Source organism: Rhizobium hidalgonense, assembly GCF_002914525.1.
Taxonomy (GTDB): Bacteria; Pseudomonadota; Alphaproteobacteria; order Rhizobiales; family Rhizobiaceae; genus Rhizobium; species Rhizobium hidalgonense.
In genome coordinates, this window is record NZ_LODW01000042.1 from 56,566 (window position 1) to 111,475 (window position 54,910).

The following is a 54,910-nucleotide window of genomic DNA, read 5'->3' on the forward strand; positions in this document are numbered from 1 at the left end:
GCAAAGGGCGGCGTGGCGACCGCGGTCGAGCAGCCGACAATCGCGACTTTGTCGCGGATGCGCAGATAAGGGAAGATGTGGCGATCCTCCTGCCATTGCGGCGGGGAGAGATCGCCGCGGACATAATCGTACCAGGCGCGCATCGACTTCTCGTAGGCGCCGGGCACATAGGCGTCGTGATTGCCGGGAACGACCGAGGTGTCGGCGGGGTCGCCGAGTTCGCGCAGCCAGGCGGCGGCGGCGCGGATCTCAATGCCGCTCGCCAGATTGACAAGGTCGCCGGTGACGGCCAGATGATCGGCCTGATGGGCGCGGATGTCGTCGAGCAGCAGATCCAGCGTGCTGCCGAAAAGGTGCTTGCGTCGGTTTCGATGCCAGTTCACAAAGCCCGTTATACGTTTTGAAAACAACTCCTGGATGGAAAGACGGGGCAACGGCCCAAGGTGGACGTCGGAAATATGCGCGAGCTTGAACATGCTACGAGACATAGACCAGCTTATTGACAAATCAAACACATCCGGCGCGATGAAGGTCTGAAACGGAACGATGGTGGATAAAGAAAAGCGGCCCCTACACATCAGGACGGCCCTGCGCCTTCTGCATGTCTATTTCTCCTTCGCCCGCGGCATGACGATGGGCGTCAGGGCTGCCTGCTTCGATGCGGAGGGGCGAATTTTCCTGGTGCGCCACAGCTATGTCGGCGGCTGGCATATGCCGGGCGGCGGGCTGGAGCGCAACGAGACGGTCGAAGAAGCGCTCGCCAAGGAATTGCGCGAGGAGGGCAACCTCAGGATCATCGGCAAACCGCAGTTGGTCCAGGTCTATTTCAACACCACGACCACCCGTCGCGACCATGTCGTGTTCTACCGGGCGAGCGTCGAGCAGACCGCGCCGCGCCCACCCGACTGGGAGATCTCCGACAGCGGCTTCTTCTCGCTCGACAGCCTGCCCGAAGGCACGACCGAGGCGACGCATCGCCGCCTCGCCGAGCTTCGGGGCGAGCAGGAGCCCGATCACCGCTGGTGAGAGGCAAGTCTCAAGCCGCGGCAAGCCGCTGCATAATTTCTTAAATCGGAATCGATTTAAGAGTAAATTATGCAGCAATTTAAAGTTCTACAGCGTCCTTTGCGCGTCTAAAAAGACGCGCGGCGCTGTAGCGCGACCGTGCGGGCTGTCGAGATCGAGCGCCGGGCCGACGGGGACGATGCCGGTCGGATTGATCGTCTTGTGGCTGCGGTAATAGTGGTGCTTGATGTGCGTCAGGTTCACCGTCTCGGCAATGCCCGCCGTCTGGTAGAGATCTCTCAAGTAACCGGGCAGGTTGCGATAATCGGCGATCCGTCGGATGTTGCATTTGAAATGGCCGACATAGACGGGGTCGAAGCGCACCAGCGTCGTGAACAGGCGCCAGTCGGCTTCGGTCTGACGGTTGCCGAAGAGATAGCGGCCCTTGCCCAAGCGTTCGTCGAGCCTATCGAGGGTTTCGAACAGCTTGCCGACATTTTCCTCATAGGCTTCCTGGGTGGTGGCGAAGCCCGCCTTGTAGACGCCGTTGTTGACGGTGTCGTAGACGGTGGCGTTTAGCGCGTCGATTTCGGCGCGGAGATCCTCGGGATAAAAATCGGTCCTCGCGCCGGTCAGCCCGTCGAAGGCGCTGTTGAACATGCGGATGATCTCGGCGGATTCGTTGCTGACGATCGTGCCGGTCCTTTTGTCCCAAAGGACGGGAACGGTGACGCGGCCGGAGTAATGCGGATCGGCCTTCGCATAGATCTGCCAGAGCGTGGCTGAACCGTAAAGCTGGTCTCCGGTGGCGCCGTCGCCGACTTTGAACTCCCAGCCGTTATCGAGCATCAGCGGGTCGACGACCGAGACCGAGATCAGATCCTCCAGCTTCTTCAGCTTGCGGAAGATCAGCGTACGATGCGCCCAGGGGCAGGCAAGTGAGACATAGAGATGATATCGCCCGGCTTCGGCCTTGAAGCCGCCGCTGCCGGATGGGCCGGCTTGACCGTCCGACGTCACCCAGTTGCGGAACTGCGAGGGCTGCCGCTTGAACTGGCCCTTGCTCTCCTTCGTGTCGTACCAGACATCATGCCAGACGCCGTCCACCAGCATTCCCATGATCTTCATTTCCTTTGGTTGCGTGTCGGGGCCTGACTTAGCTGAGATAGCGGGGCTTTGCAGGCGGTAAAGGTTGAACAGTGTGTCACGCCGTTCGAGCACTGCATAGTTTCGAGTGCCGTCCCTTGCATTTTGCGTTGGACTGCGGAAATTTTTCCTGCTATCCGCCTTTTCACGATTTTAGGATCCTTGCCTGATGTTCATTTCCAGAAACCCGCGACGACGCTGATGCTCCCGAACGCCCAAGGCGTGTTCGAGAACCATCAATTTGTCCACCCGGTTTCTGTCATCATGTACAAGCACGATCTCGTCTATCTTACAGAAGACGCGTCTCATGACGCCGCCATCGAACACATCAACGAAGAAGCCTTCGGTCCCGGCCGCTTCACGCGGGCGGCTGCGCGCATCCGCGAGCAGGGGCCGCATGACCTGTCGCTCTCCTTCATCTGCACCGATAATGGCGAGACGATCGCTTCCGTGCGGATGACGCCGGTGTTGGCCGGCAGCGTGAAGGGTCATCTGCTCGGCCCGCTCGCCGTGCGTCCTTCCCATAAGAACCAGGGCATCGGTCGCGAACTGGTGCGGATTGCGGTGGAGGCGGCTAGACGCAAAGGCTCGGAAGCCGTCATCCTGGTCGGCGATCCGCCCTATTACGGCCCACTCGGCTTCGAGAAAGTCGCCTATAACGCGCTTGCCTTTCCAGGCCCCGTCGATCCCGGCCGCGTCCTCGTCGTACCAATTGCCGAGGGCGTGCACGAACGGCTGACCGGCACGATCGCGTGGCAGGGATGATTAAAGATTCTTCCGGAGGAAGCTGCGTGTGCGGCCTTCCGGGAAATCCTCAAGCTCCCCGAAAACCTCATAACCCTGATTGATGTAGACATGCAGAGCCTGCGGGCTGAAGGTGTCGATCCAGGCGCCGCGGCAGCCCCGGGCCTTGGCCTCTTCTTCCGCTTTTGCCAGGATTCTGCCGGCGAGACCGCTGCCGCGCAACGTGTCGGGAATGTAGAGCATCTGGGTAAAGAGCCAGCCCCAGGCGGTATAGCCCGAAAGACCGCCGGTCACCTTGCCGTCGGTATCGCGGATGAGAACGGCAAGCGGCCGGCGATCCGAGGGGCCGACATCGCTGTTGTTGAAGGCGGAGAGCGCATCGGTGATCGCCGCCAATTCCTCCGGCGAGGGGGAGGCGGTCAACTCGAATTCCCGCATCAGATTACCGCCCCTCGCGCCACCACATGGTTCCGAAGGCAAGCAGCAGGATGCCGACGCCGGCAAAACCGGCAAAGAGCGGCAGCGTGTTGATGCCCTTCAAGACCGTCTCGCTGGTCATGCGGATCATCATGCGATCGTTGTCGGCGACGCGGACCTGGCCGCGCACAGGCAGGATCGGCGGCACGTTGATCCTGCCGTTTGCGTTGGCGACGCGGGTGACGAGACCCTTGCTTCTGTCGGCGACAGGCTTCAGCACATCCGTCGTCGAGATCATCGCCTTGAATTCCGGTGCGTCGACGGCGCCGATATGGACCAGCGTCGACAGTTTGCCGTTGCGGATTTCGAATAGGCCGATCTCGTCCATCCGCTTTTCGGCCTTGTAGAGCCCGGGTTCGGATTGGGTGAGCGGCAGGGTTTCGGTCTTGCCGGAGGGGTAACGCACCGTGGCGTTGCCGGGATTGTCGCCGATCGTCTGGCGCGTGACTTCAAGTGTCCTGCCAGAGGCGCGCGCCGTCAGCGCTTCTTCCTCGAGCGCCGGCTCCTTCATCAGCCAATGGGCGATGCGGCGGTAGAGCGAGACATTCGGGCCGCCGCCTTCGAAACCGCGCGCCCAGAGCCAGCCCTGGTCGGAAAGCAGCATGGCGACACGGCCCTGGCCGGCGCGGTTCAGCACCAGCAGCGGGTGGTTGTCGGCGCCGAGCATGATTGTCTCGCCCTGCGGCCGGTCGACGTCGACGCTGCGGAACCAGCGTCCCCAATGCGGCGGTTCCTCAGCCGAACCGTCGAGGCCGCGTGTGACGGGATGCTTGCGGCCTTCCTCGGAAAGGCGAGGATAGAAGGCCTTCTCGATCATCTCGCCGGTGGGCGTTGCCGGCAGGACCGTGGAAAGCGGCGTTATTGCAATCGAATCGGGGCCAGCATGCTCAGGCCCGGCGGCGATCAGCAGCGCGCCGCCGTTTTCGACATATTGCGAGATGTAATCGTAATAGAGCAGCGGCAGCACGCCGCGATGCTGGTAGCGATCGAAGATGATGAGGTCGAAATCCTTGATCTTGTCGACGAAGAGTTCGCGCGTCGGGAAGGCGATCAGCGACAGCTCGTTGATCGGCGTGCCGTCCTGTTTTTCCGGCGGGCGCAGGATGGTGAAGTGAACGAGATCGACGGAGGCATCGGATTTCAGCAGGTTGCGCCAGGCGCGCTCGCCGGCATGCGGCTCGCCGGAGACGAGAAGGACGCGAAGATTCTGACGGATGCCGTCGATGACATGAACGGCGCGATTGTTGGCGGTGGTGACCTCGCCGGGGAGTGCTGCGACGGAGAATTCCAGCACGTTGCTGCCGCCGGCCGGCACCTTGAAGGAGAAGGGCGTATCCTGGCCAGGTGTCGCCTGCAAAGTAGCAATCTCGTCACCGTTCAGTTTCACCGTGACATTGGCGGTGCCGCCGGGGCTCGGGCCGTCGTCGAAGACGCGCAGAACGACCTGCTGCTCCTCGTTTACGATGCCGAAGCGCGGCCCCTTGATGACTTCGATGCGGCGATCGAATTCGTTGGCCTTGCCAGTGATGAGGCCATGGATCGGCGCGTCGAAACCGAGCGCCTGGTTGGCGGCCGGAACATCATGAACTTCGCCGTCGGTCAGCATGATGGCGCCGCCGATACGGGCAGGCGGGACATCGGCGATGTTGGCTGACAGCGCGTCGAACAGGCGCGTCGACGGCACGTCGGAATTGACGTCGCCTTCGACATCGACGAAACGAGGCTCGATCTGGGGGAAGCGGGCGAGCTGTCCCTTCAGGGCGGCCAGCGCATCGTCGGTCATCTTGATGCGATCGGGCGTCTGCTGGCTCTGGCTTCGGTCGACGAGAACCGGGACGATCGTCGACAGCTGATCCCGGTCCTCCTGCAGCAGCACCGGATTGGCAAGCGCGGTCAGCATGGCGAGCGCCGCCAGCGTTCTGATCCAGGCGCCGCGAATGCCGCGCCAGATCGCGAAGGCGGCGATGATGACGCTGACGGTGGCCAGTGCGGCCAGAACCGGCCAAGGCAGGAAGGGCGAAAAGTCGAAGGTCATCTCACTGTCCTAACCGTTCGAGAAGGTCGGGAACATGGACCTGGTCGGTCTTGTAGTTGCCGGTCAGCATGTACATCATGATATTGACGCCGGCACGGTAGGCATATTCGCGCTGCGCTTCATCGGACGGCACGGTCGGCAGCATCGGTACGCCGTTGTTGTCGACTGCCCAAGCGCCGGCGAAATCATTGCCGGTGATCAGGATCGGTGACACACCGTCGGCCGTCGCCGCCGATTTTTCGGTCGCTTCGCGGCTGCCCTGCCGGGCCTCGATCCACAGTGGACTGCCCGTGTAACGACCGGGAAAGCTCGACAGAAGATAGAAAGATTTCGTGAGCACGTGATCGGATGGCACAGGTTCCAGCGGCGGAATGTCGAGATTGCCGAGGATTTGCTGCAGCCTCTCGCCGTTGGCGCTGACATTGCCGCCATTGTCCAATGCGCTGATCTGATCGCGCGTATCGAAAAGCACGGTGCCGCCGTTGCGCATATAGGCGTCGATGCGGCTGATCGCAGCCGAAGACGGCATCGGCGCCGTCGCCGAAACCGGCCAGTAGATGATCGGGTAGAAGGCGAGCTCGTCTTTGGTGAGGTCGATGCCCACCGGCGGCGCCGGTTCCAGCGTCGTGCGGAAGGTCAGGAACTGGGTGAGGCCCTCGAGGCCGCGCTCGGATATATCGTCGACATCCTGTTCACCGGTGACGACATAGGCGAGGTGCGTATTATCGAGCCTCTGAAGGATGAGGTCGTCACCCGGCTTCGAGTCGTCGGCGTGAAGCGTACCGGGTTGCATCAGAAAGCCGGCACTGAGCGCAATGGCGATCATCGCGGCGGTGCTGACAGCGGGGCGCGAGCGCGAGAACGCGCCGTTCATGAAGAGGACGATCAGGCTGTCGGCCAGAAGCAGCAGAAAAGCTACCAGAAAAAGCGCGGGCTTTGCCGACCAGCTTTCGCCGCCGATCAGGCCTTCGCGCACGGCATTGGTCCCCGTTGTGTCGAGCGGCATCAGTTCGGCATTCTCCGGCAGTACGTTGAGCGAGGTGAAACCATCCTCCGAACCATAGAGACCGGGCGGGTTGTCGAAATTCGCCGTCGGTTCGGCTCCCGCCTGCGGAATGAGGGGCCGAGCCGAACCCGTCTCGGAGACGAGTGTGCCCTTGGCCGTCAGCATCCGGAATGGCGGCAGCGTTTCGGAGACACGCGCATTGCCGCGGGCCTCCGACGTTACGCCGCCTGAACGCGATATCTGCAGGAGGTGGCGCAGCATGTCGACGAACGTGCCTGAGATCGGCAGATCGGACCAGGTCGCTTCCGCCGTGACGTGAAACAGGACGATCTGGCCGGATGCGAGTTGTTTCATCGTCACCAGCGGCGTGCCGTCAGCCAGGCTCGCCCAGGTGCGTTCGGCAAGATCGGGCGTCGGTTCGGCAAGCACTTGCCGCTTGACGACCACATCGGCGGGCCGCGCTATGCCGGCGAAAGGCCCTAAACTCGGAAATTCGGCGAGCGACTGCGGCTCGCTCCAGGACAATGTGCCGCCGAGCGCCCGTTCTCCCTGGCGCAGGATGACCGGGATCAGCGGATCGTCCGCAGGGGCTGCGGCCATGCGCGGACCGGCGAAACGCAACAGCATGCCGCCATTCGATATCCAGCGTGTCAGCGGTTCGTAGGTCTCCTCCGGCAGACGGCCGATATCGGCCATGATGATGATGGAGGGATTGCTGGCGAGAAGTTTCGGTATGGCGACCGAAAGATCGGAATCGCTGGGCTGGATGAGATCCGCATAGGGCTGGAGCGCTCGCTGGATGTAATAGAGCGGCGACAGCAGCGGCTGGAATTCATCGCCTCCTTCACCCGATAGCAAGGCAACACGGCGGCGCTTGAACGCATCGTCGAGAAGGTGGACGGCGCCGGCCGTCGCGCCGTTATCGACACTGACGCGGGCGAAATCATTGCGCATTTCAAAAGGGGCGGTGATCGAACTCGTCGCGACGCTCTGGCCGGGGCTGAAGTCCACCCTGCCGTTTGCGATCGAGCGGCCCTGGCTATCGACGGCGTTCAGCGCCACGGAGGCAGGACGCGAAGCGTTGAGCCGCGTGACTTTGACGGTCATGGCGTCAGCGGCATTGTTAGCCGCGGTGATCGCGACCGTGCGAGCGGCATCGCCCTCGATCAGGCGGAGATCGGCGGGCTGGAGTTCAGCGAGCCTGCGCACCGTCGCGTCGTCGGCTTTGGCGGCGGCGCCGTCGGTCAGGAAGGCGAGGGTGCCGGGCTTGAGGCCGTTCAGCGCGGCGCGCAGCGCCTGGAAGGCGCGCTCACGGTCCGGCACCAGCGGTCGCGGCTCGGCGGCGCGCAGCTTGTCGCGAGCGCTCGCGGCGGTGCCTGGAACGGCGTTGTTGGTCGGATCGGCGGTGAAGGCGATCGACACAGGCGTGCCGGCGGATTCGGCGTCGTCTATCAACGCGTCGGCCGTCTGGATGCGGCGCTCCCAGTCGGGTGCGGCCGCCCAGCTGTTGTCGACGAAGAGGACGAGCGGGCCGCCGGATGCGAGCGAACTGGTGCGCGGATTGAAGACCGGATCGGCGATCGCAAGAATGATGGTGGCGGCGAGCAGCATGCGCAGCAGCGTCAGCCACCACGGGCTTTGCGCCGGCGTCTCCTCGCGCTTCAAGACGGAGGCGAGGATTTTTAGAGGCGGGAAGACCTCGGTCTTCGGGCGCGGCGGCGTCAGCCGCAGCAGCCACCAGATGACCGGGAGGGCGATGAGGGCGCCGAGAATGGCGGGAAAGGCGAAAGCGAAGGGAAGGGCGTTCACAGCTGCCCTCCATGCGTCGCCTTGGCCGGCATGCCGGACAGGTACATGTGCACCGCGACTAGCGCCTCCGAGGCGAGATGATCGGTGCGGTGCGTCGCAAAGGTCCAGCCGAGATGGCGCAGCGACTGGCCGAGGCTGTCCCTGCGAGCGAGATAGGCGTTGCGATAGGCCTCGCGGATGTGTTCGGCGCGGCCGGCGATCAGCCTGGCGCCGCTCTCCGGATCGGTGAATTCGGTGCGGCCGCTATAGGGGAATATCTCTTCGGCGGGATCCGCTATCTCGACCACGTGGCCGCGCAGGCCACGGCGGGCAAGTGGGCCGAGGCGTTCCATGATCGCTGGCGCGCCGTCGAGGAAATCGCCGATTAGGACGAGGTCGCTCCAGCCGCGGATCATCGCCGTTTCCGGCAGGCCACCCGTTAGTGGCGTGTGCATCAGCGCGGCTGCAAGGCGCTCAGCGGCGTTGCGGGCGGAGGCGGGTTCCATGATGCCGGGGCAGCCGATGCGCTCGCCGGAGCGGGCGAGAATTTCGGCCAGCGCCAGCATGACGACCAGCGCGCGGCTTTCCTTGGAGACGCTGCCATAGCTCGACTTGTACATCATCGAGGGCGACATGTCGCACCAGAGCCAGATCGTATGGGCCGCCTCCCATTCCCGCTCGCGCACATAGGTATGGTCGTCGCGGGCGGAGCGGCGCCAATCGATGCGCGACAGGCTTTCGCCCTCGGCATAGGGGCGGAACTGCCAGAAATTCTCGCCGATGCCGCGCTTGCGGCGGCCATGCCAGCCGGCGATGACCGTGTTGGCGATGCGCTTGGCTTCCACCAGGCAGTCCGGTACCAGGGCGGCCCGCTGCCTGGCGCGGGAAAGGGCATCGCTGCCTGACGTCGGGTTGACGATCTGTCCGATAGATGCCACGCGTCCGGCTTCCTTATCCCTTTGCCTGCTTGACCAGTCCGGCGATGACGTCGCGCACCGACATGCCTTCGGCGCGAGCAGCGAAAGTCAGCGCCATGCGGTGCTGGAGAATGGGTTCGGCGAGCGCAAAAATATCATCGAGCGAGGGCGCCAGGCGGCCTTCGTAGAGCGCCCGGGCACGCGCGCAGAGCATCATCGCCTGGCCGGCGCGAGGGCCCGGACCCCAGGCGACGTTCTTGTCGGTTGCGGCATTGCCCTGGCCGGGGCGGGCGGAACGCACCAGCGCCAGGATGGCATCGACGACGGTGTCGCTCACCGGCATCTGCCGCACCAGGGTCTGAATCTCGATCAGCCGCTGCGCGTCGATGACGGCTGCCGGGCGGCTTTCACCCAAGCCCGTTGTCTCGAGCAGGATCTGGCGTTCGGCGGCGAGTTCGGGATAGTTGACGTCGACCTGCAGCAGGAAACGATCGAGCTGGGCTTCGGGCAGGGGATAGGTGCCTTCCTGCTCGAGCGGGTTCTGGGTGGCGAGCACATGGAAGGGGGCCGGCAGGTCATAACGCTGGCCGGCGATGGTGATGTGATATTCCTGCATCGCCTGCAGAAGCGCCGACTGGGTGCGCGGCGAGGCGCGGTTGATCTCATCGGCCATCAGCAGCTGAGCGAAGACGGGGCCCTTGACGAAGCGGAAAGAGCGGCGTCCACTGTCGTCCTGATCCATCACCTCGGAGCCGAGAATATCGGACGGCATCAGGTCCGGCGTGAACTGGATGCGATTGGCGGCAAGGCCGAGGACTTCGCCGAGCGTCGTCACCAGTCTGGTCTTGGCAAGGCCGGGGACACCGACGAGGAGGGCATGGCCACCGGAGAGGACGGCGAGAATGGTGTTCTCGACGACGCTTTCCTGACCGAAGATCACCTTCGAGACTTCTCCGCGGATGGCGGCGATATCGGAGAGCGCCTTTTCGGCAGCGGCGACGATCGCCTTTTCATCGAGGCTGGCTTCGGTCTTCATCATACCCACGGGCATCTCCAACGGCTGAAATCATTCGGCAGCGAATCGGCGGACTTATACATCTGCCTCATACTCGATAGAGTTATGGAGATGCGACGGGCTGACAAGTTCGTTGCGAATGACTATCTCGTGACTTTACTTCGTTAAGGACAAACCGGGACGGAAGAATGGCAGCCGAGGAAATCAGCGGACAGGCGGATGCGGCAGGACTTGCTGCCATGATTTCGCGCGCGTCTGACGAAAGCGGCGGAAAAAAACGCGGGTTACCGCCGGTCGAGCGGTGGAATCCGCCGTTCTGCGGCGATATCGATATGGAGATCAGAGCCGACGGCACCTGGTTCTACATGGGCACACCGATCGGCCGGCCCGCGTTGGTGCGGCTGTTTTCGACAGTTTTGCGGAAAGATGACGACGAGAAGACCTATCTCGTAACTCCTGTGGAAAAGGTCGGGATCAGGGTCGTCGATGCTGCGTTCATCGCCGTGGAGATGAGCGTGACGGAGAGGCAGGGCCAACAGCTGCTGACCTTCCGTACCAATGTCGGCGATGTCGTGGAGGCGGGAGGAGAGCATCGGCTGCGCTTTGCCATTGCGGACGGCAACGCCGAATTGAAACCCTATCTGCATGTGCGCGGGCGGCTGGAGGCGCTGGTGTCGCGTGCGGTGATGTATGAACTGGTCGCGCTCGGCGAGATTCTCGACCTGGAGGGGCAGGCGATGTTTGCGATCCGCTCCGCCGGCGAGGTTTTCCCGGTCATGCCGGCCGATCAACTGGATGCTCTTTGCCGATGAATGATGCGATTACCCACCGTTACCCGCTATTCTCAGCAGCCGAATTCCGCCGCCGGGCGCTCAACCAGAACGGCGGGCCGGTCGACCATGCCTGGCGCGATCATGGCGACCACATCCTCAATCCCGATATCGTAGAGGAGGTCGCGACCTTCAAGCTGCGCGACGCCGCCGTGCTCGTGCCCGTCGTCGACGACGGCGAGGAAGCGCATGTGATCTTCACCAAGCGCACGGCGACGCTGCGCAAACATTCCGGGCAGATCGCCTTTCCCGGCGGCTCGATCGATCCCGCCGATATCTCACCTGAGATGGCGGCGATCCGCGAGACGGAGGAGGAGATCGGTCTCTCCGGTTCCTTCGTCGAGACCGTCGGGCGGCTGCCGAATTATCTTGCCTCGACCGGCTTCCGCATCACGCCGGTGCTTGGCGTCGTCTCGCCGGGCTTCGCGCTGACGCTGAACCCGGCCGAAGTGGCCGACGTGTTCGAGGTGCCGCTTTCCTTCCTGATGAACCCTGCCAATCATGCCCGCGACAGGCGTGTTATCGACGGCATCGACCGGCATTTCTACCGCGTGCCCTATGAAACCAGAATGATCTGGGGCATTACCGCCGGCATCGTCCGCACGCTTTATGAAAGGCTTTATGCATGACCGGCCTTGCCGACCAAGCATGGTTCCGCGACCCGGCGCTCGGGCGGATTCTTGCGCTTCTCAATACCGATGGCGGCGAAGGCCGGGTGGTCGGCGGCGCCGTGCGCAACAGCCTGATGAACCTGCCGGTCAGCGATATCGACATTGCCACGACACTCAGACCGGAGACGGTGATGGACCGGGCAGAAATCGCCGGTATCAAGGCGGTGCCGACCGGCTTGCAGCACGGCACGGTGACGCTCGTCATCGACGGCAAGCCTTTCGAGGTGACGACGCTTCGCACCGACGTCGAGACCGATGGGCGCCATGCCAAGGTCGCGTTCAGCACCGATTGGAAGGCGGATGCCGAACGGCGGGATCTGACGATCAATGCGCTTTATGCCGATGCCGACGGCGAGGTAGTGGATCTGGTCGGCGGGCTTGCCGACATTGAAAGGCGCAACATCCGTTTCATCGGCGATGCGGCAAAGCGTATTGCCGAAGATCATCTGCGCATCCTGCGCTTCTTCCGCTTCTTTGCCTATTACGGCTCCGGACGGCCGGATGCCGAGGGGCTGAAGGCGTGTTCGGCGGCGCGTTCGAAGCTGAAGACGCTGTCGGCGGAGCGAGTCTGGTCGGAGCTGCGGAAACTGCTGAGTGCTGCCGATCCCGGCAGGGCACTGCTCTGGATGCGGCAGGTGGCGGTGCTGACGGAAATCCTGCCGGAATCGGAAAAATGGGGGATCGATGCGATTCCCTCGCTGGTCGCCACCGAAAAGGCGCTCGGCTGGACGCCGGATCCGTTGCTGCGCCTTGCGGCGATCGTGCCGCCCGATGCGGTGCGGCTGGAGGGGCTGGCAGCCCGGCTCAAGCTCTCGAATGCGGAGGCGGCCACTCTCAGGGCCTGGGCAATGGCGGCACCTGTTAACGACGACATGTCGTCGGCGGCCTTCGAACGGTTGCTTTACCGCAACGGCGCCGACGGTATCTTGTCTCGGCTGAAGCTGGCGCTCGGCGTTGCGCGTGGGAAGGCTGAAGGGGATTTCGACGAAATGGCACGATCGGCGCGGCTCACCAAGCTGCTGGATCAGGCCGCGAACTGGAAGAAGCCGCAATTTCCGCTGAACGGCGGCGACGTGATTTCTGCGGGAATCGCGTCCGGCCCGCGTGTTGGCGAGTTGCTCGCCGGCCTGGAAAACCAGTGGGTGGAGGAAAATTTCGTTTCCGACCGGGCGGCGCTGCTCGCCCGGCTGCAGGAACGGGTGCAATAATTAGGCTGCATTGACCTCGTCTCGGATGCGAGCCTTGATATTATCCACCATGTTCTCGCGGATCGTGGTTTCCCCGTGAGCGTTTTTCAGGTGCTCGACGGCGCGGCGGACCACCTCGGCGTCGCTATCGGCCCGCGTATGCCAGGCGCAGCCCGGGACGAGAGTGCCGCATTCGAAAAGTCGCATGGTCTTCTCCTCTATTTAAAACACAAAGACGATCGCGATCTGACGCGATTTATGAATATGCGGAGGGAGGGAAGGTTCCGGCCGGCATCGACATGCCGGCCGGTAAAGGCCGTGTCAGTCGGGCATCGCCCAGGCTTTGTAGGTATCCGATAGCTGGCCGGGCATGTTGCTGTTGGCGGCCGCGGCTTCGTTCTGCAGCTGTTCCGGCGACTTGCCGCCGGCCAGTTGCAGCTTGACCTGCTCGATGAAGCAGGACAGCGGCAGATCCGAGCCGCTCTTGGCCCGCAGCTTCTCGGCGATGCGCGTCAGAAACTCAGATGTGTCGATTGCGCGGGATGTTTCCTGGACATCCGTGGACGCAGGCGAACCACTTTGTATCGTCATGACAATCCTCCTCCGATTGTTACGCACATACATATTAAGTTAGGACGCGCTTAATTTTCGTGAAGGTCAATCAACTCGAATTTATCGACGAGTTATTACAGTCTCATGGCCAGCGGACGACGGGAGGCAGCGATGAGAGTATGGATTCAACGTTGCCGCCGGTCTTCAGGCCGAAGATCGTGCCGCGATCATACAGCAGATTGAATTCGACGTAGCGGCCCCGGCGGATCAATTGTTCGTCGCGGTCCGCCTCCGTCCACTGCTTATTGAAGTTGGAGCGGACGATCTTCGGATAGACCATGGCGAAGGCCCGGCCGACATCGCGGGTGAAGGCGAAGTCGGCGTCCCAGCCGCCGGCATCCTCGCCCGAATGCAGCCAGTCATAGAAGACGCCGCCGATGCCGCGGGCCTCGTTGCGATGTTTCAGGAAGAAATATTCGTCGCACCAGGCTTTGTAGGCATCGTAGTCGGCGACGGCATGATTGCGGCAAGCGATCTCCATCGCCTTGTGAAAGAGTTGGCTGTCCTCGTCCTCCTGGGTGCGGCGGCGCGACAGCACCGGCGTCAGGTCGGCGCCACCGCCGAACCAGCGGCTGGTGGTCACCACCATACGGGTGTTCATGTGCACGGCCGGGACGTTGGGGTTCACGGGATGGGCGATCAGCGAAATGCCCGAGGCCCAGAAACGGGGATCGTCCTTGGCGCCGGGTATCTGCGCCCGGAAGTCCGGGGAAAACTCGCCATGGACGGTGGAGGTGTGGACGCCGACCTTCTCGAAGACCCGGCCTTCCATCATCGACATGCGACCACCGCCGCCGGCGCCGTTTTCGCGCGACCAGTCCTTGGCGGCGAAGCGGCCGGGCTCCTGATCGGAGAGCGGGCCTTCCAGTTCGTCTTCGATGGCCTCAAAGGAGGCGCAAATCGTGTCGCGCAGTCCTTCGAACCAGCTGCGGGCGGCGGCCTTCTTCTCTTCGATATCGTCAGGCAGGCCGATCGGCAGTTCCGGTCTTTCCATGTCACGCCTCCGGCGGTCGGCATCTCCATAGGAAGCGACTCGCTCATTCTCGATTACCCGCCCCGTTTAGCAGGTGGCGCCGCATGTCGCCAAGCCAAGGCGCACTCCCAAGCGCTTCCAAGATTCGACTCGCAAATCCCAGATTTCGATATTACCTTTTCCGAAGAGGTAGGTTTGATGAAAAAAGTTCCAGGGCCTCCATCCTTTGACGGCCTGAAGCGCAGGATAGCGAGACATCGGGCGGAAACGTCCTCCCGCAGGAAAGACCATTTCGTGCGTGAGACATATTGCCTCGGCCTCCTCGACGCACGCGCCAAGGCGCGCGAATGGTTCGACGAATATCCGAAAGCCGCCTACTGGACAGAAGTGGAGAGCTGGCGTCAGCTCGACGGCGATCAGATCGAATTCACTATGCGCCGCCTGCCATCGGCCGACTGACCATCACTCTACAGCAGTCCGCACGCGGCTTTCGATCAGCAGGCCGCTCTCATCCATGATCGGATGCGCCACCGAGACGATATGGGCGTTGATGCGCTTCAGGTCGCGCAGCATATCGAGATGCAGCGAACTCGTCTGCAGGCTGTCGGCGCGGCCGTCGCGCAGGCGTTCGAGATGGCGCTCGGCCGATTGCTTTTCCATCCGGCGCACCTCAACCTTTATCTCCATCATCTGCCGCGCGAGATTGAAATCGCGGGTGACGAAGATCGTCTGGGCGACGCGCAGATTGTCGATCGTCAGATCGAACAGCTTGCGCAGTTCCTGATGGCCGTCGTCGGAAAATTTCAGGCCGAGCGAGATCTTCTTCGCCACCTCCTCCCGCAAGCCTTTTTCGATGATGTCGCCCATATGTTCGAGATTGATCGCGTAGTCGATGACGACAATCGAGCGGCGAGCGTTTTCATCGCTGAGCCCCTCGCGGCCGAGCTTCGAGAGGTAGATCTTCACCGCCTGCTGCAGCCGGTCGACGCGCTCTTCGAGAGCTGGGATTTCGGCAAGTTTGCCGGCATCATTCTGCTCGAAGGCTTCGGAGACCCTGACGAGCATGCGCTCGATGAGGTCGCCGACCCCGAGCACTTCGCGGGTGGCGCTGGTCAGGGCAATGACGGGTGTCGAAAGCTCCTGCGCATCGAGATATTTCGGGGCGTTGTCAGGTTCCGGCTGATCCGGCACCAGCCGGGCCATCAAGGTGGCGAGCGGTCGGGAAAAAGGCCAGGCCAGGGCGGCGAGCAGAAGATTGAAGGCAAGATGCGCGTCGACCGGCAGCTTGGCCGGGCCAAAGGGCAGCATCCGGATGAATTCGGCGCCATAGCCCGCCAGCGGCAGGGCGATAAAGCATCCGAGCGTGCGCACCGCGAGATTGCCGAGGGTGACGCGCCGCGCCGAAACCGGACCGGATAATGTTGCGATGACGGGCGGGATCGCACCGCCGAGGTTGGCGCCGAGCACAAGCACGATGACGAGTTCGGCCGAAACCAGGCCCGCCGAGGCGAGCGAGAGGATAAGCACCACTACGGCCAGGCTCGATGAGGATAGGAAGGCGAGGGCTGCCGAGAAGAGCAGCGCCACGGGCAGCGCGCCATCCAGCAGGCCGATAAAGGCGGCGAGAGCGGGGGAGGCGCGCATCGGTTCTGTCGCGAGGCCGAGAAGATGCAGCGACAGCAGCATCAGCCCGATGCCGATCAGCGCTGCGCCGCCGCCCTGGCGGGCGCTGGAACGCCCGCGGTAAAGCACGATGCCGAAGAGGATCAAGAGGGGAGAGAGCCATTCGATGCCGGTGGCGACGATCCAGGCGGTGATCGCAGTGCCGACATTGGCGCCGAGCAGGACGATTTGCGCCATGCGCGGCTTGATCAGATCACGCTCGACGAAGGATGCGGTCATCAGCGCCGTCGCCGTGGAGCTCTGTAGCGCGATGGTCGCGACGAGACCGGACAGAAATGAACGGAAACCGCCGCGCGTGCCGGTCGCCAACCCTGTCCTGAGGCGTGCGCCGAATGCCCTGGACACGCCGTCCTTCACCTGCGCAAGGCCGAATAGCAGCAAGGCCACGGCGCCGAACAGGTTGATCATGATGACTGTGGAATCCATTTTCTTGCTTTTATTCTTCTTTCATCTGTGTGCAGAGGCGCTGGCCTGGGTGAAACCTCCCAAGCTGTTGAAATAACGGAGGCTATGCGATATTTTTGTTTGCCCGGCTAATAAATATAGACCGATTTGGCGGATTCGCAACGTCGTTTTGCGACATGTTCGGGAGCGGATCGGTGGTTGCTTCGAAGTCGATATCGATCAAACCCAGACCGTCTGGCGCATCGCTTCGCCGACGATCATCGCGGCGGAGACGGCGACGTTGATCGAACGATGGCCCTTGACCACCGGGATCAGGATGCGGGCATCGGCGGTTTCATGCACATGATCCGGCACGCCGGCGCTTTCGCGACCGAAAAGCAGGATGTCATCCGAGCGGAAGACCAGATCGGTGTAGCGATCGGCCGCCTTGGTCGAGGCGAGGATCAGACGGCGGCCGGTCGTGGCACGCCACGCCACGAAGCGCTCCCAGTTGACATGGCGGGTCAGCGCGGCGGCGGCGATATAATCCATGCCGGATCGTTTCAGGTTTCGATCCGAAACGTCGAAGCCGGCCGGTTCGATCAGATCGACCGCAAAGCCGAGGCAGGCAGCAAGACGCAGGATCGTGCCGGTATTGCCGGGGATATCCGGCTGATAGAGTGCCAATCTGAGGTCGGTCATCACACGCCGCTTATTTCGTTAAGACGCGTGAGACCTAAAGCAACTGCCGTTTCGCCGCAACAGGGCGCGTTTTGGCCGAGAAACGTTCTATTTACGCCATTATAGGGCTGGAAATTTAGCGATTTTCGCGTTATCCATGCACATCTTTCAGTCGCCAGCAGGGAGGGCCGTCATGAATATTTTGCTCGATATGCGCTTTCCCGGCGTGATGCCGATTAAGGCGACACGGCGCCGCTAGTGCGCCTTTCCTACTGAATCCCCCTTTTTGATCCATTGTGCGGCTGTTTCAGCCTCGCCCCTTGAACGTTCGGTTCCCATATGTGCTTGCGTAGCACCGGGATGGCGCGAAGCCGGGAGCCGAAACGCTGACGTTTTGGAGCAATTTCATGTTTGGCTGGTTCGAACAGCGACTCAATCCCTTTCCGAGCGAGGAGCCAGTCGCTCCGCCGAAGGGTCTTTTCGCCTTTTGCTGGCATTACAGCAAGCCGGCAGCACCCTGGCTCGGCCTGATGGCGATGCTGACGGCCTCAATCGCCGTCGGCGAAGTGGCGCTCTTCCAGTTTCTCGGCGATATCGTCGACTGGCTGACCAATGCCGACCGAGCCACCTTCCTGCAGACGGAGGGCCACAAGCTTTTCTGGATGGCGGCGCTGGTGCTGGTTGGCTTACCACTGGCGGCCGGGCTCGATTCCCTCATCATGCACCAGATGCTGCTCGGAAATTATCCGATGAGCGCCCGTTGGCAGATGCATCGCTTCCTGCTGCGCCACAGCATGACATTCTTCGCCAATGAGTTTGCCGGGCGTGTCGCGACCAAGGTGATGCAGACCTCGCTTGCCGTGCGCGAAACGGTGATGAAGATCCTCGACGTCTTCGTCTATGTCGTCAGCTATTTCCTGACGATGATCATCGTGATTGCGGCGGCCGATTGGCGGCTGATGATCCCGATCCTCGTCTGGCTCGCCATCTATATCGGCATCGTCGCCTATTTCGTGCCGCGGCTTCGCAAGATCGCGGCGGCGCAGGCGGATGCACGCTCGATGATGACGGGGCGCGTGGTCGACAGCTACACCAACATCGCAACCGTCAAGCTGTTTTCGCATGCCGGCCGCGAGGAGGTCTATGCCAAAGAGGGCATGGACGAGTTTCTGCAGACCGTGCACAAGCAGATGCGCAAGGTGACGCTCTTCCACATCAGCGTCTACCTGAACAACTGCATTGCGCTCTTCGTCGTCTCCAGCATGTCGATCTGGTTCTGGCTGAACGGCGCGATCTCGGTCGGCGCCATCGCCATCGCCATCGGCCTTGCCATGCGCGTCAACGGCATGTCGCAATGGATTATGTGGGAAGTCTCGGCGCTGTTTGAGAATATCGGCACCGTCTATGACGGCATGGAGATGATGAGCAAACAGCACGACATCGTCGACAAGCCGGGCGCGCCCTCGATGACGGCGAAGAAGGGCGCGATCCACTACGACCGCATCCGCTTCCACTACGGCAAAAGCAAGGGTGTCATCGACAGCCTGTCGCTCGACATCAAGGCGGGCGAGAAGGTCGGTCTCGTCGGGCGCTCCGGCGCCGGCAAGACGACGCTGATGAACCTGCTGCTGCGCTTCTACGATCTGGAGGGCGGCCGCATCACCATCGACGGGCAGGATATATCAGGCGTCTCGCAGGAGAGTCTGCGCTCGCTGATCGGCGTGGTGACACAGGATACTTCGCTGCTGCATCGCTCGATCCGCGACAACATTGCCTATGGCCGCCCCGACGCTTCTGATGCTGAGATTATCGAGGCTGCCAAGCGTGCGAATGCCTGGGAGTTCGTCGAGGGCCTCGTCGACATGCAGGGCCGCCAAGGGCTCGACGCGCAGGTCGGCGAACGCGGCGTGAAGCTCTCAGGAGGCCAGCGGCAGCGCGTCGCGATCGCCCGCGTCTTCCTGAAGGACGCGCCGATCCTGGTGCTCGACGAGGCAACCTCGGCGCTCGATTCGGAAGTCGAGGCGGCGATCCAGGAAAACCTCTTCGCCCTGATGGAGGGCAAGACGGTGATCGCGATTGCCCACCGGCTGTCGACGCTGACGGAGATGGATCGGCTGATCGTGCTCGACAAGGGGCGGATCATCGAGGCCGGCACGCATGCCGAACTGATCGAAAATGGCGGCATCTACGCCGACCTCTGGAACCGCCAGTCCGGCGGCTTCCTCTCCGATCATACCGAAGAGGCGGAAGAAGCGGCTGAATAAAAATCAAATTGGCCCTCCCTGCGAAAGCGAGGAGGGCCGTTTGATTTTCAGGGACTATTTTAAAAGCCACGCGGTTGATGGGGAGGCGGGATTATCGCCTGACCGCCCACGTGCGTTCAAAGGCTGTCTGCCCAATCGATCACCCGGTCATGTCCAACGACCACGATGGTGTTGGCTGCGGCGATCGTGCGCAGCGCCACGATGCGGCGGCGGTCTTCCTGGTCGAGCCAGGCGGCAAGGGCCTCGGTGACGATCTCGTCGCGCGGCAGCGCCAGGTCGATGGCCAGGGCGTCAAGCCTTTCCGCGAGCGGAAGCGGAATATGCGCATCGAGCATTTTCGTTTCCATGGGCCTCTCTCCGGTGAGCCGTGATCATAGTGTCAGATTGTGACCGGTTCGGGAGCAATCAATAGCGATGCCGCCGATGTTATCGATCATTACAAAAATATAAGGTTGGTCGGCATTTCCTTCTCTTTGCCGCTTCCGCCAATCCGCCTATATCGCTTCCATGTTCCTGCGCCCCATTCTTCGCCTGTTTGAAACCTGGATCGATCCGTTCCGTCCGCGCGCCAATCTTCAGCCGCCGGGCTCGACGCTCGGATTCATCCGGTTCTATATCGGCCAGGCGAAGATGCCCTTCGTCGCCATGCTCGTTCTCGGCGGCACATCGGCGGCAATCGAGGCGGCACTTTTCTGGTTCGTCGGCCGGCTGGTCGATATCCTCGGCAGTATCACACCCGGCGCCGGCTGGAGCGGTCTTCTGGCAGCCCATGGCGGCGAGCTGTTCGGCATGCTCGCTCTCATCGGCCTCGTACGTTTCGTCGTCGCTTTCCTGATCGCGCTCGTCGATCAGCAGGTGATCACGCCGGGTTTTTACAATCTAGCACGTTGGCAATCCTATCTCCATGTCTCCCGGCAGTCTTTATCGTTCTTCCAGAGCGATTTCTCCGGGCGCATCGTTACCAAGGTCTGGTCGGCCGGGCAGGCGGCCGGGGATCTCGTCACCTCGCTGATGGAAAGCGTCTGGTTCGTCGGAATTTATGCCGTGACGACGCTCGTACTCGTCGCCCGGCTGGACTTTTCCCTGGCCGCCGTCGTGCTGTTCTGGCTTTGCGCCTTCAGCCTGCTTGCCCGCCACTTCGTTCCCAGGATCCGCCATCATTCCCGCGAAACGGCGGAGGCCGGATCGATGCTGAACGGCCGGATGGTCGATTCCTACAGCAACATGCAGACGCTGAAGCTGTTTGCGCGCGCCGAGGAGAGCGACCGCTACATGCGGCAGGGCTTCGATATCTATCAGGATACGGTGCTGCGCTTCACCCGCTTCATTACCGGTGTCCGGGCCTCCATGGCGCTGCTCTCCGGCCTGATGATCGTGACGATGGCGGGGCTGAGCGTCGATCTCTGGCTGCGCGGCCTGGTCAGCTCGGGTGCCGTGGCATTCTCGCTGGCGCTGGTGCTCAGGCTGAATTTCCTGTTGGGGCGGCTGATGACCCAGTTCAACGGCATCATGCGCAATCTCGGCACCATCCAGAACGCCGCCGAGCTGATCTCCCAGCCTCTGGGGCTCGTCGATCGGCCGGATGCGAAGAGCCTGATGATCCGGCAGCCCGGCATCCGCTTCGACAATGTTTCCTTCCGCTACGGCAAAGGTCACCTGCCGGTCGTCGAGAATTTCTCCCTGACAATACACCCGGGCGAAAAGGTCGGGATCGTCGGCCGTTCCGGCGCGGGCAAGTCGACGCTGATGAACCTGCTGCTGCGCCTCTATGACATTCAGGACGGCCGCATTCTCATCGACGGCCAGGATATTGCGGCTGTGACGCAGGAATCGCTCAGGATGCAGATCGGCGTCGTCAGCCAGGACACGTCGCTGCTGCATCGTTCGGTGCGCGACAATATCCTGTTCGGACGGCCGGATGCCGGTGAGGAGCGCTTGGTCGAGGCAGCCACGCGCGCCGAAGCCATCGACTTCATCGAGCGCCTGCAGGATCAGCAGGGGCGCAGCGGTTTCGATGCGCATGTCGGCGAACGCGGTGTGAAACTGTCAGGCGGCCAGCGGCAACGCATCGCCATTGCCCGCGTCATGCTGAAGGACGCTCCGATCCTTGTCCTCGACGAAGCGACCTCGGCGCTCGATTCGGAAGTGGAGGAAGCGATTCAGTCCAATCTCCATCGGATCATGGAAGGCAAGACCGTGCTTGCGATCGCTCATCGGCTGTCGACGATTGCTGCGCTCGACCGGCTGATCGTTGTCGATCTCGGCCGCATCATCGAGGAGGGCACCCACGATCAGCTGCTTCGCCGCGGCGGGCTCTATGCCGAGCTCTGGGCGCGCCAGTCCGGCGGTTTCCTCGCGGCGGACGAGGATGCGGTCTCAAGGGTCGACGGCGAATTCCGCCATGAGGCCAAAATGATTTGAACCGAAGCCGTCTTTGATGCGGCTCACCGATTTCAGCCGAAGGGGCGCATTGCTGAAGATGTGATCGATCGGAATGCCGAAGGCGCCGGCAGCAATCGGCCATGTGGCCGGCTCCAGCGATACCGTGCCCAGGCCCTGGCTGCGCATAAGATACTGTACGTCGGGCGCCAGGATGGAGGTATTGAAATCACCGGCGAGGACAAGCGGTCCCGGCAGGGTGGGGATGATCTCGGCGAGATCTTCGATCTCAAGGCCGTGGAATTCGTCATAATAAGGTTTGGTCAAATGCGCGGCGAGGAAATTGACCTTTTGACCGTCGAAATCGATCGTCGAGATCGTCAGCCGGTTGCGCCAGAGCAGGCCGAGGTTGCGGATGCGGGGCTCGATCAGCGGGCGCTTCGACAGAACCAGCGTATCGCATTCCTGCATGCCGACGCCGCAGCCGATGTAATAGGGATACGTCTTCAGGAGGCGCGGCAGTTCCGACAGCAGCGGTTCGGCCTCGAGTATGTTGATGACATCGGCGCCGGAGGCGATGGCCATGTCGGCAATTGCCGGGCCGTTGGCGAAATTGTCATTCTCGATGTTGAAGGACATGAGCTTGAAGAGGGCCGGGCGGTTTTCTTCGACGGCGGGCTCGACGAATTCGCGCATCATCACGACACCGTGGGCGGCAAGGACCACGGATACGCCAAGCGTCAGCAGCGCATACCAGTGCCGCTTGACGAGAAAGGCTGCGATGGACGCCGCTGCTGCTGCCACGGCCAGATGGACCTGGAAGCTGTAAAAGAAGGAAAGCAGATAGAAATCTTTGACGTAGCGCAGCGAGACGACGGCAAGGACGAGGGTCGTGAGAACGCTGAATACGCAATAAATCGTGTCTCTCATCCGCTTCTGTCCGGCTCGCTGGCTTGGCTGCGACTGCGCCTATCACGGTGGGCTTTTTGTTGCAATGCAGCATAAGGGCAAGCTCGTGTTTGCCTTAAAAATTTCATCGGAAATTCCCGCGACATTGTGCCCTCGTCCCCTTGCCAAGGCTGGACATAATTTGCGATCAAGCTTAGAACGCGCCGGATTGCCGGGGAATCTATGGCCGAATTGTGTCCAGATCGATTCGCCGGCAGAGGGGGCAGGGCGGAATTCCGCAATAGATGCGCAGAGGATGGTTAGGCCGTGAGCGAACACGTAACGACAAGCGAGGCTTCGACAGAGCCTACTCGCCGTGATTTCCTTTATCTCACCACTGGTATGGCGGGCGCTGTCGGCGCCGTCGCGGTTGCCTGGCCGTTCATCGACCAGATGCGCCCGGATGCGTCGACGCTGGCGCTGGCCTCCATCGAAGTCGATGTCGCGAGCCTTGAGCCCGGCATGTCGCTGACGGTCAAGTGGCGCGGCAAGCCGATCTTCATCCGCAACCGTACGCCTGAGGAAGTGAAGGCCGCCGCCGATGTTCCGCTGGCAGATCTCAAAGATCCGGTCGCCCGCAATGCCAACCTGCCGCCTGAAGCTCAGGCAACCGGTGTCGACCGTTCAGGCGGCAAGGACAAGGAAAACTGGATCGTCATGATTGGCACCTGCACCCATCTCGGCTGCGTTCCGCTCGGTCAGGCCGGCGAATATAATGGTTGGTTCTGTCCCTGCCATGGCTCGGTCTACGATACGGCCGGCCGCATCCGTAAGGGTCCTGCGCCGCAGAACCTGGCGATTCCGACCTTTTCATTTATATCCGATACCAAAATCAAAATCGGTTGAGGGGAGACTGATTAATGAGTGGCCATTCCAGCTACGAGCCGTCAACCGGCCTTGAGAAATGGGTCGATGCGCGCCTGCCTTTGCCGCGCATGGTCTATGACAGCTTCATTGCCTATCCGGCTCCCAGAAACCTGAACTATGCCTATACGTTCGGCGCCATGCTCGCCGTCATGCTGATTGTGCAAATCCTGACGGGCGTCACGCTCGCCATGCATTATGCCGCCGACACCACGCTGGCCTTCAACTCCGTTGAAAAGATTATGCGCGACGTCAACCACGGCTGGCTGCTGCGCTATATGCATGCCAACGGCGCCTCCTTCTTCTTCGTCGCCGTCTACCTGCACATTGCTCGCGGCCTTTATTATGGTTCCTACAAGGCGCCGCGCGAAATCCTTTGGATCCTCGGCGTCGTCATCTACCTTTTGATGATGGCGACCGGCTTCATGGGCTATGTTCTGCCCTGGGGCCAGATGTCCTTCTGGGGCGCGACGGTCATCACCGGCTTCTTCTCGGCGTTCCCGCTGGTCGGCGAATGGATCCAGCAGTTCCTGCTTGGCGGCTTCGCCGTCGATCAGCCGACGCTGAACCGCTTCTTCTCGCTGCACTACTTGCTGCCCTTCATGATCGCCGGCGTCGTCGTCCTGCACATCTGGGCGCTGCACGTCACCGGCCAGACGAACCCGACCGGCATCGAAGTCAAGACGAAGACGGACACGGTGCGTTTCACGCCTTATGCGACGATGAAGGATGCGCTTGGCGTTTCCGTCTTCCTGCTGGTCTACGCCTATTTCGTCTTTTACCTGCCGAACTTCCTGGGTCACGCGGACAACTACATCCCGGCTGACCCGTTGAAGACGCCGGCCCACATCGTTCCGGAATGGTACTTCCTGCCGTTCTACGCGATGCTGCGCTCGATCACCTTCAACGTCGGCCCGATCGACTCCAAGCTCGGCGGCGTGCTGGTGATGTTCGGCGCGATCATCGTGCTGTTCTTCCTGCCCTGGCTCGATACCTCCAAGGTTCGCTCGGCCGTCTACCGTCCCTGGTACAAGCTGTTCTACTGGCTGTTCGTGATCAATGCGATCATCCTCGGCTGGCTCGGTTCGCAGCCGGCGGAAGGCCTGTTTACGACGATTTCGCAGATCTGCACGCTGCTCTACTTCGCTTTCTTCCTGGTCGCGATGCCAGTTCTCGGCCTGGTGGAAACACCGCGTCGCATCCCGAACTCGATCACCGAAGCGGTGCTCGAAAAGCGCAACAAGACAGTTGCTGCCAATGCAGCGGCCAATGCATAAGCGCGCGGCGGAAGGAAACAGAAATATGAAAACGCTTGTTGCAAGCATTCTTTCGCTCGCAGTCGCTGCCGTTCTCGGCAGCGCCGCCTTCGCCCAGGAAGCGACGCCCGCCAATGGCGCAGCACCCGCCCATCACGAGGAAGGTGCGACACCGCACTATCCGCTGAAGGAGCCGAAGGAGGAGGAGTGGAGTTTTGCCGGCCCGTTCGGCCATTACGACAAGGCTCAGCTTCAGCGCGGCCTCAAGGTCTACACCGAAGTCTGTTCGGCCTGCCATTCGATGAACCTCGTGCCTTTCCGCATGCTCGATGAGCTCGGTTATTCCGAGGCGCAGGTGAAGGCTTTCGCCGCGAACTACGAGGTCCAAGACGGGCCGAATGCTGCCGGTGAGATGTTTACCCGCAAGGCGGTCCCTTCCGATCACTTTCCGGCGCCTTTCGCCAATGCGGAGGCGGCTGCCGCTTCCAACAACGGCGCGGCTCCGCCTGACTTTTCGCTGATTGCCAAGGCCCGAGAAGTCGAGCGCGGCTTCCCGCGGTTCGTCGTCGACATCTTCACGCAGTATCAGGAAAACGGCCCGGACTATATCCACGCGCTGCTGACCGGCTATGAAGAACCGCCGGCCGGTTTCCAAGTGCCGCAGGGTGGACATTACAATCCCTATTTCCATGCCGCTGCCGTTCTCGCCATGCCGAAGCCGCTTTCCGACGGCCAGGTAACCTATGATGACGGCGCGCCGGCGACCGTCGACCAGTATTCGAGAGACGTCTCCGCCTTCCTGATGTGGGCTGCCGAGCCGCATCTGGAGGAGCGTAAGCGCACCGGCTTCATGGTCATGGTCTTCCTGGCGATCTTCACCGTGCTGATCTATCTGACGAAGCGCTCGGTCTACGCCAACAAGGAACATTGAGCGTTCCTTGTCTGAATTCGAAAGGCGGCTTGCGAGCCGCCTTTTTTATTGCCTGCCGCTTTGCGTCGATTCCGGCCGGCAATCCCTTCGGAAACCGCTTACACTTTTCGGCTTCATGATCTAGGGTGCGGGCCGTTTCATGCCCTCGCAGAATATGGACTTTCCATGAACAATACGCTTTCGGAGCTCGCAGCCAGCATCCGCTCCATCCCCGACTATCCCAAGCCCGGCATCATCTTCCGTGACATCACCACGTTGCTCGGCAACCCCCGCGCGTTCCGCCGGGCGGTCGATGAACTCGTGCAGCCCTATGCCGGCACGAAGATCGACAAGATCGCCGGCATGGAGGCACGCGGCTTCATTCTCGGCGGTGCGGTGGCGCACCAGCTTTCCTCGGGCTTCGTGCCGATCCGCAAGAAGGGAAAGCTGCCGCACGAGACCGTGCGCATCGCTTACAGCCTGGAATATGGCGTCGACGAGATGGAGATGCATCGCGATGCGGTGCAGCCCGGCGAGAAGGTTATCCTGGTCGACGACCTGATCGCCACCGGCGGTACGGCCGTTGGTGCGACCAAGCTGCTGCGCCAGATCGGCGCTGAGGTAGTCGGCGCCTGCTTCGTCATCGATCTGCCGGATCTCGGCGGTCGCAAGAAGCTGGAAGAGCTCGGCGTCGTCGTGCATACGCTGGTCGAATTCTCCGGCCACTGACCCGGCATTCCGCCAGCGGCGTCAGTCGAATTCCAAGACGCCGCTTTCGAAGCGCATGACGGCATCGCCGTTCTGATTGACGCCCTCGCAGAGAATGGTGTTGAGGTGCCAGCCCGGCCGCGACGCAAGCGGCCGGCTCGAGAGCAAGGCGACCGAATAGGTCACGACGTCGCCCGGGAAGATCGGCCGCAGCCATTGCAGTTTCTGGAAGCCCGGCGAGGGGCCGAGGTTCGGCGCCTTCAGGCCCCTCTTCGCGAGGGCAACGCTCTGGGTTTTCCAGAAGGCGAGGAAGGTTCGCATCCAGGCGGCGGTGGTATGCCAGCCGGACGCGCAGAGGCCGCCGAAGAGGGTATCTTTGGCGGCTTCCTTGTCGACATGAAAACGCTGCGGATCGTAGCGCTCGGCGAAGCGGATGATGTTTTCCTCGGTGAAGGTGTAGCTGCCGATCTCGGCCATTTCACCGATGGCGTAAAGCTCGGACATTCTCATGCTGTAATCTCCGGGCGCATGCGGATCATCACCGAATTCTCCGAGAGACAAACGAGGTCGCCGCGCTGGTTTTCCACCTCGTGACGGAACTTGACGATTCCCATGCCGGGGCGCGAGCGCATCGGCCGGGCTTCGAGTACGGTCGAGTGACCCTGCAGCGTATCGCCTGAAAGCACCGGCTTTCGCCATTCCATCAGATCGATGCCCGGCGCACCCTCGCAGAGTGCGTTCAGAATATAGCTGTCGGCCATCATGCGCATCAGCATCGAGGAGGTATGCCAGCCGGAAGCGGCGAGCCCGCCGAGAATGCTGGCGCGGCCGGCGGCCTCGTCGAGATGCATCGGCTGCGGATCGAATTCGCGGGCAAACTCGATGATTTCCTCAGCCAGCACCAGCTTCGGGCCGAGGGTGAAGCGGCGGCCAGGCTGAAAATCCTCAAGGGAAAGCATTTCTGCCGACATTCGCTCCTCCGCCATATGCAGCCTAGAACAGGATGTTTTTAGGCCGCTCGGCCAGAAATCTGAATCCTGTTCTACATTAAAGAGTTAGAGCAGGATGTCGTCCGAAAACCGCTTACACTTTTCGGCATCATGCTCTAGTGCTTACAATAGCATCCGCATGGGCTCAATGATTCCGGGGAGATAAACAACCGGTATGACTGAACTAAGGTCGATACTCGACGAGGCGGTGCGCCGAGAGCTGATTTCGTCGGAGGCGGGCGGGCGGCTGCTGCCGTTCCTCATCGAGCGCGGCGTGGCCGTCGCCGGGGCGACGCCGGCCATGGCGGCCGAGGAGCAGGCGTGGTCGGATACGGAGACGCCGCGTTTCGTGCGCGGCTTCCACGACGTGCTGATCACCATCGGCGTCATCGTGGCGCTCGTCGGCCTCTGGGGCCTTGCGCCGCTTTATGCCGTGCCGCCTGCCATCATCGTGCTTTCGGAAATCCTGGTGCGCCGCCAGCGGCTCGCTTTGCCGGCCGTCAGCCTGACGATTGCGCTGTTCTGCTGGACATTTTTGCTGATGTCCCGCGTCTTCACGCCGTGGACTTCCGAAATCGGGGCGGAACTGACGCAGTTCGTCGCCGGTTTCCCGATCCTTCTCGGCATCTACTATGCCCGCTATCGCGTGCCCCTGTCGCTGGCGCTCGCCATCATATCAACGCTTGCCTTGGTCCTCACCCTGCTTTTGCGCTTGGTGCAATCGCTAAGTGGCAACCCTGCATTTTTCGTCGATCATCTTGCCGTGCTGGCTGCAGTCTCCCTCGTCTGCGCGCTTGGCCTCTTCGCGACGGCACTCTATTTCGACCTCGGCGACCGGCTGCGCCGGACGACGCGCTCGGATATCGCTTTCTGGCTGCATCTCGGCGCGGCGCCGGCGCTGCTTTACAGCACTGTTTCCTTGCTGTCTCTGGGGGAAGGCGGCCGTATCTTCGACTTGGCGAACGCATCGGCCCGGACGCCGGTGGTCGTCGCGACGGTAGCGGCGCTGATGCTGATCGGTCTCATTATCGACCGCCGCGCCTTCGTCACCTCGGGGCTGCTGTCGCTCGGCGTCGCGATTTTCAGCGTCTTCCGGCACGGAAGCGCGACTGTTGACACCTATATCTTCACGACGCTGATCGTCGTCGGGGCCATCGTACTCATTGTCGGAACGGGATGGATGCCGCTTCGGCGGCAGGTGCTGCGCGCACTGCCGGCTGCTATTTCACAGAGACTGCCGCCCGGTTGAAGGCGGCAGTCACTTCGGATCAGGTGTTGAAGCGGAAGTGGATGACGTCGCCGTCCTGGACGACGTATTCCTTGCCTTCGTCGCGCGCCTTGCCGGCATCCTTGGCGCCGACTTCGCCGTTGTACTTGACGTAATCGTCATAGGCGATGGTGTTGGCGCGGATGAAGCCGCGCTCGAAATCCGAATGGATGACGCCGGCGGCCTGCGGCGCCTTGGTACCGCGCTCGATCGTCCAGGCGCGCGTTTCCTTCGGACCGACGGTGAAATAGGTAATGAGGTGAAGCAGCTTGTAGCCGGCGCGGATCAGCCGGTCGAGACCTGCTTCGTCAAGGTCGAGGGCGGAGAGGAATTCCTTGGCCTCATCCTCGGGAAGCTGAGCGACTTCAGCCTCGATCGCCGCCGAGATGACGACGGTTTCGGCACCCTGTTCCCGAGCCATGACGGCGACGGCCTCGGTGAATTCGTTGCCGGTCGATGCTTCGGCCTCGGCGACGTTGCAGACATAGAGCACCGGGTGCGAGGTCAGGAGATTGAGGCCCTTGAGGATGGCGATCTCCTCGGCGTCGAGCGTCGACAGCAGTGTGCGCACCGGCTTGCCCTCATTGAGCAGCTTCAGCGACGCTTCCATGATCGGCAGCATCGCCACCGATTCCTTGTCCTTGCTGGTGGCGCGCTTGCGCGTCTGCTCGGTGCGACGTTCCAGGCTTTCGAGGTCGGCGAGCATCAGCTCTGTCTCGATCGTCTCGGCATCGGCGACAGGGTTGATGCGGCCTTCGACATGGGTGATGTCGCTGTCTTCGAAGCAGCGCAGCACATGGACGATGGCGTCGACTTCACGGATATTGGCGAGGAACTGGTTGCCGAGGCCTTCACCCTTCGAGGCGCCGCGCACCAGACCGGCGATATCGACGAAGGAGATGCGGGTCGGGATCAGTTCCTTCGACTTGGCGATGTCGGCAAGCTTGCGCATGCGCGGATCTGGCACGGCGACTTCGCCGGTATTCGGCTCGATGGTGCAGAAGGGATAATTCGCCGCCTGTGCCGCCGCCGTCTTGGTGAGCGCGTTGAAGAGGGTCGATTTGCCGACGTTCGGCAGACCGACGATGCCGCACTTGAAGCCCATGGCTAAAACCTGCTGTTCTTGAATTCCTTGTGGCTGCCTATGGGATAAAGGAGCAATATGGTCAAGTCTTAGAGAGCTTTTCCCGTCGCTGACTTGTCGATCGATCGGTGCCGGCCTATTGTTGAAAGCGACGGAGATTTCGGCGCATTGCGGGTTTTTGCAGGATGCAGGTCACCCGCCCAAAGGCAATTGCCGCTCTCCATGTCAATGCCGATACTCGGTTCCGGCGTCTTTGAAGCCGGGCACTGCCACGGCTGGCCGTCGGAAATTCGTCATCGACAATGATTAGATAGTTTACAGAACCTGACCCCATGTCATCAACGGCTGGATTTTTCCGATGAGTGACAATGACGTTGTCGTGAAACCGAAGACCAAAGTGAAGCTGAAGCTAGACAAGCCGAAGCTCTACAAGGTCATCCTCGTCAATGACGATTATACGCCGCGCGAATTCGTCATCTTGATCCTGAAGGTCGTCTTCCGCATGAGCGAGGAGACGGGTTACCGGGTGATGATGACAGCGCACAAGCTCGGTTCCTGCGTGGTCGTGGTCTGCGCCAGGGACATTGCCGAGACCAAGGCCAAGGAGGGTATCGACCTTGCCAAGGAGATGGGCTTTCCGCTGATGTTCACGACGGAGCCGGAGGAGTAAATTGTGGTTCAGGGGCGGCGGATCTGAAAACCGGTCTTATCCCGCAGGAAGCCGCAATTTTCGTAGAAGCGATGTGTCGCCGGGTTCGTCGAGCCGGTCAGCAGCATTACCTTGTAACAGCCGGCCTTCCAGGCCTCGGTCACCGCATGGCCGATAACGGCGCCGGCATGACCGCGCTGGCGGTGGTCGGCGTGGGTGACGACGTTCTCAATCAGTGCATAGGAGGCGCCGTTCCGCGTCAGGTTCGGGACGACGATTAGGGTAGCGGTTGCCGCGGCGAGATCGCCGGCAAAGCCGATGAATACGGTCATGCCGGGTTGGGCGAGGATGGCGGAGAACCGCTCTTCTGCCATGGTTTCGTCGAGAACCGGATCCGTTGGGTTCAGATGCCGGTAGAGGGTGGTCAGCCCGGGAAGATCGCCTGATGCTGCGGGACGGATGGCGAAATTCTGATCCGGCACCGGCCTCATTCCCCCTTGTTGCCGAACATCTTCTTCAGAATATCGGCCATCGGGCCGGTGGCCAGCACCTTCGGCTGATTGTGATTGCGGGCCTGATGTATATGCGACTGGCCGGCCGGCTTCTTTTCACTATTTTTGTTGTCCTTCCGCGGCTTCTCCTCCTCGGCCTTGCCGCCGAGTGCCAGCGCGATCTTGTTCATCAACTGCGAATCCTCGTTTCGCACCAGCATGTCGGCATTGTCGGCAAGCGTGTCGAGAAGCGGCTCCAGCCAAGCCTTGTCGGCCTTGGCGAAATCGCCGAGGACGTGGTTCTGCACCATTTCCTTGATGCCGGGATGGCCGATGCCGAGCCGCAGCCGCCGGTATTCCTTGCCGCAATGGGCGTCCAGCGACTTGATGCCGTTATGGCCGCCATGGCCGCCGCCGGTCTTCAGCCGCGCCTTGCCCTGGGGAAGATCGAGTTCGTCGTAGATCGCGACAAGATCGGCGGGCTGGAGCTTGTAGAAGCGCATCGCCTCGCCGACGGACTCGCCTGAGAGGTTCATGAAGGTCTGCGGCTTGATCAGCAGCACCTTCTCGCCGCCGAGCTCGCCCTCGGCGATCTCGGCCCTGAATTTCTTGGACCAGGGCGAGAAGCTATGGCGCCGATGAATGGCGTCGACGGCCATGAAGCCGATATTGTGGCGGTTGCCGGCGTATTTGCCGCCGGGATTGCCGAGACCCGCGATGATCAGCATGGTCTGTCTTCCCTCGCTAGAACTTCCCGCCGTTCACCATCTGGAAATGAAACCAAAGTCAAGTCGAAAGGGCAGCGGCCGTCGGAGTCATTCCGACAGGTTCATGCCGTATTTCAGGAAGATCTGCTTCTGTACGCCGTCGGCGATCAGCTTGTCGAGGGCTGCCTGCATCCTGGCGCGCAAATCGTCCGGAAAACTCTTCTCGCAGGCGATGCTCATCGGCTGGGCGGAGAGCACGGTCACCATTTCCAGCGGCTGATCGGCCTTCAGCTTTTCGAAATAGAGTTCGGAGATCGGCATCATGTCGATTCGGCCGCCCAGCAACTTGCGCAGCGTCGCGTTGAAGTCGCTGGCGACATCGAGCTTGGTGAAACCCTTCTCCTTCAGGATCGTCTCGGTATAATCCTCGCGCTGCGTGCCGATCGTATATTTCTTCGCTTCGTCCAGACTGCCAGCTGTAACGCCGGAACCCTTGCGGGTGATCAGGATGTTGCGATCAATGAGCAATGGTTCGATCCATTTGAACAACGGGTCGCGTGCGCCATTGTGGGCGGTCGCGAAGACGCAGGTCATCGGTGCCGTGCGGGCAAGGCCGAAAGCGCGCGCCCAGGGCATGATCTCGATCGTGTAGTCGACGCCGATCGCGGCCATCACCTTTTCGACCTGCTCGACGGTCGCGCCCTTGATCTCCTTGCCGTCGCGATAATTGAAGGGGGCATAGTCCTCGGTGGTGAAGGTCACGGTTTGCGCATGGGCGGTGCAGGGCAGCGCCAGGCATGCAAGAAACAGGAGCTTTTTCATCATAATCATCTCCTTTATCCTTCGTTCAAGAGGCCCGTGCGACGGCCGATTGCGGGGCCATCAGTTCCTCGATGAGGACGGCTGCGTGCTGCGGACGGTGGAAGAGATAGCCCTGCCCATAATCAAGCCCCATCTGGTGGAGCGTGCGGCATTCCTCTTCGGTTTCGATGCCCTCGGCAATGACGGTGCAGTTCATCTTGTGCGAAAGCGTGGTAATGCCTTCGATCAGCATGCGGCTCTTCTGGCGCACGTCGTCATCGCCATCATTGATCGCGCGGGTGAAGGACTGGTCGATCTTGATGATGTCGACCGGGAAGCGGTTGAGGTAACTCAGCGACGAATAGCCGGTGCCGAAATCATCGAGCGCGATACGGCAGCCGAAGCGGCGAAGCTCGGTGACGATCATGCGAATTTCGGGGTTGTCGTGCATCAGCACGGCTTCGGTAATCTCGACGACGATGCGCTCGGGTCGGATGCCATGGCGACCGACAATGGCGGCAAGGCGGGCCGGCAGTGCCGGCTCGAACTGCAGCGGCGAGAAGTTGATGGCGAGATAGGTGTCCTGCATGCCTGATATGCGGGAAATCTTCGCGAGGTTGGCGATCGCCTTTTCCATGATGACGTTGCCGACGCGGACGATCTTTGCCGTCTCTTCGGCGACGCTGATAATCTCGGCCGGCGGCATCAAGCCTTTCTGCGGATGGTTGAGGCGCATCAGTGCTTCGAAACCTGATATACCGCGACCGTTCAGATTGACGATCGGCTGCAGGAAGGCCTCGAACCAGTTGTCGACGAGACCAGCTTCGATATTGGCCTCGATCTCGGCGCGCCTGCGGGCACGGTCGAGCATGGCGTTATCGAAAAGCTGCGCGCCATTCTTGCCGTCGCGCTTCTTGGCATACATCGCCAGGTCGGACTTCTGCAGCAGTTCGGCCGCGGTTGCGGCATGGTGCGGATAGATGGCGATGCCGACGGAAGCACTCAGATGCATGTCGGGGGCGAACGGCGTTTCGAAGATCGAGGCGATCTTGTCGCACATCATCCTGGCGCGTTTTTCGGCATCTTTCGCCGGCAGCAGGATGGCAAATTCGTCGCCGCCGAGACGGGCCGCCTCATCGGAGGGGGCAAGGTAGGCCTTGAGGCGTTCGACGAGCTCGACCAGCGCCATGTCGCCGGCGGCGTGGCCCATATTGTCGTTGATCCATTTGAAGCGATCGAGATCGACGAAGAGGCAGGCCAGTTCCTGGCCGGCCGCATCGGCGGCGGCGATCTTGTTGTCGAGGACGGCTTCGAAACCCTGGCGATTGAGCAGCCCGGTCAGGTGATCGGTGATTGCCTGGCGGTGGTTGCGGTCCTCGGAGGCCTTGAGCTCGGTTACATCGGTCATGACCGACAGCGAGAGGCGGTCCTGAGCGCCGGCTTCCGCCTCCGATTCCATGATAAGGACGTCCATGGTACGGCCATCCAGGCAAACGAACTTGACCGTAACGGTCATACTGCTTTCGGCCCGGCGACGTTTGACGAACTTGTCGCGGGTGGTCGATGTGACGAGATCGGCGAAATTGCGGCCGATGACGGCGGCGCGGTTATAACCCGTGGCCAGCAGCCAGTAATCGCTGACGGCGGTGATGCGATCTTCCTCGTCGAGGGAAAAGAGCATGGCGGGCGTCAGATTGTAGATGTCGGTGGCGCGGCGGTGGGCGAGCTTCAGCTCCTTTTCCTCGCTTTCGAGCTTGGTCTGCATCTCGTTGAAGCTGCGGGCCAGCCGTCCCATCTCGTCGTTCGACTGCCAGTCAACATGGTGCCGGGAGCCGAGCTGACGGGTAGCCTCGATCGCCGCCGTCAGCCGCATCAGCGGCTGGATGACGAAGAACCGGTTGCCGATCAGCGCCGTGCCGAAAACGGTCAGCACGGCGAAGATGAAAATCGAGATGAAGACGACCTCTTCCTGCTTCAGGCCGGAAAACAAGCCGAGCGCGGGATAGTAGACGCTGATGCTGCCGAGATTCTTCGGGCCGTCGACGGCGTTGTAGATAATGGCGCGCGACACCTGGACGAGCTTGCCGTCGAAGGAGCGCGGAATGGTGGACTGACTGATGTCGAGCTGGCCCGACTGGTCACGCACCTCGACCTTGACGATAGCGCCTTGGGAAACCACCGTCGCGCTGATCTGGGTGACGCTCTCCTCATCGAGATCCCAGAGCGGCTTTGCCAGCGCCTGGGCATTGGCGACAAGAAGAACGGAAATATGATCGCGTATTTCCTTGTCGGCCCGTTCCGAGGAAAGAAAAAGGAAGAGAACAAAGAGGGGAGCGACAAAAACGAGCAGCGCTCCGCAAACAATTCCAAAAAATCTGTTCTCAACGGAATTGTTCATGGTTCCGTTTACTCCCCCAGGCCGACCCTATCTGCTGTCGCGCGCTAAGGCGGGCTTCTTCGCAGCTGACGAAGCATGCTTTCACGAATACGTTAAATGTTGCTGAAACGGGGGCTTGCCGGGCAACGAAAAGCCCGCCTTCCCAGGGAACTGGCTCCTGAAAGTTGGACGACAACCTTTCAGGGGCCAATTCATGGGAAAGCGGGCCGTATGCTTTACAAATTGGTTGAAGCGATCAGGCTTCAGCTTCGCCTTCCGCGGCGCTCTCGTCGATGCCGGCAGCCGGAGCGATGATGGTCGCGATCGTGAAGTCACGGTCGATGACGGTGGTGACGCCCTTCGGAAGGGTGACTTCCGAAATATGGATGCTGTCGCCGATCTTCTTGCCGCTGAGGTCAACGTTGAAGAATTCCGGGATCGCATCGGCCGGGCAATGGACTTCGACTTCATGACGAACGATGTTCAGCACGCCGCCGACCTTGAGGCCCTGGGACTTATCTTCGTTGATGAAGTGAACCGGGATTGCGACGGTCACCTGGGTGTTGCCGGAGACGCGCAGGAAATCGACATGCATCGTGAAGTCGCGGACCGGATCGAGCTGGTAGTCCTTCGGCAGAACCTTGTACTTCTTGCCGTCGACTTCGATCGTCGCCACGGTGGTCATGAAACCACCGGCATGAATGCGCTTCGTCACCTCATTGGTGTTGAGAGCGATGGCAATGGGGGCCTGCTTGTCACCATAGATGACAGCGGGAATCAAACCGTTGCGGCGAAGTTCACGGGCGGACCCCTTACCAACCCGTTCGCGCGCCTCGGCCTTGAGCTCGTAAGTTTCCTGGCTCATGGCTATTCCTTTCGAGGTTATTTGGAGAGTTCGTCGGCGGGCAAAAGCCTTGTTCCGTCGAACCGGAGGCGGGGTTTCCCCATCCTCATCCGCGTTGCCTCCAAGGGTGTCTACACGGACCGGTGGCCTATATTATAAGTCGGTCTGAAACGCAAGTTGCGGATTGCCGCGGTTTTTGGGTGATATACAGTCGTCCGCCGCGGCGCTCAATTATTGAGACGGCAAATCTGCTTGGATCGACTGCGTGCCATCCGCGCCGGCCGTCTCGACCAGAAGAACCTCGTTGAAATGTTTGTAATCCACGCCCGCCCGCGTGGCAAAATTGCCAGTACCTGCCGCCACTTGGCTTGACATGAGCGCAGTTGGCATCTTTGGATGCCGCAATCAAAAAAGCGGCTGAGGAGAAAAACAGACTATGCGTCTCAAACATGTCACGGCAACGAGCTTGCTTGTTCTTTGCCTTTTCACCACGGCCAAGGGCGCGGAGATCAACCAGGACGGCGCCAATGCGGTCAAGGAGACTCTGACGAAGCTGCTTCCTGACGAACTGGCGAAGAGCGGCTTTATAGCCGTTAATCCGGCGGGTACGCGCTACGAAGTCATTTACGATCTGGCCAAGCTGGTTGCCAAAGCTAATCCGGCGACGTTCACGATCAACGGGTTGACACCGTTCTCGATGTTCGCCACGCCGCTCGACAGCGGGCTCTGGAACGTCGAAGGTGACAACAAGTTCAACGTCTCCGGCCACTTCAAAGGCCCGGATCAGAAGCCGACGGATTTCACCTATTCCATCGCTTCGCTTGTTTATACCGGCGTCTTCGACCCGGCGATCAGCTATCTACGCTCCGGCACATTCGCGGCCAAGGACATCAAGATGGCCAGCAAGTCCGAAACCGAGGAGGTCCATGCCAGCATCACCAGCATGGACCAAAAGCTGAGTTCGACGGACAGCGCAGGCGGCAATAGACGTATCGATTTTGTCGGCAACGCCTCGATGTCTGGTTTCGTCGAGCAGGTTTCCGGCCTGCAAATGCCGCCCGTCGAATTTCGTGCCGGCTCGATCAATGTCGATGCCAAGGTGGACGCCCTGCCGGCAAAGCAAATACGCGACATGGTTTTCTTTGTCCTCGATCATCTCGATGAGAAGGAATTGAGCCCGGAGAACAGCGACAAGATCAAGGGAATAGTGAAGGAAGCCTTCCCGCTTCTTACCTCGTTCAGCGAGACGATCGGGGTCAACGACCTGATCGTCAGCAGCGAGATGGGTAAGGGCGGCGCCAAAGCACTCGGCTACAATCTCGCTATCGACGGGCCGAGTGACGCCATGCGCTTCGGCTTCGGCATGAACGCCCAGGAGATCAGCCTCGACACGCCGCTGATGCCGGTAAACTATTCGGCCTTCATGCCGACCAGCTTCGATTTCCAGCTTGCTGTTCCGAACCTGGATTTCGCAAGCTTCGGCGACGCGATCATGGCGTTGGATTTCAACGATAGAGCGCCCGAGAAGACCGGCGAGGAGATGGCGAAGAAGCTCTTCCACGACGGCCGGCTTGCCGTCGAGTTTCCGAAGATCAGCGCCAAGTCTCAGGTCTATGATGTCGATATGACGGGCAAGATCGAGGGGCGCGTCGACACCCAGAAGGACTATTCGATGGAGGCGACGATCCTTGCTCGCGATCTCGACAAGACGATCGCGGCGGTTCAGGAACTCGCCAAGACGGATCCCGATCTCAACCAGGTCTCCTTCGGCATCATGATGGTGAAGGGATTCGCCAAGACCGATGCGGACGGTCGCTCGCGCTGGGACATCAGCGTCAGCCGCGATGGTTCCGTGGCGGTCAATGGCCAGCAGATCAAGGGACCGGATGGTCCCGATCAAGATCAGGGGCTGGAGACAGACCAGGACCAGGATCAGGGACTGGAGCCAGACCAGGATCAGGAGCCGGGGCAGGGTCAGGACGCGGTGCCGGCGCCGCCGCAGCAGCCCTGAGCGCAATCAATCGCAAATGAAGAGGTCGGCCTTGTGCCGGCCTTTTTTTGCCAACGATCGGCGCGGCGGTTTATTCCGGGCTTTCGCCGTCAAGGAACGCGGCTTCGCGACAAGCAACGGCCAGCGATTCATGCGGCTCGGACAGCATGCCCGGGAATAGCTGGTTTATCTGTGCTGAAATTGAAAGAGCCGGACGAATGCCGGCTCTTCTTAGTCGAAGAGGCTGGAGACGGACTCTTCCTGGGCCGTTCGGCTGATGGCTTCGCCGATCAGCGGCGCCGTCGTCACGATGCGGATATTGTGCGCCGAGAGTACGGCTGTGGTCGGCTGGATCGAATCCGTAATGACGAGTTCACGAAGCTTCGAGGAGGTGACGCGGGTTACCGCGCCGCCGGAGAGGACGCCGTGGGTGATATAGGCGGTGACGCTCGATGCGCCCTGGGCCAGCATCGCGTCGGCGGCGTTGCAGAGCGTGCCGCCGGAATCGACGATGTCGTCGATCAGCAGGCAGTCCTTGCCGGTGATGTCGCCGATGATGTTCATCACTTCGGATTCACCCGGCCGATCGCGACGCTTGTCGACGATGGCAAGAAGACAGTCCAGCCGCTTGGCAAGCGCGCGGGCACGAACCACACCACCGACATCAGGCGAGACGACCACGACATTGCTGAGGTCGTAATGGCTTTTGATGTCGCGCGTCAGCACGGGCATGGCGAAGAGATTGTCTGTGGGTATATCGAAGAAGCCCTGGATCTGCCCGGCATGGAGATCGAGCGTCATGACGCGGTCGGCGCCGGCTTCGGTAATGAGGTTGGCGACCAGCTTTGCGGAGATCGGTGTGCGCCCTGAGGCGCGACGATCCTGACGCGCATACCCGAAATAGGGAAGCACTGCAGTGATGCGACGGGCTGAAGAACGACGCATCGCGTCGATCATGATCAGCAGCTCCATCAGGTGGTCGTTGGCAGGAAAGGCGGTCGGCTGGACGAGGAAAACGTCTTCGCCGCGCACATTTTCCTGGATTTCCACGAAGATTTCCTGATCGGCAAACCTTCGAACACTGGCTCTCCCCAAGGGAACGTTGAGATAGGTGCAGATCGCTTCGGCGAGTTGCCGGTTCGAATTGCCTGCGAAAACCTTCATTTTGGTCCGCCTGTTATGCGCTGATAGCCGCGCTTTTTAGCCAGCTTCCCCGTGAATGCAAGGGCAAAGGCGCCACAGGCTTTGATATTTGCAAAAAGTTTGTGACTAACCGCCCCGCGTCTGCCGCCAGGAGGCGAATTCCGCGATGGTTTTCGAGCCGATCTGCTGCATCACCGAGGCAGGAACGCCGGCCCAGGGGTTGGCCGCCGCCGTCGGCACGCTTTCCTGCCCTTGGATGCGATGCAGGCGGCCGCCTCCGCTGTCGAGAATGTCCCAGACATAAACCACGGTGACCTTGCCGTCGTCGCTGAAGGCGGAGAGATAACCTTTGAGAATGTAGTCGCTGCTCGCATCGGTCGAGCTCTTGATGGAAAGGCCGTGCGCGCGCGCCTCTGCGCCGAGCTGGCGCGAGAGCGGGGTCACGGCCTGCACTGGCGCGCCGATGATCGGCAGGAAGCGCACGGTATTGCCGCGAGCGGCAGAGGCGCCGGCGCTGAGGTCGGCGGTCTGCTGCGGCTGCTGCGCTTCGGCCGCCGGAGCGGCAGGTTCACCGCCGCTTGACGGCGGCGGCAGCGATTGTCCTTCGATCGGGGTGGAAGCGGCGGGCGAGGAATCGTTGCGCGACAAAGCGTCGGCCTGCTCCTGCATCGTCGTCGGCGGTGCACCGGAACCGGGCCGATAGGTCCGTTGCGTTTGGTCGTAGGCCGGGTGATAGCCGCGCTGCCGTGTATTTGCGGCGAAGGCTGGCTGGCGGGTGCCTGCCAGGCTCTCGGCCTCGCCCTGCGTCACCGGGCTCGATGGCGCACTGGCTGAGGAATTGCCGATGTCGACCAGCGGCGTCAGCGCATCGGTGGTATTGCAGGCGGTCAATAGAGCCATGACGACCAGGAGCGTGGGCACAATCGCAGCTCGCGTCATCCCTTGATCCGTCCTTCCCACAATCGCATCAGCCCCGTCCGAATTTATGCGGGCGGGGGCGGGCGTCTGTCAATTCCGGATTCTCATCGGTCAAAGGCCGATGAAATCGAGCGGATGGCGGGATAGCGCGCGCGGCGCATCCGTCGTCGTCAGATAGGTCTGGCCAAGCGTCATCGCCGTGCCGGTGTCGGAATCGGCGATGATCATATGCACGAAAAGCGACATGTTCGGCTCAATCGGCTGCGGATTGCCGACATGGAACATCTGATGCTCCATCCAGGACGGCGAGAAGCGAGCGCCGAGCGAGTAGCCGCAGGCATTCAGCCGGTGGCGGGCGAGGCCGCGTTCGTCCATGATCCTGGCATGCATATCGAAGACGTCGCCGAAGCTGTGGCCGGGCTTCAGCACGGTCTCGATCGCCTCGATGGTTTCGCGGCAGGCATTATAGAGCTCGCGGTGGCGTTGCATCGGCTCGCCAATGATGACCGTGCGCATCATGGCGGCATGATAATGCGCGTAGACGCCGGCCCATTCGAGCGTCAACTGGTCGCTGGCGTCGAGTTTGCGCCGGCCGGCCTTGTAGCGGCAAAGCAGGGCATCGGCGCCGGAGCCGATGATGAACTCGTTGGCGGGATAATCGCCGCCGCCGGAAAAGATCGCACCCTGCATGGCGGCGAGGATATCGGCCTCGTCGGCCCCGGGTTTCGTCAGCCGGATCGCGGCATCCAGCGCGTCGTCAGCGAGAACGGCGGCGCGCTCGACATAGGCAACCTCGGTCGGGCTTTTGACAAGGCGCAGGCGGCTGACGAGATAGGATGCATCGGAGATCTGGCCGAAGGTGGTCAGCTGCGCGTCGAGCAGCCGCGAGATACGGCCGGTCATGCCGTGCGTGTCATATTCGATACCGATCCGGGCACCGAGCAGATCCATCTCGACCAGCAGGTTCTTCAGGTCGAGCGTCGGATCGGCATTGACCCGGTCGACCCAGATATGGATGTCCTCGAGGATCGAAGTGTGCCTTGCCTGGCGAAGATCGGCCGAGCGGGTCAAAAGCGCCATGGTGCCGTCGCTCTTGACGACCAGCGTCTGGAAGAAGCAGTAGCCGAAGGTGTCGTAGCCGGTCAGCCAGTACATGCTTTCTTGAGCGAAGAGCAGCAGGGCGTCGAGCTTTTCTTCCTTCATCTTCTCGGTGAGGCGCGCAAGCCGGCTTGCGAATTCGGCCTTTTCGAAGTGCAGTGCCATTCTGCTCACGTCTCCCTGATTGATATCGCGGAAATCTGGCGGCCGTAGTCCGGCTCCTTGCGATGTGTCGTCCTGCGGTATGAAAAGAAGCGCTCGCTGTCCGGATAGGTGCAGAGGCCGAGGCTTTCGGCCCGCACGCCGGCTTTCGTCAGCCGGTCGACGGTCAGCGCCGGCAGGTCGAACATGGCGTGGCCGGATGTTGCGGAAGGCGCGAAAAAACGCGCATCATCCGGGTTCCCGGCGACGAAACGCTCGACGAACTCAGGACCGACCTCATAGCTTGCCTGGCTGATCGAGGGGCCGAGGCAAGCGATAATGCGCGCGCGGTCGGCCCCCAGCGCTTCCATGGCGGCGATGGTATTTTCGAGCACGCCCGTCAGCGCGCCCTTCCAGCCGGCATGGGCGGCGCCGACGACGCGATTGTCCGGGTCGGCGAACAGGATCGGGCCGCAATCGGCGGCAAGCACGCCAAGCGCGATGCCGGGAGTGCGCGTTACCATCGCATCCGCCTCGGGGCGGGCGCCATCATAATCGGAATCGACGGTCACGACATCAGGGGAATGGACCTGATGCACGGTCGCCAGCCGCTCGACCGGCAGGTCGAACCAGGCGGCGACGCGGCGGCGGTTTTCCAGGACCTTGTCGCGTTCGTCATTGGAGCCGAGGCCGACATTGAGGCCGCGATAGATCCCTTCGGACACGCCGCCGGCGCGGGTGAAATAACCGTGGCGGATAGTGCTGCCTGCCGCTGCGTTCAGCAGCGCGCTTTCGATCGGTGCGGGAGAGGCCGCGTCCTGCATCTGTGCTTCCGGGGTCTTTAAGGGGTTTGTTGTTATCCCAAGCGCATCGCACAGGCGGCGCGCTTCAAGTTCTTGTTCGCTCGCTGGGATGTTGAACCAGCCGCGTGCGCCCTGTCAATCCACCGGGCGAAAGGGCATGAGATCGACGGCGGGATGCGAGACCGCCATGACCTTGAAGAGTTCGCCCATCCGGCCTTCGCCGGCGCCGGCGAGCCTGTCGACCGCGGTCTGGATGACCTGCTGGGTCTGGGGCTCGCGATCCTTGCCGAGGGCCGCGGCACGTTCGAGGATGCCGAGGCCGGTCAGAAAATCACCCTGATGCAGGGCGCCGTTCAGATGGACGCCGGCCGCAAGCGCCGTTTCGGCGAGCTGCTGGAAGTCGACATGGCTCGTCAGATCGGCTTCACCGGGATGGGCGAGCGGCGGATCGAATTCATGCATGCGCACGGCCTGCAGCGTATCGCCGAAGCCGGTGACGAGATGGCCGTAATCGATTGCGAGCGCCGTGCCGCCGAAGGCGCGCAGCCGTTCGCAGATTGCCATCATGACCGCCTGGCGGGCAGGCGAGATTTCGAAGAGCGTGCCGAGCGGCAGGTTCTGCACCGGTTCGGGCAGCAGTGCCGGATCGAGGCCGGCGACGCCGGCGGCGAAGGTCAGCTCGCCATCGGCATCGATGCCGATCATGCGCTCGCGAAAACCGGTCGGCATGCGCACAAACTGGCGGATCGGGATGGCGTCGAACAATTCGTTGGCGGCCATCAGCGTGAAGCCTGGCGGTACTTCGTCGAAGCCGTCGTGCCAGGCGATCTTTTCGCCGTAAGCTTCGAGCGTCTGGCTCTGGACGTCGCGCAGGCGCTCGCTGGTTTCGACGAGATGCACGGTCATGGCGTCCAACAGCGGCGGGGCGATGCGGGAGATGACACGCAGCATATCCGCCATCATGGTGCCGCGGCCGGGGCCGATCTCGACGAGGCGGACGCCTGCGGGCGTGCCGTGACGCTGCCAGGCATGAACGATGAAGACGCCGATCATTTCGCCGAAGATCTGGCTGACCTCGGGCGCGGTTACGAAATCACCCGAATGGCCGAAGGGCTCGCGGGTGCGATAATAGCCGTGTTCGGGATCGGCCAGGCAGAGCGAGAAGTAATCGGTGACGCTGATCGGGCCGTTAGCCTGGATGATCGCCTTGATTTTTTCGCCGAGAGCGGTGGTCATGTCGTGCGTCCTGCCGTTATCAGAGCTGCAGCGCAGCCTGGCGGCGGGCCCTGAGCATCGCCCAGAGGCCGAGCAGGATCATCGGGGAGGAGAGCACCATGCCCATGGTCAGCCAGTTCGTGCCGAGGAGATAACCGAGCTGGGCGTCAGGCTCGCGGAAGAATTCGACGAAGATGCGCGACAGGGCATATCCGCAGACGAAGACGCCCGTGATGAAGCCGGGGCTTTTCAGCGCGCGCATGCCGTAAACCAGCGCGGCCAGCACCAGCAGGAGAACGATGCCTTCGAGGCCGGCTTCGTAGAGCTGGCTCGGGTGGCGGGCAAAGGGGCCGCCTGTGGGGAAGATCACGGCCCAGGGCACGTCGGTCAACCGGCCCCAGAGCTCGCCATTGATGAAATTGGCGATGCGGCCGAAGAAGAGGCCGAAGGGAACGACCGTGGCGACGATGTCGAACAGGCTCCAGATCGGAATGCCGTTGCGGCGGGCAAAGACGATCATGGCAATCGTCGTACCGGTCAGGCCGCCATGGAAGGACATGCCGCCGTTCCAGATCTCGAGCGCACGGATCGGACTGCGCAGGACGGCGGGGAGATCGTAGAAGAAAATATAGCCGAGGCGACCGCCGAGGACGACGCCAAGGGCCGCCCAGACGATGAAATCGTCGATCTGCGTCCTTGTTATTGGCGAGGTGTTACCGGGCCAGAGACTTTCATTGGCGGCGAGGCGACGCGCATAGGCCCAGCCGAGCAGGATGCCGGTGACATAAGCGAGACCGTACCAATGAATCGCCAGCGGACCGATCGAAAAGGCGATCGGATCGATGTCCGGAAAAGGCATGATGGCAAGGAGATTGGCTGCTGTCGGCAAGGTTTTCCCACCTGTTTGGTTGCGCGGAACATGCCGCTGCGATCCCGGACGGTCAAGTCCATTGTTCGTGATGGCTCTTTGCCGGCCGGTTCCGGCAGGCCGATCCCAAGCAAAGCGCTTGCATCGCGGGTGGCGAAGCCCTACCTCAATCCTTGAGGCCCCGAAGGGCTGAATTCACCTCATGCGAAGGGAGAAAAACGCCATGACGACCGGAACGAACCGCATCATGGACGAATTCGCCAAGCTGATGACCGATGCGGCCGGTGCCGCCCAGGGCGTCCGCAAGGAGATCGAGACCGCCTTTAACGCCCAGGCCGAGCGTTGGCTGAACAGCATGGATATCGTCAAGCGCGAGGAGTTCGAGGCTGTGCGCGAAATGGCGATCAAGGCGCGCGATGAGAACGAAGCGCTTGCTGCCCGCATCGCATCGCTCGAGGCGAGGCTTGCCGGCGAGGGGCACTGAATGGCGTCGCGATATGACGCAGATGCGGCATGGCCTTCACCGCACATGCCGCATCTTCCATAAAAAAATCGGGTGAGTTTTCCACCTGTGGACACTGCCAAAAAAGCCAATTCGCAGAGTCGCTTATTCTCCCTTCTGAATTGAATTTCGAAGAGCCTTTCCACAGTGGCCCGGCCTATTTTCCCCTCAGGGGGCTGGCAGGGGGCAAGGGGCATTATACACTGATTTTAAATGATGATTCGAAGCGACTTGGTAAGCTCCGGGCAGGTTATCTGCGTTAAGTCTGGCAGCGGTTCAACGATCATCCGAGTGGTGGTTCCGGTATTTGCGTGTGTCTTTTCTTGTGTTCCTACACCAAGTTAGCCGCATTCGTTCCGGTCAAGAAGGTGCTGCATGAACCTGATGGAATTGGAAGTCGAGCGTCAGTCGAACCCGGTCGACATGATCGAGTACGTTGCCTCCAACAACGACTGGTCGTTCGAACGGTCCGGCGAGGACGAGATCGCGATGACGGTCGAGGGGCGCTGGACGGACTACCACGTCTCCTTCTCCTGGATGGAGGAATTCGAGGCGCTGCACCTTGGCTGCGCCTTCGATATCAAAGTTCCCGACATCAGGGTCAACGAGGTTGTTAAGCTGCTGTCGGCGATCAACGGGCAGGTGCTGATGGGGCATTTCGATCTCTGGCGCCAGGAAGATGTCGTCATCTTCCGCCAGTCGCTGCTGCTGGCCGGCGGTGCGGAGCCTACCAACCGCCAGGTGGAAGTGCTGCTTTCCAGCGCGCTCGATACTTGCGAAGCCTATTTCCAGGCATTTCAGTTCGTCGTCTGGTCCGGCATGGAGGCGACGAAGGCGATGGAAGCCGTGTTGTTCGAAACAGTCGGCGAGGCATAAGATGCCCGCGAACACTTTCTCCGCGACAAATCCCGTCGTCCTGATCGGCGCCGGCAACATGGGCGGGGCAATGCTCTCCGGCTGGCTGAAAAGCGGCGTTCCGGGCTCGGCCGTCATTGTCGTCGATCCCGGCCCGTCGCCGGCAATGCTTGCGACGATTGGTGAGGCCGGCGCGACGCATTTGGTCGCGGTTCCCGCAGATTTGAAGGCAAGCGTCCTGTTTCTCGCGGTCAAGCCGCAGGTGATGGAGACGGTGCTGCCGGCGGTAAAGACCGCCGTCGGGCCGCAAACGGTCGTCGTCTCGGTTGCTGCCGGCAAGACGCTCGGTTTCCTCGAGAAACATCTGGGCAAAGCCGCCATGGTGCGGGCCATGCCGAATACGCCGGCCATGGTCGGGCGTGGCGTCACCGGCGCTTTTGCCAATTCTGGGGTCGGCAAGCAGCAGCGTGAACGCGTGCATTCCCTTCTCAGCGTCTCAGGTCCGGTCGAATGGGTGCCTGCAGAGACCGATATCGATGCGGTGACGGCGCTTTCGGGCAGTGGTCCTGCCTATGTGTTCTATCTCGTCGAATGTATGGCGGAGGCAGGCCGTAAACTCGGCCTGCAGGCGGACCTCGCCATGCGTCTTGCGCGGGAAACAGTCGCGGGGGCTGGTGAACTCTTGCACCAGTCCCCCGACGACGCTTCGCGGCTTCGGCAGAATGTAACCTCTCCCGGCGGCACGACGGCGGCCGCACTCGCCGTGCTGATGGCCGAAAACGGTATGCAGCCTCTCTTCGACGCAGCACTCGCGGCGGCGCGCAAGCGGGCCGAGGAACTGGCCGGCTGACGGAGACGATATGGCCGAAGAGATCACCTACGCCGATTTCGAGCGTGTCGACATCCGCGTCGGCACGATCGTCGAGGCCAGTCCCTTTCCGGAAGCGCGTAAGCCGGCATTCAAGCTGGTGATCGATTTCGGCCCCGAGATCGGCACGAAAAAATCCTCAGCCCAAATCACCGTGCATTATACGCCGGAAAGCTTGATCGGCCGGCAAGTGCTCGGCGTCGTCAATTTCCCGCCGCGCCAGATCGGGCCGTTCCGCTCGGAAGTGCTGACGCTGGGGTTCGAGGACGAGAAGGGCGCGATCGTGCTTGCGGCCGTCGGGCAGCGGGTGCCGAACGGCCGGAAGATGATGTGAGCGTTCGCTCACATCGTTTTATCGGTCGTTTCGGCTGATGCGTCCGCGCCGGGTGCTCCACCGGCCCTGATTTCCTGCAAAAATGGATTGCTGCGCCGTTCATCGCCGATACGGCTGCCGGGGCCGTGGCCGCAGATGAAGCCGACGTTGTCGCCGAGCGGCAGCACCTTGTCGCGGATCGAATCGAGAAGCTGCCGATGATTGCCGCCCGGCAGGTCGGTCCGGCCAATCGAGCCGTTGAAGAGCACGTCGCCGAGATGGGCGAAATTCTGCGCACGGTTGAAATAGATCACGTGGCCGGGGGCATGACCCGGCGCATGATAGACCTCGAATTCGTGGACGCCGAAAGAGATCTTGTCGCCATCCTTCAGCCAGCGGTCTGGCACGACGTTGCGCAATCCCGATATGCCGTATTTTTCGGCCTGGGTCTCGATCCGCTGCAGCAGCGGCAGGTCGTCCTGATGCGGGCCGACCACGTCGACGCCAAGGGCTTCCTTCAGTTCGCTGGCGCCGCCGGCATGGTCGAGATGGCCGTGGGTCAGCCAGATTTCCTTGATGATCAAGCCGTTTTGCGCGATCGCCTGCAGGATGAGCGGCACGTCGCCGCCGGGATCGACGACGACACCTTCCTTGGTCTCGGGATCGAAGAAGATCGTGCAGTTCTGCTGGAAGGGTGTCACCGGAATGATGCCGGCCTGGAGCATGCCCATAGGTGCCTCGCGTGGTGTCTCGGATGCTCAGGGTATAGTCCGAAACGGCGGGAAGGGCAGCTTGAATTTTCCGCTGCGGCGGTGTGTTTCACGGCAAAATGACGGGCTGCAACAAGAGTTTATGCGTCTCTCCCTCCTTGCGATGGAGCAGAAAATTGTAGCTTTACCAAGATTTTTCAATTGCTTGCATGAAGTCGTTCGCGAGCGGCGTTTCCCTGTGGCAAGCCCCAAGGGAACATCGTGGAACGCCATGCGTTGTCCGGCCATCGAAACCAAGGAGACGCTCACATGACCTGGAAAAGAAACATTCTGCTGGCTGGAGCCGTGCTCCTGGCGAGCGGTGGTCTTGCGCAGGCGGAGATGGTGGCGACGACTGTCAATGATCTCAACGTCCGCGCCGGCCCCGGCCCGCAATATCCGGCAGTCGGACTTGCCACGCGTGGCTCGACCGCGGTGTTGGACGGCTGCATCGAAGGCAGCCGCTGGTGCCGTGTCGATGTCAACGGCATGCGCGGCTGGGTCTATGCTGATTACCTGCAGGTTGACCGCGGCGGTAGCCCGGTCATCGTCGAACAGCACCGCGCCGAGATCGGTGTTCCGGTCGTGACCTACGAGTCGACCGCCAGTGTCGTTCCCGTTGACCCGCAGCCGGCCCCGGGCGACGAGTTGCTCGGCCCAGTCGGGGCTGTCGAGACCATCACCCCGCCCGAGACGGTCCGCACCTATATCGAAACCAATCCCGGTCAGACGGTTCAGCTCGGCGGCGATGTCGTCGTCGGCGCAGAGGTGCCCGCCGACGTTACCTTCCAGTCGATCCCGGATTACGAGTACCGCTATACCAGGATCAACGACCGGCCGGTGCTGGTCGATCCCGGCACACGCCGGATCGTCTACGTTTACCAATGATGTAACCGTAAAAACACAATGAGGCGGTCGCTGGCCGCCTCGTTTCCAGCCCGTTGGCCACCTCCCTTGCCTCCCGCATCGGTTGATATTTTCTTAACGCTTTTCTCCTGAATATGATAAAATACTAATATGCTGAAGGTTCGGCATATAACGGCGATCGGGGAGATCGCCAGAGGAGGAAAGTCATGGAAGTGCTACTTCCGCTCGTCATACAATTGATATCGGGTGCCATCGGCGGCAATGTCGCCAGCGCCGCCTTGAAGCAGCATGCGATCAATGTCGTCGCCCGTACGATCGCAGGCGCGATCGGGGGTGTCGCCGGCGGCATGCTGCTCGGCATGGTTGGTGGAGAAGCGGCTATGACCGGCATGATTGCCGACGGCATCGGCGGCCTCATCGGCGGCGGCATTCTCTCGACGCTCGCCGGACTGGTCATGGCACGGGCGCATCGGTAAAGCGCCCGGCTATCCGGCCGGAGCGATTGCGTGAAACGCCATATCCGGCGGTGATTGCCGCCGGATCGCACGCTCGACGACCGTCTGGTGGGTGGTGCCGTTTAGGAAGCAATCCGGGGTCGGCGTTTCTGTGACGTCCTCTCTGGCGAAGAAGACGTTGGCCCTGTCGCTTCGGCGACCTTGCCACGATAATCGAGCATCCCCGCTCCGCATAGCCCATCGCTTCGGCGGCGTGCTGAACCTCCTCAGGCGCTTCAAGCGCCATGCCTGTTGATTGTTATCCCCAATACGTTTTATCCACAGACGCAACGGAATTGTTTTATTGCGTCGGAAGTTCCGGGCGGGCCTCGGTTTCCGAAGACATGCCAGGGAAATGAGAGGTAGGGCGGGTTCCCGCAAAGTTCGGCAAAGCAGTTTCCCGCAATTCGCGGAATGAGAAAGGAAATGCCGCGTGTCACGACAGACCGGCCCGAAAACAGCCAAGCCAGAGCCGCTGGCCACGCCGATGGACGATATCGACATCATCGATTTCGAGATCATCGAGCTGTTCTTCTTCGCCTATCGCGACTTCGTTTCCGATCCCGACGCCATCCTCGAAACAAGCGGTTTCGGGCGGGCGCATCACCGCGTCGTGCATTTCGTCAATCGCAACCCCGGTATGACGGTGGCCGATCTTCTCGATACGCTGAAGATCACCAAGCAGAGCCTTGCAAGGGTGCTGAAACAGCTGATCGATTCAGGCTATATTCGCCAGGTGGCAGGGCCTGAGGACCGGAGGCAGCGCAAGCTTTATCCAACGAAATCGGGACGAGAGCTGGCGCTTGCCCTTGCAGAGCCGCAATCGCGCCGCATTGAGCGGGCATTCGAAGGGGCTTCTGCGGAGGTGCGGGAGGGCGTAAAAGCTTTCCTCAGAGGGATGCGGGACAGACAGAAGGCGGATTGAATGGCGGTCAAGACAGGTATTTCCGACGATGCGGCGCATCTGCTGGTGGTCGACGACGATTCGCGCATCCGCGCGCTGCTCAATCGTTATCTCGCCGAAAACGGCTTCCGCGTTACCGTCGCTGCCGACGGCGCCGAGGCGCAGCGCAAGCTCGCGGGTCTCGATTTCGACCTGATCATCATGGATGTGATGATGCCCGGCGAATCCGGCATCGACGTCACCCGCGGGCTTCGCGCCATCAAGAACGTGCCGATCATCATGCTGACGGCGCTGGCGGAGTCCGGCAACCGCATCGAAGGCCTCGAGGCCGGTGCCGACGACTACCTTTCCAAGCCCTTCGACCCGCGCGAATTGGTGCTGCGCATCAACAACATCCTGCGGCGCAATGCCGGCGGCGAGGGACCGAAGATCGAACAGGTGATGTTCGGCCCCTACACCTTCTCGCTGACTCGCAAGGAGTTGAAGAAAGCCACCGAGGTCATCCGGCTCACCGACCGCGAGCAGGAAATCATGCTGCTCTTTGCACGGCGCGCCGGCGACACGATCCCCCGCCATGAACTGATCGGCAATGACACCGAGGTCGGCGAGCGGACGATCGACGTGCAGATCAACCGGCTGCGGCGTAAGATCGAGGATGATCCGGCCAATCCCGTCTGGCTGCAGACCGTTCGCGGGATCGGATACAGGCTAAGCATCGACTAGATCTGAGGATAGAGGCCAGGACCGGCGCTAATGGTGACGATCGACAGCTTGCGGCGGGAAGACCGCAGTTCTGCGCCGGGCTGGCGCTGGATCGTCCGCTGGCTGCGCCGGCGGCTGCCGACCGGGCTTTACGCGCGCTCGCTGCTGATCATCATCATTCCGATGGTCCTGCTGCAATCCGTCGTCGCCGCCGTCTTCATGGAGCGCCACTGGCAGATGGTGACGGAGCGGCTGTCGCTTGCCGTCACTCGTGACATTGCCGCGATCATCGAGATCATCGAGACCTACCCGCAGAACTCGGATTATAGCGAGATCATCCGCATCGCCCGCGATCAGCTTAGCCTGCAGATCTCGATCGAGCCGGACGGCGACTTGCCGCCGCCGCGCGTCAAGCCGTTCTTCTCGATCCTCGACGGTATCCTCAGCGACGAGATCACCGACGAGATCCACCGGCCCTTCTGGATCGACACGGTCGGCAACTCGAACCTCGTCGAGATCCGCATCAAGCTCGACAACAAGATCCTCAGGGTACTGACCAAGCGCAGCCAGACCTATGCCTCGAACACGCATATCTTCATCGTCTGGATGGTTGGCACCTCGCTGGTGCTGATCGGCATCTCGATCCTCTTCCTGCGTGGACAGATCCGGCCGATTCTGACCTTGGCGCGCGCGGCCGAAAGCTTCGGCAAGGGGCAGAAGCCCGATAATTTCTATCCGCGCGGCGCCGACGAGGTCCGGCGCGCCGGCCTTGCCTTCATCCTGATGCGCGAGCGAATCGAACGGCAAATCGAGCAGCGCACCGCGATGCTCTCCGGCGTCAGCCATGATCTGCGCACCATCCTCACCCGCTTTAAGCTGCAGCTGGCGCTTGCCGGCGACAATCCCGACCTGCACGGACTGAACGACGACGTCAACGATATGCAAACGATGCTCGAGGCCTACATGGCCTTCGCGCGCGGCGAGGTCGAAGAGGATGTCGGAGAGCTGAAGCTCAGCGAGATTTTCGCGAAGCTGGAATCCGATTTCGCTTTGCACGGAAAACGCTTCAACTATTCGATCGAAGGCGACGACGATATATCGGTCAGGCCGAATGCCTTCATGCGTCTCGTCACCAATCTCGCCTCGAATGCCCGCCGTTACGCCGATAGGCTTGATATCGAGGCCAAGCACAATGCCAAATGGCTGACCGTCGTCTTCGACGATGACGGGCCGGGCATTCCCGAAAAGAACCGTGAGGATGTGTTCAAGCCGTTCTTCCGGCTGGATACGGCGCGAAATCTCGATGCGTCGGGCACCGGGCTCGGCCTTGCGATCGCCCGCGATATCGCCCGCAGCCACGGCGGCAACGTCACCCTCGGCGACAGCCCGCTCGGGGGGCTGAGGGCGACGATCCGAATTCCGGCCTAACCGTCCGTTGCCGTCAGCTTCACGGCTTTGCGCATATCGAAATCGTCCAGGCGCTCCACGATCCAGCGCCAGAGCGTGACGACCTGCATGAGGAGGTCGCGCCCAAGCGGCGTCAATTCATATTCGACGCGGGGCGGAATCTCGGGATAAAGCGTGCGGATGAGGAGGCCGTCGCTTTCGAGTGTTCGCAACGTCTGCGTCAGCACTTTCTGACTGATGCCCTCGACCCGCTCCAGCAGCCGTGAGAAGCGTAAGGGCGCGCCGGCATCGGCGAGCGCGTGCAGAATGCGCAGCGGCCACTTTGCTGCCGCCCGCTCGATCAAGGCGCGCGCCCGTGCATCCTGTTCATCGGTCATGTTGCAGCAGAAATCGAAAACGTTGCTGGTCACGTTAGTTACCTCCAGGTGCGTATGGATCTTGCTGGTACCTTCTTTCGATCGGAAACAATAGAACATACATGGGCCGGGAACCAATCAAGGAGAGGTTTCCGATGTCGAAGGTGTGGTTGATTACGGGGAGTTCGCGCGGTCTTGGCCGAGCGCTGGCGGAGGCGGTGCTCGCCTCAGGCGACAATCTGGTGGCGACGGCGCGCGATCCCGCCCAGCTTGCCGATCTTTCCGAACGCTATGGCGGCCAGGTGCTGACGCTGGCGCTCGACGTGACGGACGCGGCGGCGGCGGCTGCAGCCGTCGAGGCGGGCGTCAAGAGATTCGGCCGCATCGACGTGCTCGTCAACAATGCCGGCTACGGCAATGTCGGCTCGATCGAGGACACCAGCCTTGCCGATTTCCGCGCCCAGATCGAAACCAACCTGTTCGGCACGATCATCATGAGCAAAGCGGTGATCGCCCTGATGCGCGAGCAGGGGATGGGGCATATCATCCAGTTCTCCTCGGTCGGCGGGCGCATCGGACCCGCCGGACGCGGCGCCTATTCGGCGGCAAAGTTCGCTGTCGAGGGTTTTTCCGAGGTGCTGGCGAAGGAAGTGGCGCCCTTCGGCATCAAGGTGACGGTGATCGAGCCCGGCGGATTCAGGACGGATTTCGCCGGCGCCTCGACCGTGCTTACCGAGGGGCGGGCGGAATATGCCGCGACGGTCGGCGCAACGGTGCGCTTCCAGCGTGAATATGACGGCCGCCAGCCCGGCGATCCCGCCAAAGCGGCTGCTGTCGTCATCCATATTGCCGGTCTCGACCAACCGCCGCTCCGGCTTCTGCTCGGCAGCGACGCGGTGCGCAATGTCGAGAAGGCGGATGCTGCGCGCATCGAGGCAGATCGGGAATGGCGCGCCGTCAGCGTCTCGACAGATTTCGACCCGGATGCCGAGGCGGGACTGATGAGTTGGGACAAAAAGGCCGGTTGATGCGGCAGAAAACAAAAGCGCCGCTGAGGAGCGGCGCTTCGTATCAGGGTTTCGTCGAGCGATCAGCCGGCGGTGCAGAAATGACTACGGCCGTCATTGCCGATATAGGTGCCGCTACGCGGATCGAAGGAGCGGTAGCGGTAGGAGCAGTAACGCTGCCATTGCGGCGACCAGGGCTCGACTGACGCGCGGACCGGCGCATAGTAGCGCGGCTGCTCGACATATTCGGGCTGCTCGACATAGACGCGGCGCGGGGCGCGATAGACCGGAGCGGGCTCGTAATAATCCGGCTCGTAGGCCGGGTCGATGTAGCGACGTTCTTCGTAAGCAGGACCGTTATTGGCGTTGGCGATTGCCGAGCCGACGATCAAGCCGGTGGCGAGACCGACAGCGCCGCCGACGAGGGCGTCGTTGTTGTTATGATGGCGCCAGTGGCGGTCGCCGGCCGAGGCCTCGCTGATGACAGAGAGAGTAAGCGCAGCAGCCGTTGCCGTCAGCAGAAGAGTTTTGGCGAGCCTGTTCATAGCCATCAAGTCCTAATCCCGGAAACCGAACGCCGGCTCCTTCTCGATGGTGTTAGTCCTAAGGAGTTATAGCTGAACGAAGGCTGAACGACAAAACCCGGCATTGCTGCCGGGCTTCAACTCGAATTCGACAGCCTTGTTAAGGGCTCAGCCCGCAATCTGCAGATTGACGGCCTTGGGACCCTTGCCGCGGCGATCCGGCTCCGTGTCGAAGCTTACCTTCTGGTTTTCCGTCAAGCCGGCCAGCCCAGAGGCCTGTACGGCAGAAATGTGAACGAAGATATCGGCGCCGCCCCGGTCAGGCTTGATGAAGCCGAAGCCCTTGTCGGTATTGAAGAATTTTACAGTCCCAGTCTCTGCCATGCGTCAGGTCCTTTTCTCTCTGCCCGCCATCCACACGGGCAGCATGATAGCATTGCCTCCTTGCGGGAGGCGTTGGCAGGCAATTCTTGAAATGTGAGAAAAAGGTCCCCTCTACCTCGGCCTGTTCCAGACAGGACTTTTGCCCGCCATTTTCGGAACCGGCTGACCGGGATATTAGCGTTCCCGGCGCGCAAATACTTAAGGACTTCCCATGCTCGCAAATGCCCGAACGCGCCGAGATTGCTGCGTTAAACGAATTTTGGCAAGTAAAAGTTTTTTGCCGTGTCGTTCGAGGCACACCTGCTCGGATATCCAATTTGCGCAAAAACGCAAAATTTCCGTCGCCGATGGGGAATGATTAACGTTTTATATCGTCTGCAATATAATTTTCGAGCAGATTTTCCCAAAAGTGCAACGTGAACGCGTCTCTTCGAATTCGACAAATTTTTTCTGGAGAGGCCATTCACCCATATTTGGACGCGTGTTCAGGCCGCTGGCAGGGGGCGCCGGACGAGTCCGGGCACGAGTTCGACCACAAGCATAGCGATAAACATGAGCGCGCAACCTGCATAACCGCTCGCCGGCATTGTCTCGCCGAGCAGCAGAGCGGCAAGCGAGGCGCCGAAAAGCGCTTCGGAGGAGAGGAAGATCGCGGCCTGCGAGGGCGTTGTGTACCGTTGGGCGATCACCTGCAGCACGAAGGCGAGGCCGGAGGAGAAGATACCGACATAGAGGATCTCAGGTCCTGCGGCCCATATCGCCGATAGGGTGATCGGTTCAAAGGCTGCGGCAATCGCGAGCGCGCAGACCGCGGTGACGGCGAATTGCGTGGCCGAGAGTGCGAGTGGCCTTCCGGTCGCAGAAACGGTTGTGCCGGCAAGGGTGATCTGGATTGCCCAGAAGACGGCGCAGGCGACAGTCAGAAGATCGCCTGATGTGAGGGCCGAGAGATGACCGCCGGAGAGGAGATAGATGCCGGCGACAGCCATCACGCGCCCGGCCAGATGATCCAATGCGGGGCACGGCGCAGGAAGAACACCGCGATCAGCGGAACGAAGACGACATAGAGGCCGGTGATGAAGCTGGAATTCGTTACCGTCGTCGTCTGCA

Annotated in this window: 59 protein-coding genes and 1 pseudogene (2 of these 60 running past the window's edge); 27 read left to right on the top strand and 33 right to left on the bottom strand. The window is 61.5% G+C overall.

Going from position 1 to position 54,910, the window contains the following annotated elements:
• A protein-coding gene (locus ATY29_RS04920; RefSeq protein ID WP_097535386.1) for a metallophosphoesterase family protein crosses the window boundary here: on the bottom strand, positions 1 to 476 show its 5' portion. The gene continues 433 nt to the left of window position 1, outside the view; the window shows 476 of its 909 coding nt (coding positions 1-476); the start codon lies at positions 474 to 476; the stop codon falls past the left edge of the window.
• A 70-nt stretch (positions 477 to 546) separates the two neighbouring features.
• Here ATY29_RS04920 and ATY29_RS04925 point away from each other — a divergent pair, with 70 nt between their 5' ends.
• Positions 547 to 1,026 carry an NUDIX domain-containing protein gene (locus ATY29_RS04925; RefSeq protein ID WP_003565563.1) on the top strand — a complete coding sequence of 160 codons (480 nt, stop codon included), beginning with the start codon at positions 547 to 549 and terminating at the stop codon, positions 1,024 to 1,026.
• An 87-nt stretch (positions 1,027 to 1,113) separates the two neighbouring features.
• Here ATY29_RS04925 and ATY29_RS04930 read toward each other — a convergent pair whose 3' ends face one another.
• Positions 1,114 to 2,124: a glutathione S-transferase family protein gene (locus ATY29_RS04930; protein WP_097535388.1), complete on the bottom strand. Its 1,011-nt coding sequence runs from the start codon at positions 2,122 to 2,124 to the stop codon at positions 1,114 to 1,116.
• A gap of 228 nt (positions 2,125 to 2,352) precedes the next feature.
• Between ATY29_RS04930 and ATY29_RS04935 the strand changes: the two genes are divergently transcribed.
• On the top strand, positions 2,353 to 2,916 hold the full coding sequence (locus tag ATY29_RS04935; RefSeq protein ID WP_097535390.1) for a GNAT family N-acetyltransferase: 564 nt from the start codon (positions 2,353 to 2,355) through the stop codon (positions 2,914 to 2,916).
• Here ATY29_RS04935 and ATY29_RS04940 read toward each other — a convergent pair whose 3' ends face one another.
• Genes ATY29_RS04940 through ATY29_RS04960 form a run of 5 tightly spaced genes read right to left on the bottom strand, consistent with a single transcriptional unit; the run spans position 2,917 to position 10,163 of the window.
• The gene (locus ATY29_RS04940) at positions 2,917 to 3,333 is read right to left on the bottom strand and encodes a GNAT family N-acetyltransferase (RefSeq protein ID WP_097535392.1); all 417 of its coding nucleotides are present in this window, start codon (positions 3,331 to 3,333) and stop codon (positions 2,917 to 2,919) included. It abuts the gene before it with no gap.
• 4 nt (positions 3,334 to 3,337) lie between these two features.
• Positions 3,338 to 5,407, bottom strand: coding sequence for a hypothetical protein (locus ATY29_RS04945; protein ID WP_097535394.1), 2,070 nt, complete (start codon positions 5,405 to 5,407; stop codon positions 3,338 to 3,340).
• Between the two features lies 1 nt (position 5,408).
• Positions 5,409 to 8,222, bottom strand: coding sequence for a DUF4159 domain-containing protein (locus tag ATY29_RS04950; protein WP_097535396.1), 2,814 nt, complete (start codon positions 8,220 to 8,222; stop codon positions 5,409 to 5,411).
• Positions 8,219 to 9,139, bottom strand: a complete 921-nt coding sequence (locus ATY29_RS04955; protein ID WP_097535398.1) for a DUF58 domain-containing protein — start codon at positions 9,137 to 9,139, stop codon at positions 8,219 to 8,221. The genes ATY29_RS04950 and ATY29_RS04955 overlap by 4 nt, the downstream gene beginning before the upstream one ends.
• 13 nt (positions 9,140 to 9,152) lie before the next feature.
• The gene (locus ATY29_RS04960; protein ID WP_097535400.1) at positions 9,153 to 10,163 is read right to left on the bottom strand and encodes an AAA family ATPase; all 1,011 of its coding nucleotides are present in this window, start codon (positions 10,161 to 10,163) and stop codon (positions 9,153 to 9,155) included.
• Between the two features lie 158 nt (positions 10,164 to 10,321).
• Between ATY29_RS04960 and ATY29_RS04965 the strand changes: the two genes are divergently transcribed.
• The 3 genes from ATY29_RS04965 to ATY29_RS04975 are packed head-to-tail and all read left to right on the top strand — an operon-like array spanning position 10,322 to position 12,842.
• A complete protein-coding gene (locus ATY29_RS04965) occupies positions 10,322 to 10,945 on the top strand; it encodes a DUF1285 domain-containing protein (protein ID WP_003565548.1) in 624 nt (207 codons plus the stop codon).
• A complete protein-coding gene (locus ATY29_RS04970; RefSeq protein WP_097535402.1) occupies positions 10,942 to 11,592 on the top strand; it encodes a CoA pyrophosphatase in 651 nt (216 codons plus the stop codon). The genes ATY29_RS04965 and ATY29_RS04970 overlap by 4 nt, the downstream gene beginning before the upstream one ends.
• Positions 11,589 to 12,842: a CCA tRNA nucleotidyltransferase gene (locus ATY29_RS04975; protein WP_097535404.1), complete on the top strand. Its 1,254-nt coding sequence runs from the start codon at positions 11,589 to 11,591 to the stop codon at positions 12,840 to 12,842. The genes ATY29_RS04970 and ATY29_RS04975 overlap by 4 nt, the downstream gene beginning before the upstream one ends.
• Here ATY29_RS04975 and ATY29_RS04980 read toward each other — a convergent pair whose 3' ends face one another.
• From ATY29_RS04980 to hemF, 3 genes are all read right to left on the bottom strand, one after another.
• Positions 12,843 to 13,028, bottom strand: coding sequence for a DUF1059 domain-containing protein (locus tag ATY29_RS04980; protein WP_003565542.1), 186 nt, complete (start codon positions 13,026 to 13,028; stop codon positions 12,843 to 12,845).
• 114 nt (positions 13,029 to 13,142) lie between these two features.
• Positions 13,143 to 13,412: a hypothetical protein gene (locus tag ATY29_RS04985; RefSeq protein ID WP_003565540.1), complete on the bottom strand. Its 270-nt coding sequence runs from the start codon at positions 13,410 to 13,412 to the stop codon at positions 13,143 to 13,145.
• Positions 13,413 to 13,515: 103 nt separating this feature from the next.
• Complete coding sequence (gene hemF / locus ATY29_RS04990; RefSeq protein ID WP_097535406.1) at positions 13,516 to 14,427, bottom strand: oxygen-dependent coproporphyrinogen oxidase; 912 nt, start codon at positions 14,425 to 14,427, stop codon at positions 13,516 to 13,518.
• Positions 14,428 to 14,604: 177 nt separating this feature from the next.
• Here hemF and ATY29_RS04995 point away from each other — a divergent pair, with 177 nt between their 5' ends.
• Positions 14,605 to 14,865 carry a hypothetical protein gene (locus ATY29_RS04995; RefSeq protein ID WP_003565536.1) on the top strand — a complete coding sequence of 87 codons (261 nt, stop codon included), beginning with the start codon at positions 14,605 to 14,607 and terminating at the stop codon, positions 14,863 to 14,865.
• 3 nt (positions 14,866 to 14,868) lie between these two features.
• Here the strand turns inward: ATY29_RS04995 and ATY29_RS05000 are convergent, their stop codons facing one another.
• On the bottom strand, positions 14,869 to 16,515 hold the full coding sequence (locus tag ATY29_RS05000) for a Na/Pi cotransporter family protein (RefSeq protein WP_003565534.1): 1,647 nt from the start codon (positions 16,513 to 16,515) through the stop codon (positions 14,869 to 14,871).
• Positions 16,516 to 16,713: 198 nt separating this feature from the next.
• Positions 16,714 to 17,175 (bottom strand): tRNA (cytidine(34)-2'-O)-methyltransferase, encoded by a 462-nt coding sequence (locus ATY29_RS05005; protein WP_097535408.1) that lies wholly within the window; start codon positions 17,173 to 17,175, stop codon positions 16,714 to 16,716.
• A 386-nt stretch (positions 17,176 to 17,561) separates the two neighbouring features.
• Between ATY29_RS05005 and ATY29_RS05010 the strand changes: the two genes are divergently transcribed.
• Positions 17,562 to 19,418 (top strand): ABC transporter ATP-binding protein, encoded by a 1,857-nt coding sequence (locus ATY29_RS05010; protein WP_003565530.1) that lies wholly within the window; start codon positions 17,562 to 17,564, stop codon positions 19,416 to 19,418.
• Positions 19,419 to 19,534: 116 nt separating this feature from the next.
• Here ATY29_RS05010 and ATY29_RS05015 read toward each other — a convergent pair whose 3' ends face one another.
• Entirely contained in the window at positions 19,535 to 19,765 is a 231-nt protein-coding gene (locus ATY29_RS05015) for a ribbon-helix-helix protein, CopG family (protein ID WP_003565529.1), read from the bottom strand.
• Positions 19,766 to 19,925: 160 nt separating this feature from the next.
• Here ATY29_RS05015 and ATY29_RS05020 point away from each other — a divergent pair, with 160 nt between their 5' ends.
• Complete coding sequence (locus tag ATY29_RS05020) at positions 19,926 to 21,839, top strand: ABC transporter ATP-binding protein (RefSeq protein WP_003565528.1); 1,914 nt, start codon at positions 19,926 to 19,928, stop codon at positions 21,837 to 21,839.
• Here the strand turns inward: ATY29_RS05020 and ATY29_RS05025 are convergent.
• Positions 21,795 to 22,727 (bottom strand): endonuclease/exonuclease/phosphatase family protein, encoded by a 933-nt coding sequence (locus ATY29_RS05025; RefSeq protein ID WP_003565526.1) that lies wholly within the window; start codon positions 22,725 to 22,727, stop codon positions 21,795 to 21,797. The two genes, ATY29_RS05020 and ATY29_RS05025, sit on opposite strands and share 45 nt — an antisense overlap.
• A gap of 285 nt (positions 22,728 to 23,012) precedes the next feature.
• Between ATY29_RS05025 and petA the strand changes: the two genes are divergently transcribed.
• The 4 genes from petA (at position 23,013) to ATY29_RS05045 (ending at position 26,504) form a co-directional block, all read left to right on the top strand.
• A complete protein-coding gene (petA, locus tag ATY29_RS05030; RefSeq protein ID WP_003565524.1) occupies positions 23,013 to 23,591 on the top strand; it encodes a ubiquinol-cytochrome c reductase iron-sulfur subunit in 579 nt (192 codons plus the stop codon).
• Between the two features lie 14 nt (positions 23,592 to 23,605).
• Positions 23,606 to 24,886 (top strand): cytochrome b, encoded by a 1,281-nt coding sequence (locus ATY29_RS05035; RefSeq protein WP_097535410.1) that lies wholly within the window; start codon positions 23,606 to 23,608, stop codon positions 24,884 to 24,886.
• Positions 24,887 to 24,911: 25 nt separating this feature from the next.
• Complete coding sequence (locus tag ATY29_RS05040; protein ID WP_003565521.1) at positions 24,912 to 25,796, top strand: cytochrome c1; 885 nt, start codon at positions 24,912 to 24,914, stop codon at positions 25,794 to 25,796.
• Positions 25,797 to 25,961: 165 nt separating this feature from the next.
• Entirely contained in the window at positions 25,962 to 26,504 is a 543-nt protein-coding gene (locus tag ATY29_RS05045; protein ID WP_003565519.1) for an adenine phosphoribosyltransferase, read from the top strand.
• 21 nt (positions 26,505 to 26,525) lie between these two features.
• Here the strand turns inward: ATY29_RS05045 and ATY29_RS05050 are convergent, their stop codons facing one another.
• Positions 26,526 to 26,993, bottom strand: coding sequence for a MaoC family dehydratase (locus ATY29_RS05050; protein ID WP_003565517.1), 468 nt, complete (start codon positions 26,991 to 26,993; stop codon positions 26,526 to 26,528).
• On the bottom strand, positions 26,990 to 27,454 hold the full coding sequence (locus ATY29_RS05055; protein ID WP_003565515.1) for a MaoC family dehydratase: 465 nt from the start codon (positions 27,452 to 27,454) through the stop codon (positions 26,990 to 26,992). Before ATY29_RS05055 ends, ATY29_RS05050 begins: the two co-directional genes overlap by 4 nt.
• 193 nt (positions 27,455 to 27,647) lie before the next feature.
• On the opposite strand from ATY29_RS05055, the gene ATY29_RS05060 reads away from it, so the two are divergent.
• Entirely contained in the window at positions 27,648 to 28,721 is a 1,074-nt protein-coding gene (locus ATY29_RS05060) for a hypothetical protein (protein WP_025416739.1), read from the top strand.
• 19 nt (positions 28,722 to 28,740) lie between these two features.
• On the opposite strand, the gene ychF is transcribed toward ATY29_RS05060, so the two are convergent.
• A complete protein-coding gene (ychF, locus tag ATY29_RS05065; protein ID WP_097535412.1) occupies positions 28,741 to 29,844 on the bottom strand; it encodes a redox-regulated ATPase YchF in 1,104 nt (367 codons plus the stop codon).
• Between the two features lie 337 nt (positions 29,845 to 30,181).
• Here ychF and clpS point away from each other — a divergent pair, with 337 nt between their 5' ends.
• Positions 30,182 to 30,493, top strand: a complete 312-nt coding sequence (gene clpS, locus ATY29_RS05070; protein ID WP_025416738.1) for an ATP-dependent Clp protease adapter ClpS — start codon at positions 30,182 to 30,184, stop codon at positions 30,491 to 30,493.
• 8 nt (positions 30,494 to 30,501) lie between these two features.
• On the opposite strand, the gene ATY29_RS05075 is transcribed toward clpS, so the two are convergent.
• The 5 genes from ATY29_RS05075 to ATY29_RS05095 form a co-directional block, all read right to left on the bottom strand.
• Positions 30,502 to 30,963 (bottom strand): GNAT family N-acetyltransferase, encoded by a 462-nt coding sequence (locus tag ATY29_RS05075; protein ID WP_025416737.1) that lies wholly within the window; start codon positions 30,961 to 30,963, stop codon positions 30,502 to 30,504.
• Positions 30,960 to 31,691, bottom strand: coding sequence for an aminoacyl-tRNA hydrolase (pth, locus tag ATY29_RS05080; protein WP_025416736.1), 732 nt, complete (start codon positions 31,689 to 31,691; stop codon positions 30,960 to 30,962). Before pth ends, ATY29_RS05075 begins: the two co-directional genes overlap by 4 nt.
• An 87-nt stretch (positions 31,692 to 31,778) precedes the next feature.
• Positions 31,779 to 32,492, bottom strand: coding sequence for a substrate-binding periplasmic protein (locus tag ATY29_RS05085; RefSeq protein ID WP_003565504.1), 714 nt, complete (start codon positions 32,490 to 32,492; stop codon positions 31,779 to 31,781).
• A 25-nt stretch (positions 32,493 to 32,517) separates the two neighbouring features.
• Positions 32,518 to 34,869, bottom strand: a complete 2,352-nt coding sequence (locus ATY29_RS05090; RefSeq protein WP_097535414.1) for an EAL domain-containing protein — start codon at positions 34,867 to 34,869, stop codon at positions 32,518 to 32,520.
• Between the two features lie 235 nt (positions 34,870 to 35,104).
• Positions 35,105 to 35,713: a 50S ribosomal protein L25/general stress protein Ctc gene (locus tag ATY29_RS05095; protein ID WP_003565498.1), complete on the bottom strand. Its 609-nt coding sequence runs from the start codon at positions 35,711 to 35,713 to the stop codon at positions 35,105 to 35,107.
• Between the two features lie 415 nt (positions 35,714 to 36,128).
• Here ATY29_RS05095 and ATY29_RS05100 point away from each other — a divergent pair, with 415 nt between their 5' ends.
• Positions 36,129 to 37,703, top strand: a complete 1,575-nt coding sequence (locus ATY29_RS05100; protein WP_097535416.1) for a hypothetical protein — start codon at positions 36,129 to 36,131, stop codon at positions 37,701 to 37,703.
• A gap of 210 nt (positions 37,704 to 37,913) precedes the next feature.
• Here ATY29_RS05100 and ATY29_RS05105 read toward each other — a convergent pair whose 3' ends face one another.
• The 6 genes from ATY29_RS05105 to lgt form a co-directional block, all read right to left on the bottom strand.
• Positions 37,914 to 38,846, bottom strand: a complete 933-nt coding sequence (locus ATY29_RS05105) for a ribose-phosphate pyrophosphokinase (protein ID WP_003565494.1) — start codon at positions 38,844 to 38,846, stop codon at positions 37,914 to 37,916.
• 105 nt (positions 38,847 to 38,951) lie between these two features.
• Entirely contained in the window at positions 38,952 to 39,764 is an 813-nt protein-coding gene (locus ATY29_RS05110) for a hypothetical protein (RefSeq protein WP_097535418.1), read from the bottom strand.
• 90 nt (positions 39,765 to 39,854) lie between these two features.
• A complete protein-coding gene (locus ATY29_RS05115) occupies positions 39,855 to 41,006 on the bottom strand; it encodes a M24 family metallopeptidase (protein ID WP_003565491.1) in 1,152 nt (383 codons plus the stop codon).
• A 5-nt stretch (positions 41,007 to 41,011) separates the two neighbouring features.
• Positions 41,012 to 41,806: a peptidoglycan editing factor PgeF gene (gene pgeF / locus ATY29_RS05120; protein ID WP_097535420.1), complete on the bottom strand. Its 795-nt coding sequence runs from the start codon at positions 41,804 to 41,806 to the stop codon at positions 41,012 to 41,014.
• A 114-nt stretch (positions 41,807 to 41,920) separates the two neighbouring features.
• Positions 41,921 to 43,021, bottom strand: a complete 1,101-nt coding sequence (locus ATY29_RS05125; RefSeq protein ID WP_003565487.1) for a class I SAM-dependent methyltransferase — start codon at positions 43,019 to 43,021, stop codon at positions 41,921 to 41,923.
• 19 nt (positions 43,022 to 43,040) lie between these two features.
• Positions 43,041 to 43,889 (bottom strand): prolipoprotein diacylglyceryl transferase, encoded by an 849-nt coding sequence (lgt, locus tag ATY29_RS05130; RefSeq protein ID WP_003565485.1) that lies wholly within the window; start codon positions 43,887 to 43,889, stop codon positions 43,041 to 43,043.
• Between the two features lie 202 nt (positions 43,890 to 44,091).
• On the opposite strand from lgt, the gene ATY29_RS05135 reads away from it, so the two are divergent.
• From ATY29_RS05135 to ATY29_RS05150, 5 genes are all read left to right on the top strand, one after another.
• The gene (locus ATY29_RS05135; RefSeq protein ID WP_003565483.1) at positions 44,092 to 44,352 is read left to right on the top strand and encodes an accessory factor UbiK family protein; all 261 of its coding nucleotides are present in this window, start codon (positions 44,092 to 44,094) and stop codon (positions 44,350 to 44,352) included.
• Positions 44,353 to 44,381: 29 nt separating this feature from the next.
• Positions 44,382 to 44,633 (top strand): hypothetical protein, encoded by a 252-nt coding sequence (locus ATY29_RS36330; RefSeq protein WP_128399460.1) that lies wholly within the window; start codon positions 44,382 to 44,384, stop codon positions 44,631 to 44,633.
• A 112-nt stretch (positions 44,634 to 44,745) separates the two neighbouring features.
• Positions 44,746 to 45,246: a type III secretion system chaperone family protein gene (locus ATY29_RS05140; RefSeq protein ID WP_003541709.1), complete on the top strand. Its 501-nt coding sequence runs from the start codon at positions 44,746 to 44,748 to the stop codon at positions 45,244 to 45,246.
• Between the two features lies 1 nt (position 45,247).
• Entirely contained in the window at positions 45,248 to 46,075 is an 828-nt protein-coding gene (proC, locus tag ATY29_RS05145) for a pyrroline-5-carboxylate reductase (RefSeq protein WP_003565481.1), read from the top strand.
• A 10-nt stretch (positions 46,076 to 46,085) separates the two neighbouring features.
• Entirely contained in the window at positions 46,086 to 46,427 is a 342-nt protein-coding gene (locus ATY29_RS05150; RefSeq protein ID WP_003565479.1) for a tRNA-binding protein, read from the top strand.
• Between the two features lie 8 nt (positions 46,428 to 46,435).
• On the opposite strand, the gene ATY29_RS05155 is transcribed toward ATY29_RS05150, so the two are convergent.
• A complete protein-coding gene (locus ATY29_RS05155; protein ID WP_003565477.1) occupies positions 46,436 to 47,137 on the bottom strand; it encodes an MBL fold metallo-hydrolase in 702 nt (233 codons plus the stop codon).
• Between the two features lie 61 nt (positions 47,138 to 47,198).
• Here ATY29_RS05155 and ATY29_RS36335 point away from each other — a divergent pair, with 61 nt between their 5' ends.
• The 6 genes from ATY29_RS36335 to ATY29_RS05185 all read left to right on the top strand — a co-directional run bounded on the left by ATY29_RS36335 (position 47,199) and on the right by ATY29_RS05185 (position 51,550).
• Positions 47,199 to 47,429, top strand: a complete 231-nt coding sequence (locus ATY29_RS36335) for a hypothetical protein (protein ID WP_133118180.1) — start codon at positions 47,199 to 47,201, stop codon at positions 47,427 to 47,429.
• Positions 47,426 to 48,043, top strand: a complete 618-nt coding sequence (locus ATY29_RS05160; protein WP_003565475.1) for a DUF1236 domain-containing protein — start codon at positions 47,426 to 47,428, stop codon at positions 48,041 to 48,043. Before ATY29_RS36335 ends, ATY29_RS05160 begins: the two co-directional genes overlap by 4 nt.
• Before the next feature lie 185 nt (positions 48,044 to 48,228).
• Positions 48,229 to 48,498, top strand: coding sequence for a hypothetical protein (locus tag ATY29_RS05165; protein ID WP_097535422.1), 270 nt, complete (start codon positions 48,229 to 48,231; stop codon positions 48,496 to 48,498).
• Positions 48,499 to 48,949: 451 nt separating this feature from the next.
• Positions 48,950 to 49,441, top strand: a complete 492-nt coding sequence (locus tag ATY29_RS05175; protein ID WP_097535424.1) for a MarR family winged helix-turn-helix transcriptional regulator — start codon at positions 48,950 to 48,952, stop codon at positions 49,439 to 49,441.
• Positions 49,442 to 50,143 carry a response regulator gene (locus ATY29_RS05180; protein WP_003565469.1) on the top strand — a complete coding sequence of 234 codons (702 nt, stop codon included), beginning with the start codon at positions 49,442 to 49,444 and terminating at the stop codon, positions 50,141 to 50,143.
• Between the two features lie 30 nt (positions 50,144 to 50,173).
• Positions 50,174 to 51,550, top strand: a complete 1,377-nt coding sequence (locus ATY29_RS05185; RefSeq protein ID WP_003565467.1) for an ATP-binding protein — start codon at positions 50,174 to 50,176, stop codon at positions 51,548 to 51,550.
• Here the strand turns inward: ATY29_RS05185 and ATY29_RS05190 are convergent.
• The gene (locus ATY29_RS05190; RefSeq protein WP_025416729.1) at positions 51,547 to 52,005 is read right to left on the bottom strand and encodes a winged helix-turn-helix transcriptional regulator; all 459 of its coding nucleotides are present in this window, start codon (positions 52,003 to 52,005) and stop codon (positions 51,547 to 51,549) included. The genes ATY29_RS05185 and ATY29_RS05190 overlap by 4 nt on opposite strands.
• A 35-nt stretch (positions 52,006 to 52,040) precedes the next feature.
• Between ATY29_RS05190 and ATY29_RS05195 the strand changes: the two genes are divergently transcribed.
• Positions 52,041 to 52,913 (top strand): oxidoreductase, encoded by an 873-nt coding sequence (locus tag ATY29_RS05195; protein ID WP_003565464.1) that lies wholly within the window; start codon positions 52,041 to 52,043, stop codon positions 52,911 to 52,913.
• A gap of 62 nt (positions 52,914 to 52,975) precedes the next feature.
• On the opposite strand, the gene ATY29_RS05200 is transcribed toward ATY29_RS05195, so the two are convergent.
• The 3 genes and pseudogenes from ATY29_RS05200 to ATY29_RS05210 all read right to left on the bottom strand — a co-directional run.
• Positions 52,976 to 53,437, bottom strand: coding sequence for a BA14K family protein (locus tag ATY29_RS05200; protein WP_003565463.1), 462 nt, complete (start codon positions 53,435 to 53,437; stop codon positions 52,976 to 52,978).
• Between the two features lie 147 nt (positions 53,438 to 53,584).
• The gene (locus tag ATY29_RS05205; protein ID WP_003561293.1) at positions 53,585 to 53,800 is read right to left on the bottom strand and encodes a cold-shock protein; all 216 of its coding nucleotides are present in this window, start codon (positions 53,798 to 53,800) and stop codon (positions 53,585 to 53,587) included.
• 485 nt (positions 53,801 to 54,285) lie between these two features.
• Positions 54,286 to 54,910 (bottom strand): annotated as a pseudogene (locus tag ATY29_RS05210) (DMT family transporter) (it continues 265 nt past the right edge of the window).

Coding starts and splice junctions, on each gene's coding strand:
- ATY29_RS05025 (WP_003565526.1), bottom strand. CDS start 22,727: ATGAGAGACACGATTTATTGCGTATTCAGCGTTCTCACGACCCTCGTC.
- ATY29_RS04995 (WP_003565536.1), top strand. CDS start 14,605: ATGAAAAAAGTTCCAGGGCCTCCATCCTTTGACGGCCTGAAGCGCAGG.
- ATY29_RS05125 (WP_003565487.1), bottom strand. CDS start 43,021: ATGACCACCGCTCTCGGCGAAAAAATCAAGGCGATCATCCAGGCTAAC.
- ATY29_RS05155 (WP_003565477.1), bottom strand. CDS start 47,137: ATGGGCATGCTCCAGGCCGGCATCATTCCGGTGACACCCTTCCAGCAG.
- ATY29_RS05035 (WP_097535410.1), top strand. CDS start 23,606: ATGAGTGGCCATTCCAGCTACGAGCCGTCAACCGGCCTTGAGAAATGG.
- ATY29_RS04940 (WP_097535392.1), bottom strand. CDS start 3,333: ATGCGGGAATTCGAGTTGACCGCCTCCCCCTCGCCGGAGGAATTGGCG.
- ATY29_RS05060 (WP_025416739.1), top strand. CDS start 27,648: ATGACTGAACTAAGGTCGATACTCGACGAGGCGGTGCGCCGAGAGCTG.
- ATY29_RS05105 (WP_003565494.1), bottom strand. CDS start 38,846: ATGAAGGTTTTCGCAGGCAATTCGAACCGGCAACTCGCCGAAGCGATC.
- ATY29_RS05200 (WP_003565463.1), bottom strand. CDS start 53,437: ATGAACAGGCTCGCCAAAACTCTTCTGCTGACGGCAACGGCTGCTGCG.
- ATY29_RS05085 (WP_003565504.1), bottom strand. CDS start 32,492: ATGAAAAAGCTCCTGTTTCTTGCATGCCTGGCGCTGCCCTGCACCGCC.
- pth (WP_025416736.1), bottom strand. CDS start 31,691: ATGCTGATCATCGCGGGTCTCGGCAATCCCGGCGGCAAATACGCCGGC.
- ATY29_RS05205 (WP_003561293.1), bottom strand. CDS start 53,800: ATGGCAGAGACTGGGACTGTAAAATTCTTCAATACCGACAAGGGCTTC.
- ATY29_RS05195 (WP_003565464.1), top strand. CDS start 52,041: ATGTCGAAGGTGTGGTTGATTACGGGGAGTTCGCGCGGTCTTGGCCGA.
- ychF (WP_097535412.1), bottom strand. CDS start 29,844: ATGGGCTTCAAGTGCGGCATCGTCGGTCTGCCGAACGTCGGCAAATCG.
- ATY29_RS05000 (WP_003565534.1), bottom strand. CDS start 16,515: ATGGATTCCACAGTCATCATGATCAACCTGTTCGGCGCCGTGGCCTTG.
- hemF (WP_097535406.1), bottom strand. CDS start 14,427: ATGGAAAGACCGGAACTGCCGATCGGCCTGCCTGACGATATCGAAGAG.
- ATY29_RS05050 (WP_003565517.1), bottom strand. CDS start 26,993: ATGAGAATGTCCGAGCTTTACGCCATCGGTGAAATGGCCGAGATCGGC.
- ATY29_RS04925 (WP_003565563.1), top strand. CDS start 547: ATGGTGGATAAAGAAAAGCGGCCCCTACACATCAGGACGGCCCTGCGC.
- ATY29_RS05045 (WP_003565519.1), top strand. CDS start 25,962: ATGAACAATACGCTTTCGGAGCTCGCAGCCAGCATCCGCTCCATCCCC.
- ATY29_RS04965 (WP_003565548.1), top strand. CDS start 10,322: ATGGCAGCCGAGGAAATCAGCGGACAGGCGGATGCGGCAGGACTTGCT.
- ATY29_RS04945 (WP_097535394.1), bottom strand. CDS start 5,407: ATGACCTTCGACTTTTCGCCCTTCCTGCCTTGGCCGGTTCTGGCCGCA.
- ATY29_RS04930 (WP_097535388.1), bottom strand. CDS start 2,124: ATGGGAATGCTGGTGGACGGCGTCTGGCATGATGTCTGGTACGACACG.
- ATY29_RS04970 (WP_097535402.1), top strand. CDS start 10,942: ATGAATGATGCGATTACCCACCGTTACCCGCTATTCTCAGCAGCCGAA.
- ATY29_RS05110 (WP_097535418.1), bottom strand. CDS start 39,764: ATGACGCGAGCTGCGATTGTGCCCACGCTCCTGGTCGTCATGGCTCTA.
- ATY29_RS05190 (WP_025416729.1), bottom strand. CDS start 52,005: ATGTTCTATTGTTTCCGATCGAAAGAAGGTACCAGCAAGATCCATACG.
- ATY29_RS05135 (WP_003565483.1), top strand. CDS start 44,092: ATGACGACCGGAACGAACCGCATCATGGACGAATTCGCCAAGCTGATG.
- ATY29_RS05140 (WP_003541709.1), top strand. CDS start 44,746: ATGAACCTGATGGAATTGGAAGTCGAGCGTCAGTCGAACCCGGTCGAC.
- ATY29_RS05150 (WP_003565479.1), top strand. CDS start 46,086: ATGGCCGAAGAGATCACCTACGCCGATTTCGAGCGTGTCGACATCCGC.
- ATY29_RS05165 (WP_097535422.1), top strand. CDS start 48,229: ATGGAAGTGCTACTTCCGCTCGTCATACAATTGATATCGGGTGCCATC.
- ATY29_RS05185 (WP_003565467.1), top strand. CDS start 50,174: ATGGTGACGATCGACAGCTTGCGGCGGGAAGACCGCAGTTCTGCGCCG.
- ATY29_RS05020 (WP_003565528.1), top strand. CDS start 19,926: ATGTTCCTGCGCCCCATTCTTCGCCTGTTTGAAACCTGGATCGATCCG.
- ATY29_RS05100 (WP_097535416.1), top strand. CDS start 36,129: ATGCGTCTCAAACATGTCACGGCAACGAGCTTGCTTGTTCTTTGCCTT.
- ATY29_RS04975 (WP_097535404.1), top strand. CDS start 11,589: ATGACCGGCCTTGCCGACCAAGCATGGTTCCGCGACCCGGCGCTCGGG.
- pgeF (WP_097535420.1), bottom strand. CDS start 41,806: ATGCAGGACGCGGCCTCTCCCGCACCGATCGAAAGCGCGCTGCTGAAC.
- ATY29_RS04935 (WP_097535390.1), top strand. CDS start 2,353: ATGCTCCCGAACGCCCAAGGCGTGTTCGAGAACCATCAATTTGTCCAC.
- ATY29_RS05015 (WP_003565529.1), bottom strand. CDS start 19,765: ATGGAAACGAAAATGCTCGATGCGCATATTCCGCTTCCGCTCGCGGAA.
- ATY29_RS05010 (WP_003565530.1), top strand. CDS start 17,562: ATGTTTGGCTGGTTCGAACAGCGACTCAATCCCTTTCCGAGCGAGGAG.
- ATY29_RS05115 (WP_003565491.1), bottom strand. CDS start 41,006: ATGGCACTGCACTTCGAAAAGGCCGAATTCGCAAGCCGGCTTGCGCGC.
- ATY29_RS05160 (WP_003565475.1), top strand. CDS start 47,426: ATGACCTGGAAAAGAAACATTCTGCTGGCTGGAGCCGTGCTCCTGGCG.
- ATY29_RS05005 (WP_097535408.1), bottom strand. CDS start 17,175: ATGACCGACCTCAGATTGGCACTCTATCAGCCGGATATCCCCGGCAAT.
- proC (WP_003565481.1), top strand. CDS start 45,248: ATGCCCGCGAACACTTTCTCCGCGACAAATCCCGTCGTCCTGATCGGC.
- ATY29_RS05040 (WP_003565521.1), top strand. CDS start 24,912: ATGAAAACGCTTGTTGCAAGCATTCTTTCGCTCGCAGTCGCTGCCGTT.
- ATY29_RS05075 (WP_025416737.1), bottom strand. CDS start 30,963: ATGAGGCCGGTGCCGGATCAGAATTTCGCCATCCGTCCCGCAGCATCA.
- ATY29_RS05095 (WP_003565498.1), bottom strand. CDS start 35,713: ATGAGCCAGGAAACTTACGAGCTCAAGGCCGAGGCGCGCGAACGGGTT.
- ATY29_RS05055 (WP_003565515.1), bottom strand. CDS start 27,454: ATGTCGGCAGAAATGCTTTCCCTTGAGGATTTTCAGCCTGGCCGCCGC.
- ATY29_RS05090 (WP_097535414.1), bottom strand. CDS start 34,869: ATGAACAATTCCGTTGAGAACAGATTTTTTGGAATTGTTTGCGGAGCG.
- ATY29_RS04980 (WP_003565542.1), bottom strand. CDS start 13,028: ATGCGACTTTTCGAATGCGGCACTCTCGTCCCGGGCTGCGCCTGGCAT.
- ATY29_RS05180 (WP_003565469.1), top strand. CDS start 49,442: ATGGCGGTCAAGACAGGTATTTCCGACGATGCGGCGCATCTGCTGGTG.
- clpS (WP_025416738.1), top strand. CDS start 30,182: ATGAGTGACAATGACGTTGTCGTGAAACCGAAGACCAAAGTGAAGCTG.
- ATY29_RS04985 (WP_003565540.1), bottom strand. CDS start 13,412: ATGACGATACAAAGTGGTTCGCCTGCGTCCACGGATGTCCAGGAAACA.
- ATY29_RS36330 (WP_128399460.1), top strand. CDS start 44,382: ATGGCCTTCACCGCACATGCCGCATCTTCCATAAAAAAATCGGGTGAG.